The sequence below is a fragment of the Paenibacillus sp. ISL-20 genome (assembly GCF_018613005.1).
Taxonomy (GTDB): domain Bacteria; phylum Bacillota; class Bacilli; order Paenibacillales; family Paenibacillaceae; genus Paenibacillus_AQ.
Map to the genome: position 1 here is coordinate 1 of NZ_JAGGRD010000030.1, position 57,671 is coordinate 57,671.

The window sequence follows — 57,671 nt, forward strand, 5'->3', positions numbered from 1 at the left end:
GTTGGACGGGTGGTTATGATTATGAACACTGATATCGCTTTAGTTGAGCTGCTTACCCTATTGGACCGTTACCGCAAAATAAAAGCTGGCGCGTCCCTGCTCCAGAGGCCATGTACAATGAATTTCGTACAGGTACGAGCCGGGTTCTGTCGGTACGGTATATCCGTCGATATCGGGATCCGTCAGGTTTAGGATGGTGAAGCCATCTATTCCTTCGGGTGGCGTTGTTTTAATGTCCACGCCGCCTTGGACTACAACGGGTGTTATATCCTTCAGCTCCGGTCGGACTGCATCCCTCATCGAACACTTATCCCCGTTGCACCATGAATAAAGGTACCAGCCTCGCTGCACCGCGATTTCGGTGCCGTCGATTGTAACCTTGGGCAACGGAGGTTCGGCGGATCTTACCCACAGGGTTTGGATGGCTTTGCGGGCATTTTCCTTTGAGATCGGTTTTGAATTCTCTGACCTCGATCTGACATAATAGCCCGTACCGAACACAACGATTAGCAGGATTACATATAGAACCGATCGGGTTTTCTTCATGTAATAAAGCCCCCTTAATATATCACTCGTCTCATAATCAGGCGGAAAATATGTTATAATTTTGAAATCAAACACTTCCATTATAAACCAATCGTGGGTAGCAGGCGTTATATATATGAGAAGAAATCGAAGAGGGATGAATCTATGACACTAAAATGGTTGGATTGGGCAAAAGAGATACAGGCGATCAGCCAGGCCGGACTGGAATATACGAGGGATGTCTATGACAAGGAACGGTTTGAGCAGCTGAGAGAGCTCAGCATCAAGATCATGGAGGAGTATACCGAAGCAGGCGACGAGAAGATCCGTACGCTCTTTGCGAGTGAAACCGGATACCAAACGCCGAAGGTGGATGTCCGTGGCGTTATTTTTCAAGAGGGGAAGCTACTTCTGGTGAAGGAAAAGGCCGACGGAGCTTGGGCATTGCCGGGAGGATGGGCGGACATCGGTCTATCGCCTGCCGAGGTTGTTGTGAAGGAAGTGAAGGAAGAAGCGGGTTATGAGGTACGCGCAACGAGATTACTGGCTGTATTGGATAAGAAGTTTCATAACCATCCGCCTTCGGCCTTCCATGTGTACAAAATGTTCATTCAGTGCGACATTACAGGCGGAGCTGCAGGCGTGGGAACGGAGACGTCTGCGGTCGGTTTTTTCCGGCTGGACGAACTGCCTCCGCTGTCTGAAGAACGGAATACCCAGGAACAACTGCAGCGAATCTTTGAATTCGAGAAACAGCCTCATCTGCCAACCTGGCTGGATTAAACCATCTAACAAAGGAGCGTAGACAATGTGAAGGGCTTTAAAATTTATAAGGACGTACCGGATGAAGCGGAAATGAAACGCAGATATAACGGACGGATTAATATTTTCTTTTTTAGTGCATTTCTTATCTTTTGCGTCATTATCATTCGCATGGCCATATTGCAGTTCGTAGAGGGACCTGAGCTTGCGAGTCAGGAAATCGGCGGAGAGCAGAAGCACTTCCCGCTGCAGCCGATCCGGGGGTCCATCATCGATGCATCCGGCACGAAGCTTGCTTATTCTACGGCTTCGAACTCTTTATATATCACGCTCATGAAGGATTACAGCAAAAAGACGGACAAGGGAAAAGCGAACAGGCCGGAAGCCGAAGAGTTGGCGAAGCGGCTTGTCCAGGCATTTAACAAGTACGGGGATCCGAACATTGAACCGATGACGGTGAAGAAAGTGATCTCCGATCTGGATTTGGAATATAACAAGCAGCATGGTTATGAACCCAGACGCATCAAGTCCGATTTGACGAAGGAAGAGATCGCTTATTTTATGGAGAACCGCGCCAAGTTCCCCGGCATCCAGATCGTGGAGGAGAATGTTAGACACTATGACCCGGATACGGTTGCGGTTCAGACAATCGGATATTTAAAGAAGTTCAGTGGTTCTAAAGACCTTAAGGATTACCAGGCTATCGATCAGAGTAACAAGGATCAGAAGAATCCCGGCTTGATCTACACGGAAGAAGAGTGGATTGGCTATGACGGATTGGAGCGGATGTATCAGGAAGATCTGCGAGGCAAGAGTGGGTATCTTAGCATTCCGATTAATCCGCAGAATATGGTGGATGGCGTTCCGACGATGGTCGCTCCCGAAAAAGGCCACAATATCCACGCCACGATTCATAAAGAAATTCAGCTTGCCACTGAGCAGGCCATTGTGGATCAGCTTCAATATCTTCATACCCATCCGGTATCGGGTAAGCTGCATAAGGATGCATTAACTGGATATGCGGTCGCCATGGAGGTGGATACCGGCAATGTAGTCGCTATGGCGAGCATGCCGGATTACGACTCGAATGTGCGGGTAAACGGAGGCACGATTACGCAGGAAATCGTGGATGCGACAGGAAACGGCACGATCACGATATTTGGCTCAGGCAGATCGGGACATGGGTTCGAATCCATGATCTATCTCGGTTCCGTCATTAAACCGCTGTCTGTGTTGATCGGGCTGAATGAGGGGTTATTCGGTCTTAATGAGACGTATCCCGATCAGGGCTTTGCATCCATTGGTCGGGAAGGACATGAAAAAAAGATCTCTAACTCAGGTGGACATCGAAATGGCCCCATTAAAGCTCAACAAGCTATCCAGCAATCCTCGAATGCTTTTATGATCGATATGATTGGCAAAAGGTTAGTCAATAAGTATGGCGGGGAGAAGGGCGTTGAGGTCTGGGGTCAGTATATGGAGCAGTTTGGTCTTGGAGTTGTAACGGGGAGTGGCTTGCCCGGGGAATTAAAGGGCCGGGGAGAGTATACCGATACGAAGGCAGCGGGAAGTAATCTGGCTGCGTTAGCTTATGCGTCCTTCGGGCAGATGGGGAAATACACCCCTCTACAACTTGCCCAATACACCGTCATGCTGGCGAATGAAGGCAAGCGGATCAAGCCGCAGCTGGTCAGCAAAATCACGGATCAGGATGGCAACGTGGTCAAGGAATTCGGGCGCGAGGTCCTGGATGAGATTGAATTCCCCAAGGCATACTGGCAGACCGTCAAGCGGGGGATGAATACACAGGGTCTTGCAGCCTTCGAAGATTTTAAATACGACTTTGCCCGCAAAACAGGTACATCCGAGCAATCATATAAAGGTGTTAACCTTGATAACGGTGTTTTCATCGCCTTTGCTCCGCGGGATAATCCGAAGCTGGCGGTGGCCGTCGTTGTGCCGGAAGGCGGCTTCGGCTCGCAAAGCGCCGCGCCGATTGCGAGGAAGATATTCGATGCTTATGACGAAGTCTACGGACTTGACGGAACGCCGCATCCGAAGAAAACCGAAGATCAAGCTAAGGATAACGGAGAAGACGAGACAGGGGACAATGAATAAACAGCGTAGACGCGGAATCGTGAAGATTAGCGATGGGAGACGGGGAGACTAAACCAATGATATTGGATGAAAGTATATCGGGTGCAGTTGGTTCATGTTCATCATTATTAATCAATACCATTCGCTTGTGAGGTGCAAAATCATTATAGGCAGGCTGTAGAGGCGAACTTCTCCTCTCCATCCTGCCTTTTTTGTATCTTATTTAATCAATAAGGATTGTTCCTGATCTTCAGCACTTCCGCGAGAAAGGTCAAGGCCAGACCTTGGCCCCAGCCCTGGATTCGCTTATCGGGCACGCCTCTGTACCCTGCGGTATCCTTCATGACGGCCGTTCCCGCAGATACGCCGGTTACGGTGCCATCCTCGGTGATCTTGGACAAGACCCCGTCAATTGATTTCTGCGTGTATTTATTGTAGATGCGTCCTTTGGTGAGCAGGGCAGCAGCGATGCCGGACGAGCCGGACGTTTCCAGCGGAGACTGCGGATCGGTCGTGATCGTATGCCACAAGCCGGATTCATGCTGCAGCCGCACCAGGGCGCTGAGCTGGTCGCGCAGCGAGCCTTCGATGATCATGAAGGAGGGATGCGTGACCGGGACAAGGTCCAGAGCACGAGCCATCGTAATGGCGGCCCAAGCATTGCCCCGGCACCAGAAGACACCTGACATGTGGTTGCCAGCGACGTTGTCCCAGCCGTGGTAATACAGATTCGTAACAGGATCCTGCAGGCAATCCTCATGGCCATGATACTGCTTCAGGCCATCCTCGAAGTAATCCTCCCGGTCCAGCATCACGCCGATCCGAAGCAGGAAATAGCCTGCCATGAACATCGTATCGACCCACGCCTGCTCCGGAAAGTTATACGTCTTGGAGTTCACCGTATGCTGAAAGATGCCGTTACCGAAACGCAGCGCATCATGCGTGAGATACTCGGCCATTTCCTTGGCCGTTTCGATATACCGCTCATCCTCATAAACCTCGTACAAGGTTAACAGGGAGTGGCCGATGGAGACGCCGTTGACGGACAGCTTGGGCAGCCCCTCCTCCATGTTTTCGTCGACCCATGCTTTCAGCTGTTCGAGATACTCCTTCTTGCCGGTGGCCTTGTAGGCTTCGCATACCCCGTAAAAGGCCACTCCACCCGGCCAATCCCAGCTGAAATCCATGCGAAAGGTCCGGTCGACCACGCGGTCTATGACAAACTCAATCTGTTGATTATCAAATACAAGTGCAGGCATTGTTAGAAAACTCCCTTCATATTCCAATGTGTCTATGTGTATGGGTTACCCTTTTAATCCCGTCGTGCTGATCCCTTCCACGATATATTTCTGGAAGATAAAGAAAACGATAACGACCGGCAGCAGTGATAAGGTAGCCATCGCGAACATGCCGCCCCAGTTATTAAGCGACTCCCCGTCTAGAAACAGCTTCAAGGCAAGTGACACCGGGTATTTCTCCGGATTGTTCAAGTAAATGAGCGGATTGATGAAATCATCCCATCTCCAGTAGAAGGAGAAAATTGAACACGTAATGAGAGCGGGTACGATTAATGGCACAACGATCCGGAAAAATATCCCGTATTTGCTGCATCCGTCAATTTTGGCGGCTTCATCCAGTTCCTTCGGAATCGTGCGGATGAACTGCATGATCAGGAAGATGAAGAACGGTATGCCGAAGAATTGGGGAACAATTAACGGCTTGAAGGAAGACAGCCAGCCGAATTTGGCGAACATCACATATTGCGGTACGATCACGACATCATGGGGCAGCATCATCGTAATCATCATGCAGGCAAACCAGAATTGCTGGCCGAAGAACTTGGTCCGAGCCAGACCGAAGGCGACAAGCGCGGAGGAAGCGACGGCACCGATGGTGGAAATGATGACAATGATAAAAGAATTTTTGAAGAAGGTACCGAAGGTAGTCCCGGCAAAACCCTTCCAGCCTGTAGCATAATTCGAGAATTCCAGCCGACTCGGAATCAGGCTGTAAGCCGTTGTGAATATTTCATGGTTGGGTTTAAGCGAGCTTACCACCAGCCACAGAATCGGATAGGTCATGCCGAGGGCGAACAGCCCGACCAAGGTATGGTAGAGGAAACGTCTGGATTTGGTCATAACCGTTAATCTCCTTTCGACTCGTAATGAACCCAGCGGGTGGATGATCTGAAGATGAGCAAGGTCAGGACACCGACAATAATGAGCATGATCCAGGCAAGCGCTGACGCGTAACCCATTTCAAAATGCGAGAACGCCTTGCGGTACAAGTAAAGCGAATAGAGCAGCGTTTGATCGAGTGGTCCGCCTTCTCCGCGCGAAATGATGTAGGCGGGGGTGAAGGTCAGGAACGCCGAAATCGTCTGAAGCGTCAAATTAAACAGAATAATCGGACTGAGCATAGGCAGCGTAATTTTGAAAAAGCGATGGACCGCGTTGGCGCCGTCCACGCTGGCGGCTTCATAGTAATCCCTCGGGATATTTTTCAAGCCAGCCAGAAAAATGATCATCGAGGAACCGAACTGCCAGATCGATAACGCAATCAACGTCCAAAGCGCCGTGCTCGGATTCCCGATCCAAGAGGTGGTGGAATGAATTCCAAAAAGGGACAGGGCAGAGTTCACGAGACCCTTGTCGCCGAAAATCTGCTGCCACATGATAGCCACGGCCACGCTACCGCCGATGAGAGAAGGCAGGTAGAAAGCGGAGCGGTACAGCCCCACCGCCTTGGTTGCGGTATTCAGGATCATGGCAACAAAGAGAGCGAAGATGAGACGGAGGGGAACGCTGGCAAATACATAGGTGAATGTGACCTGAAATGACTTGCCGATTTTGTCGTCCTCCAGAAACAACCGTTCATAATTCCCCAAGCCCAGCCATCTTGGCGCTTCCATCAGATTGTAATTGGTGAACGAATAATACAGTGACGATAGGATTGGATACAGTGTAAAGATGAGAAAACCAAGAACGAACGGTGCAGAAAAAACGTAACCGGTGATATGCTCGTTCTCACGGAGCCTCTTCATAGACTTCAACCCCTACGATTTAGATTTGGTTGCGCCCCGTGCAGGGGTCACGGATGTCAAAAAGGGCATCTCTTGCGCACACGGGAAAGACGTGCGGGAGATGCCTTGTCTGACCATGTCCTGGTTATTGCTGAGATCTGGCCAAGATTGCGTTCGCTTCCTTGCGGAACTCAGCCGCGGCATCTTCGATCGAGATTTTCTTGAACAGAATACGTTCACTGAGATCTCGCAGCAGCTTCTCGATCTCCACCGCGCCGATCGGGTTAGGCGGATCGCCTGGCGTGCTGTTGGCCTCAGCCCAAGTAACATAGTCGAAAATTTTGGCTTCATTCTCCGAGAGGAGCGGCTTGAGCGCTTCCTTCACCTTAGCTGATACGGGAACGCCGCGCTCACCCTTAATCAACTTGTTGGCCTCGATGTCGTTAATGAAGAAGCTGATGAATTTAGCGGCTTCCTCTTTATGCTTGGACGTTTCGGTGACCGAGAAGTACATCGAAGGTTTCAGGAAAAGACCATCCTTCGTTCCAGGCCCTGGCATCGGATTCAGCTCCAACGGACGATCGGTGACCAGATTGGCCACGGCAAGGAATTGGTTGGACCAGCCGGTACCCGATATGGAGTTGCCAAGGACAATTTCATCCTCTTCTGCTACGCCTTTCTTCTGGGCTTCCTTGTCCAGAGACAGGATATATCCGTTGTCGTACCATTTCTGGTAGCGGGTGAAATAATCGATAAAAGGCTTATCGTCGCTGTATCCGATCGTTTTACCGTCAGCGCTGTACATTTTCTGGCCGATGGTTCTTAGGTAGTACGGGAAAAAGACGTCATGCCGGTAAGCAAAGCCTCCGATCTGCAGGCCTTTTTCCTTGGCTTGGGCACCCATTGTGTCCATGTCGTCCCAAGTCCATTCTTTGGATGGAATATCGATGCCGTTCTTCTTCATCGTTTCAACGTCGAAGGTGGTCTGAAGTGCGTTCACGCCGAGGTTCATGGCAACGAGCTTGCCGTTGACCTCACCGCCGCTCAGCGCATTCTCGCTGACATCGGCGACATCCAGCTCGCCGCTCTCGGTGAACGGCTTCAAATCCGCCAGCTGATTCCGGCCAGCATATTGATTCAGATAGGAGATGTCCATTTGAATAATGTCCGGGAGTCCGCCAGCCACCGCTTGGGGAGCAAGCTTTTTCCAGTAGTCATCGAATGGAGCATACTCCGGCTCAATCGTGACATGCGGATTCTGGGACTCATACATTTCAATGACCTTCAAGGTATAATCATGCCGAGACTGTCCGCCCCACCAAGCAATGCGGAGTTTGACCGGATCCTTGCTATCGCTTGCAGCCGCCGGCGGTGTCTCCGTTCCGGTTCCGCTGCTGGCTTGCGGTTCTGCAGCGCCGCCGCCCGAACAGCCAATCAAGCTTCCGATCAGGGAAAACATCAGAACCGCGTGTAACACTTTTTTCATTCCATTTCCTCCCCTTTGTTAATAAACCACTTCATATCGTTTCGATTGTTAGTGCTTACATTCCCAATTATCTTGTTTCCGCGGGGAAAGAGTAAGGAAAAAAACCGTGCAATTTGTTTAAAAAGCAGAGATGTACGTACAAGTTAATCACTCTTTTTCATATATTCGGAGGGGGTGCACCCGATCTGTTTTTTGAACACCTGGCTGAAATATTGAGGATTATCGCCGAAACCGAGCAGCTCGGCCATTTCAAAAATCTTGATATCGGGATCGCTTGCCATCATTTCGGTTGCGCGCTTCATCCGTAGTTTCATTACGTAATTGGAGAATTTCTCACCGGTCTCCTTTTTGAACAGCTTGCCAAGATAGTCGGCGTTCATATACAGCATGTCGTTTGCCACCAGATTGAGCGTAAGCTCCGAGTTGCCCAGCTGCTCCTCGATAATCTTAATCACCTTGCGGACGATGGCATTATATTTGACTTTGTTTTGCTCGAAGTTTCGCAGCGTGATTTCCCGTACCGTTTCTTCCAAGAAAGATTGAATGGCTTGAAGCGTACTCATCTCGGCGATTTCCGGAATCCGTGCATAGCGTTCTTGCATCTGATCCGGGTCGGTTAAACGGATAAGGGATACATACTGCTGAATGACATAGGATTTGGTCATATCGATACTAAGCTGCGCACGCTTCAGCTCCTGAATGAATTCGGCCAGGGCAAGCTCCGCTTCGTTGCGGTGGCCGGATCGGACCGGCATGCACAGGCGCTCCTCATCGAGGACAAACGTTCCTTCCAAGCCGCCGGCATGAAGTGTATCTTCCGTGGTGATCATTCCGCTCTCATCCAGATAGAAACGGTAGTTCAGGCATTGCAGTGTATCCCGGTACAGCTTCCGCGCCAGGGTTACAGGTCCGGGATCGCTGATCGCGATTGTGACGTCCATCTTGTAATACTGTTTAAAAGTACACCGGATATCATGCAGCTGTTGATGGAGCCGCTGTTGATCCTTTTGGTTCTCAATGAGCACCAGTACATGCTGCCCGATCGTCGTACTCAGCAGCGTGGTGTCCAACAGATCCTCAGCGATGTTCTTCACGGCGAATTGATGCTCGTATTCGACAATGCCCTCCAGCTGGAACAACAGCAGACGGACGGGTTGATCGAAATTAGTTTCGAACAGGCTGCGGTACTCCTCCAGGTCATGGCGTCCATAGGATTTATTGATGACAAACTCTTTGAGCACCTGTTCTTTGACATGAGGGAGCACCTTGCGGAGACGGCCTTTCATCTCCTGGATAAAAGACTCCTTGTTTTGGTTCAGGGTCAGCTCGTCAGTGACCTCTTTCAGTGCTCCCCCGATCTTAACCTCGTCGGTCGGCTTGAGCAGGTAATGCTTGACTCCGTACTGCATGGCACGGTTTGCATACTCAAATTCGCCAAAACCGGACAACAGCACGAATTTGATATGGGGATGGGAGGCATAGGTTTTGGCTACGAGCCCAAGCCCATCGAGCCCTGGCATTCGAATATCGCATAGAACGATATCCGGGCTCTCCTTGATGATTTTTTCATAAGCCTGAATTCCGTTCTGTGCGGTACCTGCCAGCTCGGTCCGATATGCCGACCAATCCACCATCTGAGATATGCCGTCCAGAATAATTCGTTCATCGTCCACAAGCAGAACTTTGTACATCCGAATCCCTCCGTTATTTGGGTAATGACAGAATCACCCGGGTACCAAGCCCCGTTCCGCTGTCGATGGTTAACCCGTAGTAATCGCCAAAAGCCAGCTTGATCCGTTCATCGATGTTTAACAGTCCAATCCCGTTACCGCTGGTAGCCAAGTCGCCGCTTCGCAGTCGTGTCAGGGTATCCGGAGACATGCCGGGGCCGTCATCCTCGACAATGACGCAGAACGCGGAAGGGGTCTCCTCGCAGGACAACGTTATTCGACAAGGGTTAACGGATGGCTCCAGCGCATAATGAATCGCATTCTCGAGCAGGGGCTGAAGGGACAGCTTTGGAATGTTGCGCTGTAAATCCCGCTCCTTCACCTCCATCGTGAAATCTAGGCGCTCTTCAAACCGGAACTTCTGAATCGTGACGTAGTTCCGGACAATCTCCAGCTCCTCTCCGAGTGTCAGAATAGGCTCCTTCAAGCTGACCGAGTTTCGGAGAAGGAAGGCTAAAGCTTGCACCATGTCGGAGATTTGGGTTTGCTTGTTCATCTTCGCCAGCCAGTTCACGGATTCCAGCGTGTTATACAGAAAGTGAGGATTGATTTGAGCTTGCAGCGCTTTGAACTCGGTCTCTTTAATTAACAGCCGGTTTGAATAGTTCTCGGTAATCAAGGCGTTGATTCTCTCGATCATGAGGCGGAATGTCCGGTGGAGCAGGCCCAGCTCGTTCATGGCCACAGGTGCCGCGTCTTGAGGCAGCATATTGGCTTCCGCAAAGTTTCCTTTTTCCGCGAGCTTCATCCGGGTGATCAGACTTTCGATGGGGCGCGTCAGTCCCCGGCTGAACCGGATGCCGAGCAGGATCGCAACTGCGAAGATAATGGTGAACACGATGATAACAAGCTCTTTAATGAATATGATTTGCTTGAAGGTTTGATTAAACGGCGTGACATTCATATACGTCCATCCTGTATTGCCTGATCGGTTATGAGCGATGAAGTAGGTATGCCCGTCCATTTCACGGGTAAGGTACCCGTTACCGGATGACAGCGAGGCTTGAATGACAGCCGGATCGAAGTGCGGCGTTGCGGGATAGATGACATCCGTACCCGAAGTCACGATCAGGTCGCCTTCTCCGCCAGCGGATTTCCGGACGATTTTGTCCATATTGATGCGAATAATGATGGTTCCTAAGTAGTTAAGATCGAATAAGGTTCCAGAGTAGGATCTTATTTCCCGGGAAAGTACAAGAGCCGAATCCGTTTCGTCCGGATACACCCAGCGTTCTTCTCCATCCGCATCTCCGGCAAGCTGAAGAATAAACTCCTTCTTGGCGGGATTAATCGGGATAACACTGCCGACATCCTGCTGTTTGTCATAGGAATCAATCAGGTGGATGGAATACAGCATCGGCTCGGAGCCTACATAATTCAGGAGGCGGTCCACCAGATGCTGCCGCAGGATGAGACGGTCATAGTCGGAATCGCTCCCGGCGATGGAACGTAACATATTTTGAATCTGGGTATCGGTAATGATGTTGAAGGATAACTGTTCGATCCGTTCGAGCTCTGACTCAATCGCAGAGGAGGACAGGTGTAAGACCTGGGATGATTTGAGGTACAGCTGCTCGTCGTAGATGGAGAATGCATATTGCTGGACGATGACCGCGAAGGTAAATGCCATCGCAACGATTAAACTGATAAGAAGGGAAAGCTTGTTTTTGATTTTCATATTTTTATAAATCGTTATCCATTTTTGCACAGCAACGTCTCCTTGCGCTGGTCCTAAAATGTTGTGTACACATTATGTACCGGGTTGTAAACGCTGTCAATACAAGCGCTGTTATTCCAGCACCTGGAATAATTAAAGAGACTTTGCTTATGTAGTCGGTTATTTGAACAAGGAGAACGGTTATTTGAATTTATGTTCGGAAGCTCCCAATCCATAATGGAGTTAGTCGAAATTTTAACCAACTGGGTCCTGAAGGAATCAAATCCGTGTTTATGTGGGGGAGGCCAGGGGAGTTTCTGCTGTTTCAGTTGGGCGTGATGGACAACACTCTTTTTCAAGAGTGCAGTGCGATCCGATTGGCTGACATGGAGGTTCGCGCTCTGAAGGCGCTTGGATTCCAGCCGTTGTCTCTGTTTCTGCGTTAGTACGATGGGTGGATCAAGGATTAAAGGAACTTTCGGAGTCCAGAGCGAAGTATTATTATTTAAGCACCCTAAACCATGAGTTGCGAGGAGCGAAACGCATGTCAAAAGGTGAAGAACATTGGATTATTCCGGACGGGTATATCCCTCCTGGAAGCAGCGGAGAATTAACCAGTCATGAATCCGTCTGTGTCTTGAACTTATCCGAGCAGGACGTTGTGGTTACGATTCATGCTTACTTCGAGGATCGTGATCCATTGCTAGGAATGGAAACCATCGTACCAGCTAGAAGAACCAAGCACATACGAACAAGCTCGCTTCAAATGGACGGCGGGCAAGGTATTCCTCCAGGTATTCCCTATGCCATGGAAGTTACGAGCACTGCACCCGTATTTGTTCAATACAGCCGTCTCGATTCGACTCAGGCCGAGAATGCCTTAATGAGTGTCATGGCGTATCCGGTAACCAGATCCTAAGGAAGGTGATTGTATGGTACAAACCGTAATATATACCTCAGAGGCGCCTGAGGATTTTCGTCAACTGGAAGCTTTGTACGCTTCGCTTGGTTGGAACTCTATTCATCTATCCGTTACCGAATTGAAAACCATGTGCTTGCAGAGCTGGTATGCCATCTATGCATATGAAGGGCATAAATTGGTAGGCATGGGACGTTTGGTTTCCGATGGGGTTATTACTGGCGTTATATGCGGATTAGGCGTACATCCGGATTATCAGTCCAGAGGGATAGGCCGCGAGATCCTCCATCGATTGGTTGAACATTGCGAGAAGTTCGGGGTCTTCCCGCAGCTGATGTGTGAGGAAGAGCTGGAGCCGTATTATGAGAAGCTGGGCTTTCAGCGATTCACCATTGGGATGAAGAAGGATATACAGCGAACTCATTCATCGGATGTCCCATAATCTTTGATCGTTATTTTTACCTCATACTGGATCGGAACCTCACTAAATGTTTGATCCCAATCTTTTTTGGCTGTCTTCCATATATGAGGATACTTAATTCTCAATTTGTTTCCGAAACCGGAAACGTCTGTCTTGTATTCATGTTGAATTTTATCGAGTACATTCTTTACCAAACGCTCAACCTCTTCTTCAATAGCTTTTTCCACTCTTTTCAAAAATTCAGTTTCAATGGGTTTCTCCGAAACCACCCAATGCTCGGCAATTCTTCCTTCGGACTCGACTTCTATATTAAACGAGATATTGTTTCCATCAACATGAGGTTTAATTTTACTTTTCATAGACAGCATTTCGTATACAATAGGCTGACCTGTCTTTTTATCAACGCTTTTAACCAAACCGCCTTTCCCCTTTCCGGTTATCCACGTTAAGCCCTCTATTTCCTGTTCATTCAAAAAACCACGCAGTTTTTTAGTTTTCCCTTCAATGACGGCAGCTCCTGCAAATTTTATATCTCCATTCGACGACGAGACGACATTTTGCAAAAGAAAGCTGGCTCCGGAATGCAGCTTCCCCTCTATTTTGGTAAGTGTAGTTGGAGGCAAAATTTTGGTGGTTCTTCCGTGACCGTGTGTCATTTCAACGAGCCGGAATGCTGGGATATCCATCGGTTTTTTCGATTCTAGTGTTTTACTCGCACGGTTTTGAGCAATTAGAAGGAGGCCGCTTGGTCTCATCTCTTGTTCTCTAATAAAAAAATCCAACATCTTTTGCAAATCCAAAGTACGCGCAAGATCCTCTCCAATGATAATCACTTTTGAATGTTCGGCAAAGGCACGTTTGTCGATTCTTAATACCATATTGCGTAAAGTCGGCAGGATAGCATCTCCTGTTTCAGAAACGTTGTTGTAAGCTTTTTGTGGTGATGAACCTGTTTTTGTTCCTTTACCTGTTGTCTCTGCGGTGAGAAATTGATTGGTTATCGTAATTTGATCCCGGTTAGGATACCTGCCTGTTTGTCCCGCTGACTCTTCCCGTGCCTCCTCCTGTTTTTCCAAATCCAATGAAGTGCCTACAATAAGGCCTAGATCTTCAATTTCTTTATTGCTCCAGCATCCAGTAAGAGGTAGGAGTATAAGAACCAACAGCGCACTCAAAAGGAACCGTGTCATGATGTGCCTCAAGCTTTTCCACCTCTCAGTCTCGATACTAGAAGTAAGATTAATGGTAGTACAGCAAATAATAATAACGCGACATTACCGATGATATCCCCAAGTTTAAAGAGGTCATTGATATTTTTGGGAATCATGGCAATGATGTAAATAATCGGAATCAAGCCATATATAAATGGAAGGATCTTCTTTTTGAACAACTGAGCCAGCCCTAAAGCAGCCGCATAATAGGTAATGGTAAAGGTAGTGAATATTTGCATAATCCATATCACAAGCAGCAAAGATTCAAACCGTTCAAAGATCAAACCGGGGATTTCAAAACTTCGCATAAGCTCAAGTGTGGGCCATGTGCTCGTGACCACTCCATCGATCGATAGGGCTCCTATGACCATGACAACGGTTATGCCGTAAAAGAGCAAGGGGATGAATACTCCAACTAGAACAACTTTTACGGCTTTGTCCGGCTGTTTCATAAAGGCTACAAGGAGCAGCATAATTTCAGAACCTAAAAATGCAAGAGCCGTTGTCTTTATTCCTTTTAGCATGGGGGCAATTCCCAATCCTAATACGGGACGGAGATTATCAATCTCAAATATGCCTAAGCTCAAAAAGGCAACCAATAAAAAAATGACGATCGTAATTGGGAATATGATTTCAAACAAACGGGCGATCGTGTTTATTCCGCCTATGATCAGATAGAGACCTATCCACATAAAAGGCAGGATGATGGCCCAGGTGGGAGTACCTTCCAGCAAAAAAAGGCCGGTTACTTCTGCCATGGTTCTGACTTCATATGCAGAAATGGTAAAAAAGTAGCCGATCACAAGTAAACTGAGGAACCCGCCCACCCATTTTCCTACAATTTCTTGGTTATATTGATAAAAGGTTTTTTCGGGGAATCGCTTGTTTAATTTCACGATGATCACCCCTACGATCATTGCGATCAACCCGCCCAAAATAACGGTGATCCACACATCGGGTGTTTTCACCTTCTCCACAGATGTGCGGGGGAGGGTGAGGATCCCGGCTGCAAGAATATAATTGACGAGGATAACAACTGCTTGCGAAGTCGTAATTTGGTCTTTTGAACTACCTATCATGTTGGTGTATTTCCTTTCATAGAGAGCTATCATTAGCGGATGGAATCTTTCTTATGTATCGCCTTCCGAAGGCGTTTCATCTTCAAAAGTGGCATACGAATCATAAAGTCTTTCCAATCACTTGCTCGATAAGGAACGATCGGAGTGATATAGGGAACACCAAAACTCTTCAACCTCACTAAATGGCTGCAAAGGAAAAGGAAAAAGAGAACGACCCCATACAATCCAAACACAGCAGCGAAAAACATGGCTACAAAACGAAGCATGCGAAACGTAATTCCGGCGCTGTATTGAGGGACGGTAAAGGAAGAAATGGCAGTTAACGCCACCACTATCACCAAAATTGGACTGACAATCCCCGCTTGTACGGCGGCTTCCCCAATGACCAATCCGCCGACGATACCCATGGCCGGACCAATGGGTTTAGGCAATCGAAGTCCGCCCTCCCGCAGAATCTCGATGGCTATTTCCATGATCAGTGCTTCAATTATTGCGGGAAACGGGACGCCTTCTCTCGTGCCCATAATAGACAAGGCCAGTTTGGTTGGGATCATTCCCTGGTGAAACGAGACAAACGAAATATACAAGGAGGGTCCAAAAAGCGATATAAGGGCCGCGAAATAACGCAATAGGCGGATGAGAAAACTCGGTAACCAACGATCATAATAGTCCTCTGGTGAGTGCAGCATCATACTAAATGAAACCGGAACGATTAATGCGAAAGGTGTCCCATCTAACAAGATCGCAACTCGTCCTTCCATCAAGGCACTGTAAACTCGGTCGGGACGCTCTGTATTCTGTACTTGTGTAAAAGGACTTAGGTAATTATCCTCGATCAGCTGCTCTACATATCCTGATTCCGGTACATCATCTATCTTTATTTTTTTGATTCTTTCCTGGACCTCTTCCACCAAAGCAGGGTCCGCCATATCTTTGATATAGGCGATGACAAGTTCTTTTTTTGAACGTAGTCCTACTTGAAACTTGATGATGGACAAGTTGTAGTTGTCACCATGCTGTCGTAAAAGGGCAGTATTATCACTTAACGATTCTGTGAAGCCTACACGTGGGCCTCTAACCAGTGGTTCCGAGGAAGGTTCTTCAATACTGCGCGATTTCCCTTTGGTTGTACCGAGAATGAGCACATTCTGCACGCCATCCACTAACAGTGCGGTCGAACCTGTCAATATCTTGGACACTAAATCTTTTACATGATGTGCTTCGGTTACTTCACTAATGGTAAGAACTTGATTTTTAATAAACTCTTTAGAAACGGTCCCTTGCCCAAAAGATGGATCCTCATTATTTTTTTCGGAGAAGCTCACCATAAGAGATTTCATGATGTGTTTGTCGATGAGTTCTTTATCCGACAGTCCATCTACGAAAATGAGGGCCGCACAAATGCCAGTGCCTCCAATATGAAACTCCCTAAAGTGTACATCCGAGTTATGGCCGATTGCTTCTCTTACCAGTTCAAGATCCAAGGCGAAATTCCCCGTAAAATGCTCTAATGAGGCTTGAGCAGAACTCAATGTTTTGCTTTTTTCATTCTCATGTTGTTTCATTGTTGATACCCGCCATTTCCTCAGTCTTCCTTTGAGTTATGAATCCATTTAAAAAACCTTGAGATCATATACGGAATTACCAATGCGATGAAACCCTGCATAAAAACCTTCCAATCCGGAAGGTAGGAAAGCACCATTTTCCACATGTTGATCCCCCTGCTAAGTCAACATTAGCGTCGTTTAAACATAAACCTCTATAATTCCATTATGATCTAAGCAACAACCGTTTAAACTTAAAACATCGACGATGCAGGGGTACATTAGACCATTGAAAAGTTAGGCTTGGCCAAAGTCACAGGGTACGGGAGAGGGAAATAATGTTAAAATAACAACAGGCGGGTAGCTTGATGTTAGGAGGTTTCATAAGATGAAGACATTGTCAGTAGGAATTATAGGGACCGGATTTGGCGGTACCGTTCATGCTCCCATTCTTCAGCTGCACCCGGGGATAGAAGTGAAATCCATTGCTAGTGTCCATCGACAACGCACGGAGGACCGCTTGTGGAATGGAATTCCATATTACAGGAATTGGCGTGACATGCTGGAGAGTGAGCCGTTGGATTTGGTATCGATCGTATCGGCACCCGTCCATCATTATGAAATGACGATGCTCGCCTTGCAGTCCGGCCACCATGTCCTGACAGAGAAACCTCTGGGCATGAATACGGAGCAAACGTTACAAATGCTGAGAGAGTCGGAACGGCTGGACCGACATGCTTTCGTTAATTTTCAATGGAGATGGACGCCGATTCGGCAACGAATAAAACAGATGCTGCAAGATAAAAAGCTGGGAGATATTCAGCATATCAAATATACAGGGAGCTTCTCCGGATACTCTGTACTGGCTAATTCTTACCGGGGATGGGAAGCACGCCGCGAGGATGGCGGTGGATTCCTGTTTGCGATCGGTTCGCATATGGTAGATTCACTCCTATGGTGGATGGACGAGGAGATTATAGAAGTGTACGGCGACCTGAGAACCCAGATCCCTGCCTATAAGGGAGATACAGGGCTTGAGTTCAGGGACGCTGAGGATGCCTTTACCTTTTCGGGTCGTTTTAAGGGTGGAGCCTCTGTCCTTGCGGATGTGTTTTTCCCGGGAATTCGCGGAGTCGGTTGGACGCTAGAGATCTACGGAACGAAGGGGACGCTGAGGATGCGAGATGACCATACCCTCGAATGCAGCTTTGGCGGGGCATTTGAATCTATCCCGATTGATCCGTTTGACCCTCCGGCTAACCTGGAGGCTCCGGCAGTGCACTATTATAACGGCTTCTATCAGATGATAGATGGCATGTACCACAGCATAACTGCAAATAAACCGACGTTGAACATGCCGTATTTCGTGGATGGCCACAGGGTTCAAGCTGTTCTGGATGCAATTCGTCTGTCGTCCGAGACGCACAGTCGAGTCAGCGTTGATTATGGATCCATGATTCGGCATGGATAAGAGGAAAGTCAAAGGAGGGGCAAAGGCATGATTCCGAGGCGTTTACAGGTAGGGATGTGGAATCACTTTACGGAAGAACGATGGGATGAGCTTGCTGACCAGCATATCAGCGGGATGGAAATATGCAGCTTTCCGAATCGGGAGGCATTATTGCAGGTCAGCGATTATTGCTGCAGCCAGCGGATCGCTTTCGGTGTGCATGCCCCGATTCTCGGCGACGCTGGATTTCGATTGCCTCAAGTTAATGCTCCCGAGTCCGGGGACTTTCAGGAAGCACTAGAACAAATCTCGGCCGAGGTTCAGTTAGCATCCAGTGTGGGCGCAGATTATATGCTGTTCCATTATCCATTTTATCCGGTCTTCCAGGAGCCCTTTACCCCATATCCGAGACTTCCCGATCCTGCACATCGTTATAGTTACAACCAATTGAGCAAAACAAAATTCCGGGAAATTTCCAAGCGGTTATTTGAGTTCCTCTGTGAGCTGCAGCTCCGTTATGGGCAGCGCATTGTGCTGGAGCATGACTTTTTTGGTGATTACGAGGATGTGTTTGTGGATAGCTTTCACGCTTATCCTGAAATCGGGTTTGTGCTGGACACGGTCAGGCTTGATATTACCCGCAGGGCCTTTCACGGGTTTGATCCGTATCATTTTCTTGATCGGATGGCATCTCAGGTTTATTTGATCCATTACAGTAACGTATTTTATGATGGGGACAAGTTCACGCATCATCTGCCTGTCCTGCCGGAGCAGGATCATGATGTGAATTATGGAGATGCCTACGCCTATTTGCGGTATCTTGCAGAACGCAATTCACGGTTTCATGTAACATTTGAACACAAAGCCAGTCTCATCACTCAACAGCAGCTGCATCAGATATATAGTCGGACGGCGTTGACGCTGGAAGAGCAGGGAGGGCATGTACTAATTCGATCGTAAATCGGATAGATATAAAGAGTGGGCTAGAGCTCACAGACTCAATTGGTGACAATACAGGGTACGGCGTTTGAACTGAACATCAGGTGGGGAGGAGCCCTCTATGATACAGAGCTTGATCGTTGTGTTTGTCCTGACGATGATTATTCATACGGCGGAAACCTTGTCATACTCCGCAAGATATGCCGGGGTGAAGCTAAACAAGATTGCTGTTGCCTTATCGTTGACGGGAATCATTGTGCTGGTTTCCCGAACATCCAACTTAGTTCAAGCCCCGCTGACGGCCAAGTTTGTTGATTATGCGAAGGTGGATCCTTCGTTTGACGTGCTTTCCTATTTCAGGGCGATTTTGTTAGCCGCCTCGATCGGAACGATTGTCGCAATCGCGTTGTTTCCCACCTTCGTCAATCTGTTCAGCAGAGTCATCAGCAAGCTGGAGGTCGCCGGATCGATTCCGAAGCTGGTATCCAGTGTGACCATTGGACAGCTCAAGAACACAAGGCATTACATAAGAAAGCCCAATTTGAAATGGAGTCAGTTTCGTTACTTAGGAATACCTAAACGGTTTATTATGCTGAATATTGTGGTCACCGCTTTTTACACAGTAGGTGTCCTGTCATCTCTGTACGCAGCACATCTCGTTCCTCAGTACAGCACCACGGCATCCCAAGCATCCGGACTGATCAACGGAATTGCAACGATTATTTTAACGATATTTATCGATCCCCAGCTTGGTTTGATTACCGACAAGGCGACTCGGAACGAGGAAGCGAGGGACCAGCTTGGCAAAGTGTATACGATGCTGATGGTTTCAAGGTTTTTTGGGACCATGCTGGCACAGCTCGTGATCATTCCGGCCGCTTATGTGATCAGTGAGATTGTGAAGTGGATATAAGGACCATGGTTGTGGTTAGAAAGTCAGAAGGAGAGAGGAAGAATCGTAATGACTCGTAAACGTGTAGTTATGGAATCCGTGCTGTTTGCTGCAGCGATATACATAGGCTATTTTGTATTTATGATCCTGCAAGGCCTGGTGCTAACACAGAGACATGTGCGGGAACTGGATTTAACCAGGCAATATGAACGGGCGGAATCCCTCCAGGCTCAAGTAACTTTTGGCATGATCGAGCGGAATAGCGAATGGCTTACCGTGGCTGCAATTGGAGGCTTTATTGTATTGGGCGGCTTATATGGATGTGTTCGATGGATGTTGGCAAAACGAAGACTGCAACCCTAGTATTGGATTTTCTAGAGAGCGTAAACCCTGTCATGGATTTCCGTCCAAAGCCAGGGTTATTTATTTTGAAAAAGAAAAATCTGAAGATGATTGGGTCACCCAATTATCCGGCATATGTCTTCAATCAGGCAATAAACACCTTCAAAAAGATAATGTAAGCGCTATTTTTATGCTTGACAGCCTTTTACGATGCGTTTATGCTAAACATGCGGTTAATTGGATCACCCAATTATCGTTTGCGCAAGTAGGGATAGAGAGGGTAGTCATATGACCATTAAGAAGATTAAATATCATCGGGTGTACGAGGATGTTATCGAACAGATCAAGAATCTGATTCTGGAAGGAAATCTGGCTCCCGGTGATGTTCTTCCGACTGAACGGGAGCTGGCCCAATCGTTTGGCATTAGCCGCGGGACATTGCGGGAAGCATTCCGCATTCTGGAGCGCGAAGGACTGATTGAAGCCAGACCCGGCGGCGGGCGCTTCCTGAGTAAGGCACTGGATGTTGCCGAGGATCGAAGCCGCATCCTGGATAATATCGAACGTGCGACTATCATTGAGTTGTTAGAGGCACGTGAATTGTTCGAGACGGGAATCGTGGAACTGGCGGCCAAGCGTGCAACCGATGAGGATATCGCCGAGATTGAGGCAGCCTTCGCGACGTGGGGGGAGATTGATCAGAATGCGGAGGATCGCTCGAAGCCGGATCAGGCGTTTCACCTGTCAATTGCTAAAGCCACGCATAACGTGGTCCTCGTCAATATGATTGAATTGCATATGGATTTGCTTCAGCGGACGCTGAGCAAAACAGCCCAGATTCCGGGTCGCAAGAGCGAGGTCTACGAAGAACATTTACTTATTTTGCAAGCTATTAAGGAACGCGATCCGGTAAAAGCAAAGCTGGCTTTGCTGAACCATCTCAGCCGGGTTAAAGAAAACATACAGAAAAACTACATTCATGTTTAAGAGGGGAGAATCGTACCCCTTTTAGCACAAATTGGATAATCCAATTATCCAATGGTCATGGGTGAATATTTTGGTAAAGAGGGACTGCAGATGAATACAGACATTCGAATTCTATCCCCCTGCGGCATGCTGGGATATGGATTTCCTGAACAATCCTTCATGAACGGACTGGAGTTCGAGCTGCACGGCATCGTTGTTGATGCAGGCTCAACGGATGGGGGACCGCATAAGTTGGGTGCCGGCGTATCGATCGTCAGCAAGCGGGCGGTTAAGAAAGACCTGGATATTATGCTCACGAACGGTTTGCCCCGTAAAATTCCGATCATCATCGGCTCGGCCGGCGGCTCGGGCGCACGGACCCATGTGAATTGGACACTCGACATCATTGATGAAATTTTGGATGAGCGGGGACTTCAGGCCAAGGTGTCCGTCATATGGGCCGACTTCACCCGGGAGGAAATCCATCAGGCGAAGGAAGAAGGGCGGATTAAGGCATTAAGTCCGAATATTCCGCCACTCACCAGTGAGTTGATTGACTCCACCAACAGCATCGTTGCCCAGATGGGACATGAACCTATTGTGGAAGCGCTTCAACAGGGCGTGGACATCATCGTCTGCGGCAGGGCGTATGATCCTTCGCCTTTCGCGGCGATCGGGATCTACCACGGCAAGGACCCGGGGCTATCCTATCATCTGGGCAAAATATTGGAATGCGGCGCATTGTGCGCGGAACCGGGAACAACCAAAGACAGCATTCTTGGCACGATCAGCGACGATTCGTTTACCGTTCAGTCGCTTAACCCGGACCGGACGTGCAGCCCGACCAGCGTTGCGGCACATACCTTTTATGAGAAGGAACACCCTTATATTCTGCATGGTCCCGGATTTACGCTGGATTTAGAGAATTGCCGCTTCGAGGAAGAGGAGAAAGGCATCGTTCGAGTTACCGGCAGCCGGTTCCTTCCGGCAGAGAAATATTTCATTAAGCTGGAAGGCGCTAGACGCGTCGCTTATCGGACCTTCGTGGTGGCGGGGATCCGGGATCCGATCCTGATCGGGAAGCTGGAAGAGGTTGAGGAATATGTTCGCAATCAGGCACGGGAATATTACCGGGAAATTCCGGAATCGGATTATCAGATTCAATTTTACAACTACGGCAAGAACGGTGTTCTTGGAAGCAAGGAGCCTGAGTCGTTCGTCGGACACGAGGTCGGCGTTATGTTCGAAGTGGTGGCCAAGACGCAGGAGTTAGCGAACAGCATCTGCGCCACGGTGCGTTCCACCTTCCTGCATTATGGATACGAAGGCCGTAAATCAACGGCAGGCAATCTGGCTTTTCCCTTCGCGCCAAGCGATATCGAGTTCGGTCCTGTCTATGAATTCTCCGTCTACCATCTGATGGAAATGAACAATAATGCTTTTCGGATAGAGCATCGATAAGGAGGATCAAACCATGACTCAACTCGGCGATTTGGCGAAGGTGCTGCGAAGCAAAAACTCAGGCCCCTTCGAAATTACTTTAGACGTGTTGTTTGATTCCAAAGAGCAATATGACAAAGTGAAACAGTCCGGCATCATTACAAAACGGACGATATGCGAGCTGTATCAGATACGGGAGGAGCAGATTCATCACCTGGTATTTTTCGACCAGGCGCTGGGTTTCAAAATCACGATGTCGCGGGATATATCGTCCGGCAGTGCCGGCGACCGCGACGTGTACGGAGCCCAGCAGCATGCTCCCCTCATGAAATTATCCATTGAACATCTGGAGGAGGGGTAAGCCATGAAGGTGTTAAGACGCTTAAGGCAGGATTGGGTTCTATACGCGATGCTGTCGCTGCCTCTGCTCTACTTTTTTATCTTTCACATCATTCCGCTATACGGCATGAAGCTTGCCTTTCAGGATTACCGGATTCTGGGGGATCATGTGTGGGTCGGGTGGAAGCACTTTAAGACGCTATTCAGCTCGCCCGCCTTCACAAGCGTACTGCAGAATACCATCATCATCAGTTTGATGAAAATCGTATTCGTATTCCCGATCCCAATCATGTTATCGCTGCTTATTAATGAAGTTCGAAGCTCGAAATACCGCAAATACGTGCAATCCGTGGTTTATTTGCCGCATTTTCTATCCTGGGTCGTTATTGCCGGGATCTGGATCAGCCTCTTGAATCCTGCCGAAGGCGGAGTCAATCTGATTGCGAATTTCTTTCAACTGCCGTCCGTTGATTACATGACCAGTAAAGAGCATATTCGTTGGGTGCTTGTATTTTCCGAAATCTGGCGAAGCGCCGGCTGGGACTCCATCATCTATCTGGCAGCCATCATGAAGATCAGCCCAGGATTGTATGAAGCAGCCAAGATTGACGGGGCGACCCGCTTACAGCAGATGAGGTTCATTACGCTTCCTCATTTATACAGTACAGTTGTAACCGTCTTCATTCTGAATCTGGGCTTCTTCATGAATGCTGGTTTCGATCAGGTGTTTAACTTTATGAACGATTCCATCATCAGTGTGGTGGATATTCTGGACACGTATGTGTACCGAATCGGTATCGGGAACGGACAATTTGCTTATGCAACCGCAGCGAGTCTGTTCAAGGGCGTTATCGGTATCATCCTCATCCTGGGCACGCATTTCATCTCGAAGCGCTTCTCGGGCAAGGGCGTCTGGTAAAGGAGGGATTTACGATGAGACGACTGGAAGTTTCGAAAATCGTTATTTATCTTATGTTGTTTGTGTTTACGCTCATGGTATTGGTTCCTCTCCTGAATCTGCTGGCGCTATCCTTAACCGATCCCGGCAAAGCCCATTTGATGGGCGGACTGGACATTTTTCCGAAGGGATTCTCAACGATCAATTACCAACTTTTATTGTCCAATCCCTTGATTACGGGCAGTATTCTGAATTCGGTATGGATTACCGTAGCGGGTACATTCCTGAATCTGCTGCTGACCTCCATGGCAGCGTACGTGCTGGCCAGAACCGAGTTTATCGGTAAAAAAGTCGTGTTGTTCTTTCTGATCGTCATTATGGTGTTCGAGCCGGGCATGATTCCCGAATACCTGCTGGTAAAGGATCTCGGACTGATGAATACGCTCACGTCACTGATCCTGTACAAAGCGGTCAACGTGTACTATCTCTTTATTCTTATGCGGTTCATTCAGGACATTCCGGAGGAGATTCTGGAGGCTTCCCGAATCGACGGCGCAGGTCATTTTCGCTTATATAGTCAGATCATACTGCCGCTGTCCAAACCGGGGCTGGCGACATTGGGTTTGTTCTACGGGGTATATCACTGGAACGAATATTTCAGAGCCACGCTCTACATTTCGGATCCAACCAAATGGCCGCTGCAGGTTGTACTCAGACAATTTGTTGTCCGCAAGGATAATACGTCCTTGATCGGCAACCAAAACATGTTCGACAGCTCGATCAACTTTGATTTTGCTTCCCTGCAGGCAGGTACGATCATGATTGCGATTGTACCGCTGTTATTCCTATATCCGTTCATTCTGAAATATTACGCGAAAGGCGAACTGGAGGGCGGAGTGAAGGATTAAGCGGGAAGGCGAAGGCAGCTAACTTATAAGGCATGAATGTTCAAATTCAAAAAAGGGGAGAAAGATGAACATGAAAAAATTAAGCCTGTTATTCATCGTTGCCATGCTGGTTATGGTCATGTCGGCATGTACATCGAAATCAAACACGCCGGGAGCAGGTCAAACTGAACCCGGAACCGCCCAGTCTGACGGGACCGGGGATCCGGTTACGCTGAAGATCGTGTACAAGGATGAAGGAACGGCAAACCCCGTTTCGGTTAAATTCTTCGAGACCTTGGAGAAATCCCTGGCTGAAGACGAAGGCTTGAACGTGAAATTCGAGCTTGTGGATCTGGCACAAGGCAGTTATGCCGAGAACCTGAATCTGCTGCTGCTGGGCGGAACCATTCCGGATATCATCTATTTCCAGGGCGGTGACCAGCAAATTGCCGATCAAGGTCTGTTGGAAGATCTGACACCTTACATTGAAAATTCAACCCACATCAAAAATATCATGGAGCCGCACAACAAGACCCGGATGGCAAGTTATCCGTATCTGCTGTGGATCAAACCGCTCGCACCTAAAACACCGGTCATCCGGGCGGATTGGTTTAATGCCATGGAGAGCTCCAAGGCCTTGATGGAGAACCCGAGTGTCGACAATTATTATGCCTTCTTCAAGGAACTGGTGGAGAAGAAGCCGGGTGAAGGAAAGCCGAGCTACGCGCTGACGGCAGCAGGCGATATTGCCGAGATCAACTTTATTTTCAATACGGCTTTCGGTTTGGATACGACTTGGCTCAAGAAGGAAGACGGAACTTATGAGTATTCCAAGGTTTCTCAGAAAGAAAAAGAAAAGCTGACGTTCTACAATAAGCTCTACAAGGAAGGGCTGCTGGACCCGCAATTCATTACAAAGCAATGGGATACCAAGGAGGACGCCTTCTATAAAGGGGAAGCTGCCGTTATCACGGGCACAGCCGGTAAAATCATCGATTTGTATGATGGAAGAATGCAGGAACTGGGCGGAGAGGACGCCAATCTGATCGTGCTGCCGCCGGCCAAGGGCGAAGCGCAGGGCTTCGGGGCAACCGACGTGACGAAGGAATCCAGAGGGCTTGCGATCTCTTCGCAGTCACCGCATAAAGACGTTGCGTTCAAGGTGTTCGATTACCTTGCAAGTCCGAAGGGCCAAATGCTGGACCGCCTCGGTTTCGTAGATGAGCATTACAAGGTGGTTGACGGCGAGATCGAGCTGAACGAGAAATATTACAGCGAATGGTATGCGCGTTTCTGGGAGCCAACCGAGATCCAATCGGAACCCCCATTAAAAACGCCGCTCCTGGGTGAGCCGGGTACCGAATCGCTGAAAATGGCTACCGAATTCTACACGGAAGACAACAACTTTATCATTCCCGAGCAGTTCATTGCCAACTGGGACGCAATGAACAACCTGTACAAGGAATACTCGACGGACTTTATTACGGGCAAGAAGGACTTGTCCCAATTCGACCAATTCGTTGAAGCCTGGAATGCTGCGGGCGGTGCAGAAATTACGAAATACGCCAACGAAAACATCAAGTAAGGAGCCTATGACTATGACTTTGTTTCGTGACCGGGTGAGGGGCGTGGTGGTATCCACCGCGCTCGGAGACGCAATGGGAGCTCCAATCGAGAAATTGACGTACGAGGAGATCAAGTCCAAATACGGACGCGTGGAATCTCTTATGACAAGATGGCATAAGATGGATCTGCCTGCCGACGTCCGGCTTGGACGGGTAAGGGGCGACGGGATTGTCACGGACGATACGCTGATGACCATTGCGCTCATGAATGTTTATCTTACTGAAGGCCGGCATCTGGATGCCTATGATATGGGCAATGAATTCGTGAAGGAGATTGCGTTCCGCAAGACGTTTGTCCCGGAGCTGAATGAGGAGACGTTGATCATTGACCGGTTGTTCTATCCGGAAAAATACATCTTCATGCGTCATGTGCTGGCCAATTGCGATCCGAGAGAAGGGGGCATCGGGAATATGGTGAACTGCGGGGCGGCGATGTACATCGCCCCGATCGGGATCGTCAATGCCGGTAATCCCAAGGCGGCTTATGATGAAGCCATCCTGTTTGCGATGGGTCATCAGAGCAGCTACGGTCTGGAAGCCGCAGGCGTTCTGGCTGCTTGTGTGGCGAAGGCCTTTGAGCCGGGGGTGAGTGTGGACGATATTGTCCGCACCGCGATCAGCCTGGCAAAAGACGGCACGAAAGCAGCCATTGTGGAAATGACGCAAGCCGCCCGCGAATTGCGGCAGGAGCGGGATGACATGGACAAAGTGATCGAGATGTTTCAGGCGATCATGCTCAAGTATTCGCCGATGGGCGATGACGTGAGCCGTCATATCGACAAGGTTGGCATCCCAAGCAATCATTATACACCGAGCCGTCTATGGTCGATTGAAGAACTGCCGATGGCACTAGCGTTTATCGTGCTCAATGACGGCGATTACTATCGTTCGATTCTGGACGGGGTTAACTCCGGGCGTGACACAGACTCGATCGGCGTTATGGCCGGGGTCATCCTGGGCGCCATGTACGGCTGTGAGGTTATCCGCAAGGAAGATATCGAGCAGCTGAATAAGGTGAACCGCTTGGACCTGTGTGCCATCGCCGACAGGTTCAGCGGCATTGCCGAGCAGATCATCGAGGATGATCTGCGGATCAACGAGAACCGAAAGCAAATTATTAATCGTTAGCTTTTCATGTGGAAATATATGGTTTCAAGGCTAGGAGGGAGAGCAAATGATACCTGAACATTATTTGGAGACGGTATATGCAGGATTCATCGGTATGAACATTGGCATCAGGCTCGGTGCCCCCATCGAACCGGTTGCTTGGACTTACGAACGCATTCGGGATGTGTACGGCGATATCCGGGATTACGTGAAGCCGTACAAAACCTTTGCCGCCGACGATGACGCGAACGGACCGGTATTCTTTATTCGCGCGCTGTATGACGATGCGACGGACCGAGAGCTTGAGCCAGAAGATGTTGGCAAGGCATGGCTCAACTACGCAAGGGAAGGGATCGGCATGTTTTGGTGGGGCGGCGAGGATATCAGTACGGAGCACCGTGCTTATGTTAATCTGCGCAAAGGCATTTCAGCCCCCCGCTCCGGTTCGATTGAGGTCAACGGCACGGAGATGGCGGAGCAGATTGGCGGCCAGATCTTCATCGATTCCTGGGGCCTGCTGTTCCCGGGTCAGGCGGAGAAAGCGGCGGATTATGCGGAAAAAGCCGCCAGTGTCTCGCACGACGGCAACGGGCTGTACGGCGCCCGCTTCATGGCTGCTTGCATAGCCAAAGCCTTTGATGCTTCATCCATGGATGAGATTATCGCGGAAGGACTTCGCATGATTCCGGATGACTCCACCTATGCGGGCGTGGTCCATGCGGTGATGGACTTCCACCGGGAGCATCCATCGGATTTCAGCGCTTGCCGTCAATATTTGGAGGATCACTGGGGATATGATAAGTATACTGGCGTATGCCACATTATCCCGAATGCGGGCGTGTGCGTGCTTGCCCTTCTATATGGCGAGGGGGATTTTGCCCGCACGGTCGAGATCGCATCGATGTGTGGCTGGGACACCGATTGCAACGCAGGAAACGTGGGCACGATCATAGGCGTTTACGGCGGCCTGGCGGGGATTCCGGATCATTATCGCAAGCCGATCAATGACTTCATCGTGGCTTCCAGTGTATCCGGTTATTTGAATCTGGTGGATTTTCCGACATTCGCCAAAGAGCTTGCCCTGCTTGGCTATCGACTCAATGGAGAGAAGGCACCCGAAGCGTTGGTGTCGCGGGTGAAGCAAGGCGAGGTGTATTTCGATTTCGACCTGCCGGGGTCCACGCACGGCTTTCGGACAAGCAATTCGTTCAAGACGCCTGTCTTGCGCCATACAACCAGGAATTCCTATGCTGGTCGAGGATCCTTGGAAGTCGTCTTTGACCGACTGGTAGAAGGCGACAGCAGCAAAATCTACTATAAACCGTTCTATCGGCGTGCGGAGTTTAACGATGAGAAATATAAGCCGACCTTTGCCCCCTTGGCCTATAGCGGGCAGACCGTATCCGCCCAAATTTATGTCGACCAGTGGGAGGGTGAACCGGTAAGACTGACCCCGTATGTACGGAATACGTTTACACAGGAAGATGTGTGTCTTGAGGCCGTTACTCCGGTTTGCGGAGAGTGGAATACGATTCAATTCGTCATTCCGGATACCGAAGGCGCCATGATCGATGAAATCGGCTGGATACTCGAGAGCCCGTCGCCGCTATTGAACCGCGCTATCGGTAGTTTGTTAGTCGGGCAATTCCGCATCACGGGAGCGGCGGATTATACGATCGATTTTGCCAAGCAGGCCAAAGAGTTCGCTTCTGTCACTCCATTCTCTCATCATCGAGGAAAATGGGAGCTGCGTGACGGAGCACTGCATTGTATATCTGAAGGAGATACCTCGTCCTATTCCGGCAATTACTATGCCGGAGATATGGAGATTGAAGCGACCATTAGACCAATATCAGGCACCAGCCATTGTCTGATTACAAGGGCGCAAGGGGTCATGCGGCATTATCTGGCCGGGTTCGACGGTCCGAATTCCGTATCGTTTATCAAACAGGACTTCGGGATCAAGCGTCTGATTACGGCAAGATACGATTGGGAATGGGGGAAAGAATACCGCCTGAAGCTGGTATCCGAAAAGGATCGGTTCATCTTGTATATTAATGGAGACAATGTGCTAGAATGCAAGGAAACCGTCTATGGTCATGGCATGTTCGGCTTTGGCTGCTTGGAGGATGGCGAGAACGAGATTAGGGATGTTCACGTCCGTACATCAGAGCCGAAGTCGGTTTAAGAGAAGGGAGCAGGTTATCTTTGCGCAAGCTAGTTGTCATTGGAAGCATTAATATGGATGTTGTGAGTAATGTAGAGCAGTTTCCCCGGCCCGGGGAAACGATTCACAGCAGGGGTACATCTTTTTTTCCTGGGGGGAAAGGAGCGAATCAGGCTGTGGCTGCCGCCTCAGCAGGTGCGGATTGTGCTATGGTCGGCGCGGTTGGTCTTGATCCTTTTGGGAATACACTGGTTGCTTCCTTGGAGGAGCGCGGGGTTGGCGTTACATCCATCCTCTCCAAGACAGGCACCTCGGGGATTGCGATCATCACGGTCAATGAGGAAGGCGAGAATTATATCGTGCTGTCGGAAGGAGCCAATGGGCGGTTGACCGAAGAAGACGTAGCGACTGAGGTGAACTGGGATGGAATATACGCTGTGCTGCTGCAGAATGAAGTTCCGTGGCAGACGACGGAGTATGTTATTCAATCGGCCAGCAAGGCAGGCGTTCGCGTCTGGCTGAACCCGGCGCCTGCGCGAAAGATCCCTCATGACGTGTTGCCGTTGCTCGATACTTTGATCGTGAACGAAACGGAAGCTGAAGTGGTAAGCGGCATGAAGGTGGAGGACGCTGCTTCAGCAGATGCGGCTGCAGCGTCGATTATCGGCAGAGGCACCTCCAACGTGATCATCACCCTTGGCGAGCAAGGCTGCTTCTATGGGAATGCACAAGGCGAGCGTTTCACCGTTCCGGCTTTCCGCGTCAGACCCGTGGATACCACGGCGGCAGGAGATACCTTCATCGGTGCTTATGCGGCAGCTTGCACGGAGGGACTGGAAACGGAAGAAGCGCTTCAGTTTGCAACTGCAGCGGCTGCACTGACGGTGACCCGGCCAGGCGCGCAAGCCTCCATACCGTCCAAGGAAGAGATTGTGGCTTTTATAAATAAGTAATTCGTTGCACAAGCGGGAGGGCGTCTTCATTTGCCTTCTCGCTTTTGTTATCTTACCCCACTCGTTTTTCGAATGTGCGACGGAGGTGTCCATGACGGCGATTCATCATCTATTCCGGATCTGATGAGGTTGCAATGGTGGTGAGCCATATTATGTGAGATCTAAATGGAACTGCCCGACATGTTCTGCCGAACCCTTTCATATATGTAAGAGTGATAATAATGAATCTATGAAATGGGGTATCTGACAAATGGCAAAACAAAAAAGAGGCAAATCCTTGTGGAACCTACCAACTCGCGCGCGCGGTACATGTCCGGTGTGCAAGAGTACCCGAACTAAATTGTTGTATCCCCGAACCAAATCGGACGGGACTGCCCTGAAAGTGTGCAAGCGCTGCGACGGCGCTTCACAGGAGCGGGTGGATGCGGCTGTGTAGCTAACACCACTGGCCTTGATTGTTCGGTAGTGGGATTATTTCGTGCATGGCTGTCCGAAATCCGGCTTATAAGCTCTCTTACATGAGCATACCGAAGTCAATCTGGCTCAAGTTGAAGCTGTTATGGCGCATGCATGCTCAGATTTCTGTCCAACATGCAGCTCGGGTATCACCCGTTGCGTCCCATAATCCCTGCTTTCTCTTGCCGTTCAGGGATTATCTGGAATATAATAGTTATATCTATGAGTGTGCATAGACCGTTTCCTTCTCTTCGTGAAGCGGTCTATGCTTTTTTACACGAATACAGGATTTTAGGGTACGCTCTTATTCAAGTTGCAGCTAACTAATATAAGAACATGTGGCAGTTGAATGGTAAGAGGGCAGAAAAGAATATCAAGTCATTGGCGGTGGATGGTATGTTAGAGAAACGGTTAAATGATTACATAAGCCAGCATCAGCAATTGATGACGGATTTGGTCATCGTTCGCGACTTAGGGCTGCCGCAATGCTATATTGCTGCAGGCTACATACGAAATTATGTGTGGGACTTGCTTCATGGGTTAGAAGGGACGGATCGGCATACGGATATCGATGTGGTGTATTTCGATCCGGAAGATGTGTCTGAAGCGCGGGATATTCGATTGGAAGAGCTTCTAAGAACAACAACGGGGAATCCGAAATGGTCGGTCAAGAATCAGGCCAGAATGCATGTGAAGAATGGAGATGAGCCCTATCACTCGACCCATGATGCGTTAGCTCATTGGACGGAGACGGCTACCGCGGTCGGGGCAAGGATGAACGCCGAAGGAGAGCTTGAGCTCTGCTGTCCTTACGGACTGGAGGATTTATTTGCGCTTCGGGTTCGCAGATGCCCTAACTTTCATAAGCGACGCTATTATTTGGAACGGGTAGGGAAGAAGCAATGGAAGGATCAGTGGCCGCAGCTAACGATAAGCAAAGATTAGAAAAGGGTATCCTAGCAGGAGTTGCAGCGAGCAAGGAAATGGGCTTGGTCCATATGGAATTTATAGATTGACGTTATAACGGCCAGGACAAGGGGATATAGCATGGACATATTCAACCGCGCACGTGAAAAGGAAATATCGTATCACGAGACATTGTACGAAGAAGCCGTACTGTTTCAACCTGGGAGCTGGTTAGCCAAGCCCGTTCAGACGGTCCTGGATCATTTGGAATTATTGCCGTTTCGTGAGATGCGGGTACTGGATCTAGGCTGTGGCGTCGGGCGTAACAGCATTCCGGTGGCGCAGCGGATTCAAGCAGTGAACGGGAAGGTCATCTGCGTGGATCTGCTGCCATCGGCAGTTGACAAGCTGCGGCAGTATGCCGTATTGCATGGCGTAAGCTCAAATCTTGAGGCACTTGTGGCAGACGTAGAGCACTATGAAATTGCCGAGGATACTTATCATTACGTCATCGCATGCTCATGTCTGGAGCATATGAGCTCCGAGGAAGTCTTTGTATCCAAGATCAAACAGATCCAGGCTGGAACCGTGGAGCAGGGCGTACATTGCATAATGATGAGCACAGAGGTTAAGGAAATCGATCAGGAGACAGGTTTGGAGGAAGAGGGCTTAATTGAGTTGAATCTGTCGGCCGACAGGGTCTTTTCCATCCTTGATGAGCTGTATTCGGAATGGGAGATCTTAACGAGGCGGCAGGTGCAGCAGGATATTCAGGAAGTGAAGGATGGGAGAGACGTACTTTTCCGAAGTCAATGGATTACCTTCACTGCAAGAAAAGGAGTGTGTTAACCGTGGTGAAACATACGCATCTCGGTGTTTATGGAGTACTGATTCAGCATGATCACATCCTGTTGATCCAGAAAGCGAGAGGGCCACACAAGGGGAAGTGGGATTTACCGGGCGGCTCCATTGAGTTCGGAGAAGAGCCGGAGCATACGCTGCAGCGCGAATTTTTAGAGGAAACTGGGCTTTCTCCAATTAAGGGGAGCATTCGGACGGCTGTATCTTACACGATCGTATATCAGTATGAGGCGAATCAGATGGAAGAGCTGCATCACATCGGCATCATGTATGATGTCGAGCTGTTGGATCTTCAAGCTGTTATCAAAACGGACACTGATGGCCAAGACTCATTAGGAGCCAAATGGATTCCCTTGGAGTCATTGGAGTTGTTGCCGTTAACACCGTTTGTAGAGATGATGCTGGAGCCCGTATTAAAGGGTGAGGCTCATAAAGAAGCAGAGGTTGAAGGATGACGACTATTTATTTTGTGAGACATGCGGAATCTCCCTTTATCGATGGGAAGGAAAGGTCGCGGGGATTGTCCGCGGAGGGTTCCCTGGCTGCGGTTCGAGTCAAGGAATTGCTTCTGGGTGAAGGGATTGACGCTATTACTTCAAGCCCTTATCAGCGAGCCAAGGACACGGTCCAACCATTGGCGGATGCTTTAGGACTCCCGATTGCGGAGCAAGAGGACTTAAGGGAACGGAAGGTCGGAGATTTTCAGAGGCATTCCTTCCTCGATGCCAAAAAGATACTGTTTCAGGATCCAACCACGTCCTTTCCCGGAGGGGAATCCAGCAAAGCCGCACAAAGCCGAGCAGTCCAGGTGCTAGAGGGAATCTTGAATACGCATTTAGGAAAGCGTGTCGTGATTGGCACGCACGGCGACATTATGACACTTATGCTGCAGCATTATGATCAACGATTCGATTATCATTTCTGGCAAGGAATGACGCTGCCCGATATATATCGAGTCGAGTTTGAAGAAGGGCGGCTTGTGAATATCGCGCGGTTATGGAGCGAGCAATAATGCAGGTGTATTTACATGATACATAAGGGGGCTGTCCCATATGAAGGGTCTGCTCACACGGACGGTTCGTCAGATTAAAAAAAAGGGTCCAATGAAGAAATGGCTGTGCTCAGGATGGTATCCTTGCACAGCCATTTTTCGCATTTTCGGTTCGTTTGCTGCTTCGAAAGTAATAGACATGATGTAGGCTGTACCCTACTTAAAATTTGAAAATGTTGATCGTTTTTTGCAGCCGGAAGACGGCATTATTCATCGCTTCTGCTTCCTCGGCCATCTTCTGGATCGATGAGATGCCCTCATTCATGGATGCCGACACCTGCTCCGTTCCTGCGGCGGATTGCTGCGTAATCGCCGATATGTTCTGAATTGCGGAAGAAATGCTCTTCGCACTTTCCAGCATGGATTCGCTCTCCTTGGAGAAAGCGGCGATCTGTTCCGAGATATACTGCACACTGTTTACAATCTCCATGAACACCAGCTCAGCTTCACGGATCATTTCGGTTTGCTGCCTGACGACCTCTTCATTAATTTTTATATTCTGAGTTGCATGTTTCACGTCCGATTCGATGCTCCGTACGAGATTGAATACTTCCCGCGTTGATGATGTGGATTCCTCAGCCAATTTACGCACCTCTTGGGCGACAACGGCAAAGCCAGCGCCATGCTCGCCTGCCCTTGCCGCTTCAATGGATGCGTTCAAGGATAACAAGTTGGTCTGATCGGCAAGTTCCGAGATCGTCTCCGTGATCTGCGTAATTCCCCTGGCGCTCTTAGCCAGCGCATCAATGGATTCCGAGACCTTGGCCGTTGCTTCAATATTACGCTCCATCCCTGCAGACTGCTTGGCAACGGAGTCCCTTCCTTGCTCAACCAGTCCCAGCGTTTCGATCGAACGGGTATTCATTTCCTGGGTTGAATGCGTATAATTGCTGACCTTCTCTTCGATCTCACCGATGGAATGCGTCATTTCGGCTACGTCTTCCGATATTTCGTTAGCGCCGACGGCCAGCTCATTGGAGGATAAGGAGACTTGATTCATCACTTGAATCAGCTCCTGATTTTTAATCGAGATGTTGGAGCTTGACGTCATGACATGGCGGGTGATATCCGAGGTTTCCTGCAATATTTTTCGAAGCTTGTCCACCATACTGTTGAACGTTCGGCTGAGATCGTTCATGCCCCCAACCTCTTCTACCTGGAAGGTGAAGTCGCCTTTGGCGATTTTGGCGGAAACGCTGGAGATTTCCGCAAAGGAATTAGTAAGCGTTTTCTCAATAAGACGAGAAAGAGGAAAAGTAAGACCGGTTAGTGCCACGACGATGACCACGCCAATGATTGCTTTACCCATCAGAATAAATGCAAGCAGCATTGGAACCGCAAACAAAGCGGCAATGAGAAAACAGGCTGCGGTAATTTTTCGCGAGATAGGGAGTCTGTTGAACCATGCCATAAGAATGAGTCCTCCTCAACAACATAGGATATATTTACCATGATTATAGCATCGACAGGCAAAACTAGATATAACGAATTGACAAAAAGTGTTGGATTAGGTCGAAAGTACTGAAATTAAGGAGGGAGAGGGGATACGCAGCAAATATGCGAATCCCCACTTGATGCACAGATATGAAGTGATTTTATTTTACAGCCCGGAATAAGGCGGAAGCGAGATAATCGGTATTATCCAGGATCATGCGGTCATGCTTGAACAACGTTTCCCAGAGCGCCACATCGAACAGGAGTCCTTTATCGCGCTGTTCAAATGTATCCAGATGACGTGTTTGCTCTTCCTTTAACTGCTCATTGAAGTGGTTGTACTCCAGAATTTCTTCCTGTTTAAACCCGCAAGCCAAGAGGGAGTCCGCCCATTCTTCCCTCATCATGAGATTAGGAATACCGAAGAATTCGAGCAGTTCCTGAAGTTTTGCCTCCGGCATGGGTTTATCAAGCAGCAATTCTCTGTCCTGCAGGACGCCTCCACGATCCAGAACGCGGTAATATTCGGGCAGTGATTTCGTAGTATCCGTAAATACGGTAACGGACTCGGCCATGATTAGGTCGAATTGGTTGTCCTCGAAAGGCAATGCGCATACATCCGCTTGTTGGAACTGCACGTCGATTTCCATCGCTTCGGCTCTTGCACGGGCTTTTTTGATCATATTTTCGTTCAGGTCAATGGCTGTTACTTGATACCCCATCTCCGAAAGATGGCATGCGGTTCTGCCCGTTCCACACCCGACCTCCAGAATGCGGCTGCCCGGTTGAATGGGATAATTCTTCAGCATTCGGAGGGTTGCCTCGAATCCTCCCGGGTGGGCACTGCCCATACCTAATTTGGAGAGCATATGAATATAGTTCATCTCATCTATCCCTTCTTCCTTGTCATCAACATGAGGGTAATCGTTTATTTACCATATGATTCAGGTACGTTTAGGGTTTTAGCTGAATTAGATATTTTGAGCCCTTTTTTCGGGAGGATCAGAATCATAATGGAGGAAACGTCATGAGGATGGAACCGGTAGAGGCAGCGGAACGCATCATTCAACACGATTATCCCGACTGTTTGCTTGCTGTGCTTGGCGGCAGCGCGAGCAGAGGCGAATATAATGAACAATCCGATTTGGACATCATGGTTATTGAACGAGATAGTTATGATTTCAGCAGGAAGACGATAGAGGCACATGGGTGGATCGCGGAAATATTTATATTGTCTTTATCCTCCTATCGCGAATATTTCGACGAGGGAGTGAGTGCGGCGAATCCTTCTTTGCAGCGGATGGTCGTAGAAGGGACGGTGCTGCTCGCGCTGCCTGAGGGGGAAGAGGTGCGGGCGGAAGCCCGAAGCGATTTGAATTACGGACCCATACCCTTGATGCTAACCGACATTGACGAATACCGTTATATGCTAACCGAGTACATGCTGGATTTGCAGAGTCCCCGAAGGGACGCCGAAAAGTGGTTTACGGTGCACAAAATAGCGGCGATTCTCTGTGATTTTGTACTTAGGGTGAACCGGGAGTGGACGGGTGAAGGGAAAACGCTGTTCCGTCTGTTCAACAGCTATGACTCGATCTTGGGAGAACGATTGGAAGCAGCGCTCGCGGCGATGTATCGCCAGGATGATCCTTCAGTTCTTATGGCATTCACCGAGGAAATGCTCCGTCCGTACGGAGGCAAGCTTCTCATCGGTTATGAGGAATAGAATTTCCTTGCCAGTATAAAAAGAGGGGTACATTAGCCGTGACACTATCACGAGACGGGCAATACTATAATAGTGTGATTACATCACGTCATTCTTTAAATCCAGGAGGGGATCTTCATGAGCGGAGTATATGGCGGCGGTGGATGGAACAATTCAGTAGGAATGATTTTGGTTCTCTTTATCCTGCTCGTAATTATCTTGAGTGCTTGGGTTTAAACCGTCAAGGTTCTTGGCAGTAGTGACAGGAAGCCCGGCGCTTGCCGGGCTTTTGTCTGCCTCAATAGAACTCAATTCGATGCGGCTTTGACCGAAGGGCTGTGTGCGGACACAACCGCAGTCATGACCAAATGGCTGCTGTCGGATTGAATCGCATGTAAAAACGCCTCTTCAAGCGATCCAAACACCTGGGCCAGTGACCCACTCAATCGGCTGGCGTAATGAACGCTTCCGGCGAATGTCCCGGCTGCCTTCGCACGATTAACTTCACCGTAGATGACATCCATGTAGTTATCGGTACCCATGGGGTAAAGAGCGAATTGGCAGGCAGTCTCAATATCGGCATGTTCCCCGATGTCGTTGTTTAAGAGGGTCGAATCCTCAGTCATATATACATCGGCGTCCGTATCTCCGGGGCAACCGATGGAATAAGTACCATTAAAAACGGTATGCACGCCACTCGCCGCAGCATGGGCGAATATCGCCCTTGTCACATCAAAGACATGCTCTGCACGTCCACGAATACAGGTGCTCACATCATCTGTCCGAATCAACACCTTCCCCGTATCCACGGAATCTAGTGCGCCCATGATGACTTCCACAAACCGGTCCGTCATGGGAAATACCGAGAACCGGCACCCGACGATCCGACTGGTTCCGCATACAAGCTCATTCATTGTTATTTCCTCCCCATGATATAAGTCCACGCAAAAAAAACCGCACCCCATGAAGAAAGTGCAGTTATGCCTACGAAAAGAAATAAACATAAATGCTACACTTCCCCACGCTAGTATGACCTAGATCGGGTGTTAAGGGTTAACGGCAAACCGCCGTCTCTCAGCACATGGCACCCCTAGTACAGCCAACATCCTATGTAGTTGGTTATCGCAAGTTTGCCCGGAGCTTCTGTTATCTTAAAAGTTCGAGGGTTCTTACCTGACTAATTGTATCGCTTAGTGATCGGTTTTTCAATCTTTGCCCATTATAAAAAGACCGCCTATCCAAGTTACTGGAACTTAGGTAGACGGCCTTATTCATCTATTTAATTAGTTGTAAACTTTCACGCGATCTTCCAGCGGTGCAAATTCTTTTTCGCCTGGTTCAACAACCGGCTTACCGAAAGGCATTTGAGCAAGCAGCTTCCAGTTTTCCGGGATGTTCCATTCGGATTTTACTTTTTCGTCGATTAGCGGGTTGTAGTGCTGCAGGGATGCACCCAGACCTTCTGCTTCAAGGGAGGTCCATACTACAAATTGCAGCATGCCGTTGGATTGGTTGGACCAAATCGGGAAGTTGTCGGCATAAGCGGCAAAGTTTTGTTGCAGCCCGGCAATGACGTTGTTGTCCTCGAAGAACAATACCGTACCGTAACCAGCGCGGAATGCGCCCATTTTGTCGGCAGTGGATTTGAATGCTTCTTCATCGCCAACGACTTCCTTCAGGATGCCTTCCGTGATGTTCCACAGTTTATCATGCTGTTCGCCAAGCAATACAACGACGCGTGCACTTTGAGAGTTGAAAGAAGACGGGGTATACTTAACCGCTTCGTTTACGATTTCCTGAATACGCTCGTCCGAGATAACGGATTCTTTGCTAATCCCGTAATAAGAACGGCGACTTTTGAGTGCAGTTGAAAAATCTTTAGACATTGAAAAAAAACCTCCTGGTGTAATCGAATTTACATACGCCTGATAAGAAGATGTCCTTTACTTCAAGCAAATATGCATGTTGCTTATTTAGCAATATTTTAATTATCATTCCATATTAACTTACGTTTAGTTAGGAATAATATTTATGTTAGTATGTTAATATAACTTAGAGTAATTGTCAACGACTTTGATCAAATATAATTTCCCTCATCTATTAAATATGAATTGAATCCGTCTGGCTTTTAGAGAAGCTTCATTATATGGAGGTTTAAACGAAAGGAGTGCTTCCTACCTGAGGCTATTAGCTATGTCTTCTCGAAACTTCATATTATGAACAATTCATGAACAAAATATACAAGTATGAACAAATTAATTGATTTTGATTCTCAATTACACTTGTCGAGCCAGAATGAGGATGATATAATGCATATCAGAGCGCGATTGATAATCAATCTCAATGAGAATGGTGTTGGAAATTGCGAGATCCCGGATATTTAGAGACATACGCATAGAAGGAAGAGCCATGAAGATTAGATACTTATTTGCAGCCGTTGTGGTACTCTCGATAATCTCATTATTTATTGGAGTTAAAGATATCTCGCCACTGCAACTGTTCTCGATGACAGAACAACAACAGCATATTATGCTTGTAAGCCGGATTCCTAGGCTTGTCAGTCTTATATTGGCGGGTGTCAGCATGAGTATCTGCGGATTGATCATGCAGCAGCTCAGCCGCAATAAGTTCGTATCGCCGACCACGGCAGGTACGATGGACTCTGCCAGACTAGGGATTTTGGTAGCCATGCTCGTCTTCACGACAAGCGGTCCGCTTATCAAAATGCTCGTGGCATTTGTATTCGCTCTGGCAGGAACCTTTATCTTCATGAAGATACTGGATCGGATTAAGTTTAAGGATGCGATCTTCATCCCGCTCGTAGGGCTGATGTTTGGTAATATCGTGAGTTCGATAGCCACCTTCTTTGCATACAAATATGATCTTATTCAGAATATGTCCGCATGGCTTCAGGGTGATTTTTCCATGATCATGAAGGGCCAGTATGAAATGCTCTATATTAGTATCCCGCTTTTGATTCTGGCGTATCTGTTCGCCAACAAGTTTACGGTGGCCGGAATGGGAGAGGAGTTTGCAACCAACCTGGGTCTTCACTACCGGAGAGTTGTGAATCTGGGATTGGTCATCGTGGCGCTGGTTACGGCATCTGTCGTGCTGACGGTCGGCGTGATTCCGTTTCTTGGTCTGATCATACCTAATATTGTCAGTTTGTACTTAGGAGACCACTTGAAAAAAAGCCTTTCGCATACCGCGCTGCTGGGGGCCGGGTTCGTACTGTTCTGTGACATCCTGGGCCGGATCATTATTTATCCCTATGAAATTCCGATTAGTCTAACCGTGGGCGTACTCGGAAGCGGTATATTCATTTTCTTACTGATGAGGAGAAAGGCTTATGACTTATAAAGCCAAACTCGGCCTGTTGGCCGCAGCGGCAATCATCCTGGTGGCAGTCTTTCTGTTCATTGATCTTGGCGGCAATTGGGATTACGCGCTTCCAAGAAGAATCAAGAAGGTGCTTGCCATCATTCTGACCGGCGGAGCGATCGCTCTGTCTACCACGGTGTTTCAAACGGTCACGAATAACCGGATACTGACGCCAAGCGTTATGGGATTAGATTCCTTATATGTACTGATCCAGACCACCGTCATCTTTGTCTTCGGATCCTTCACACTGTATAAACTGGGCAGCAACGTTAACTTTCTGATCAACGTCGGCGGGATGATCCTGTTTGCCGGAGTCTTATACAAGATTCTGTTCAAAAGGGAAGGAAACAACATTTACTTCCTGCTGCTGATCGGCATGATTTTTGGAACCCTGTTCTCCAGCATGTCTTCTTTTATGGAAGTGTTGATTGACCCGAACGAGTTCCAGTTTGTGGCCGACAAAATGTTTGCCAGCTTTAACAATGTGAAGACCGAGCTTCTGGTCCTGTCGGTCATTGTCGTTGTGCTGACCTTGCTGTACTTTGCCCGATTTGCCAAGTACCTGAACGTGCTGGCGCTTGGCCGTGAGCAGGCGATCAACCTCGGCGTGAATTATGATTATGTTGTGAAGCGTCTTCTGATTGTGGTTGCCGTTCTGATCTCGGTGGCTACCGCTTTGGTAGGGCCGATCACATTCCTCGGGCTCCTGGTTGTCAATGTTGCGTACGAGGTTATGAAGACATACAGGCATTCATATTTAATTGCAGCATCCATACTGATTAGCATTATTGCACTGGTCGGCGGTCAATTGGTTGTAGAGCGGGTGTTTACGTTCTCTACAACGCTCAGCGTCATTATCAACTTCATCGGCGGTGTCTACTTCATATACCTGCTACTAAAGGAGAGTAAAGCATGATCCAGGTTACGAACGTATCGAAAGTCTATGGCGGCAAAAAAGTCGTTGATAACGTGTCGGTTACGATCCCGAAAGGTCAAATCACTTCCTTTATCGGCCCGAACGGTGCTGGCAAGAGTACCTTGCTGTCCATGATTAGTAGATTAACAGGCAAAGACAGCGGACAAATTACGGTGGACGGTAAAGAGGTCAGCCAATGGAAGAGCGGTGATCTGGCGAAGAAGGTTTCGATCCTGAAACAATCCAACCATATCAGCCTCCGTCTGACGGTGCGTGAGCTTGTATCCTTCGGTCGTTTTCCTTACTCTCAGGGCAGATTGAACGCAGAAGATGAGAAATACGTAGATGAGGCGATCTCTTATATGGAGCTTGGGGATATGCAGCATAAATATCTTCATCAGCTCAGCGGCGGTCAGACCCAGCGTGCCTACATTGCGATGGTTATCGCCCAGAATACAGAGTATATCCTGCTGGATGAACCTCTGAACAATCTGGACATGAAACACTCCGTACAGATTATGAAGATTCTCAGAAAGCTTGTCGCTGATCTGAACAAGACGATTGTAATCGTGATTCATGACATCAACTTCGCTTCCTTTTATTCGGATTACATTGTGGCATTGAAGGATGGAGCCATTGAAAGCGAAGGGAAGACCGAGAACATTATTCAGAGCAATGTGCTTCGCGGAATCTATGACATGGACATTGAGATCGAAGAGATTAATGACAATCGGGTATGTGTCTACTACGGCTAGGCGACATGGTAGTAGAGAGTAGAGGATAAGGATTCTGGGGGAACAGAAGCACGGAATCCTTAATCATATACAAGGACAGGGCTGCCTTGGATACAGGACGGCATAGTTTAATCTGCGCGAAACAAATTACATATTCAACCATAAGTTCAAATATATGTTTGATTATTAAAGCTTTTAAATATAAAAATGGGGTGTAAAACAATGAAAAAATGGTTGGCTTTATTTATGGTAGCAATGTTCACGCTTGTACTCGCGGCTTGTGGTCAAGACGATAAAACAAGCGGCACGGGTGGAGGAGATGCAGCTGGAGATACACCGGCTGCAACCGAAGAAATCACGATTACCCATCAACTGGGCGATACACTTGTTAAGAAGAATCCTTCCCGTGTCGTTGTTTTCGATTTTGGTATTCTGGACTCTGTCGATAAACTGGGCGTTGAGGTTTTGGGCGTACCCCAAGCGAATGTCCCGGCCTACCTGTCCAAATTCGAAGACAAGAAATATGAGAATGTGGGCAGCTTGAAAGAGCCTGACTTCGAGAAAATCAACAGCATTAAACCGGATCTGATCATCATTTCCGGCAGACAGCAAGATGCGTATGATGAACTCAGCAAAATTGCTCCAACCATCTTCCTGGGTGTGGATACAAGCAAATACATGGAATCCTTTAAAGCAAACATGAACACGCTGGGTCAAATCTTTGGTAAAGAAGCAGAAGTTGAAAAAGAACTTGCTACAATTGACGAGAACATCAAAGCTTTGAATGAGAAAGCTACAGCAACTGGCAAGAAGGCATTGATCATCCTGGCTAACGAAGGCAAAATCAGTGCATACGGACCAGGTTCCCGCTTTGGTATTCTGCACGACGTGTTCGGTTTCGGAGCTGTAGATCCTAACATTGAAGTCAGCACACATGGTAAAGACATTTCGAATGAGTACATCGTTGAGATGAACCCGGATTATCTCTTTGTAGTCGATCGTGGTGCAGCGGTTGCCACAGGCGAAGGGGATTCAGGTGCTAAAGCGGTCGTTGAGAACGAGCTTGTGAATACAACGAACGCAGCGAAAGAGGGTAACATCGTTTACTTGAATCCGGATTTCTGGTATCTTTCCGGTGGCGGCCTGACGTCCGTATCCGAAATGATCACGGAAGTAGACGCAGCGATTAAATAAGTAGTCGTTATGAATATAAGAAACACTGGAGCTTTCACATGAGCTCCGGTGTTTTATTTTTTTGCATTAGGGTAAGTGGGTAACGGATAATAAGAAGGACGAATCGTGACCTTAGAAGATGATGATCAACAGTCACTTGCAGCCATGAAGAGATGATGAGGAGGTCTTTACTATGTTTCGAAATCAAATCTATATCGCTGGACAATGGATTCAGACCGAAGAACAGATGGATGTATATAATCCGGCGGATGGCAAGGTGATAAGTACTGTGTCCAAGGCTGGCAAGAAGGAAGCCGCCCTGGCCGTCGATGCGGCAGCCGATGCTTTTCCGGCGTGGTCCCGCAGAACGGCGAATGAGCGAGGGGAACTGCTGCGCCGCTGGCATCAGCTCATAGCGGAGCATACGGATGAATTGGCGCGGATTATGACCACAGAGCAGGGGAAACCGCTGAAGGAAGCAGCAGGTGAGATACAATATGCCAACAGCTTTGTGGCCTGGTATGCGGAGGAAGGCAAACGAATCTACGGCGAGACCATACCCGGATCATCCAGCCGCCAACGCATCATTGTAACGAAGCAGCCTGTTGGCGTCGTAGCAGCGATTACGCCGTGGAACTTCCCGGCATCCATGATTACCCGTAAGGTGGCGCCCGCTCTAGCCGCCGGATGCACGGTGGTGATCAAGCCATCCGGTGAGACGCCGTTTACGGCTATCAAGCTGGTAGAGCTTGCAGATCAGGCCGGTATTCCAGCCGGGGTTATTAACATCGTAACTGGATCTTCAAGCGACATTTCCGGCGTGTGGCAGGCGGACAGCCGCGTAAGAAAGCTGTCCTTTACAGGATCAACCGAGGTGGGGAAACAGCTGATGGCTGGAGCTGCCGCAAACGTCAAGAAAATATCGCTGGAGCTTGGCGGTCATGCGCCCTTTATTGTGACCGATCAGGCTGACCTGAACCAAGCGGCTTCCGGATTAATCTCCTCTAAATTCCGCAATGGGGGACAGACCTGCGTGTGTGCCAACCGGGTATATGTTCAGGAAGGCATTGCGCAGGAGTTTGCCGCGAAGTTTGCTGAGCTTGTCAAGCAATTGAAGGTAGGAAATGGACTGGAGAACGGCGTCGATATTGGTCCTTTGATTAACCGGGACGCTGTGGATAAAGTCGTAAGACAGATCAAGGACGCGGAAGAGAAGGGCGGAGTCATACTGGCAGGAGGTCAAGCATTACCGGAGCTGGGCCGCAATTATATTGAGCCGACAGTCATTATGAACGTAACGGACGACATGGAGTGCATGAACGAGGAAACCTTCGGTCCCCTTGCGCCGATCACCACTTTCCGGACGATAGACGAAGTGGTGCAGCGTGCCAATAACAGTCCCTTTGGATTAGCAGCCTATGTATTTACGCAGAATCTAGGCGAAGCGGTCAACATTGCGGAATCGCTGGATTACGGGATTGTGGGCGTGAATGATCCAGTACCTTCGACGGCGCAAGCGCCATTCGGCGGATTCAAAGAGAGTGGGCTCGGCCGGGAAGGCGGGCACTACGGAATGGATGAGTTCCTGGAGGTGAAGTATATTTCGCTTGGTTTATAAGAGCGGGGCGAGTATATCTTTGCACAAGAACGCGAAACGGGGGGATTGACGAGCAGATATCTTACTGCGCTACTCCATGCCATTTCAAAATTAAGGGGCATGCTCAAGGTTTTCAGACCATGAGCATGCCCCCTTTTATTATGGTTGTAGGATGACGGGTTTGCCAGTTTCCGCAGATTCATTGGCCGCGAGCGTCACTTCCAGCGTCTTGAAGCCGTCTTCATAAGATGCCAGCACAAGGCTTGGGTCGTTGTTACGAATGGCGTCGATCAAGGCATTGGTAAGGTTTTTGTAAAAGTCCGTTTTGCTCCGATACACGATTTCTTTTTCCTTGTCTACAATGGAGAGCGTGGTTCCGTCCAGAACGACGCGGAAGTCGCGGCCCATGATCTCGATTCCGCTGCGGTGATCGAACTGGATAAATCCAGTTTGCATATGGCCGACGGCTCCGGAATCCAACACGAATTGGATGGCGCCCACATCCGGAATGTCGAGGTCCGGGATGTCGTCTACCAGCAGCAGCTTCATATCGGCATACAGGCGAGTGATATCGCCGCACAGGTAGCGAACCAAGTCCATGGTATGCGTGGATTGCTCAACCAGCTGTCCGCCGGATAATGCCTTCTTGCGCCACCAAGGAGTTGGTACAGGTGTTGTAATGTAGTGGGCGCGTACCATGCCGATTTTTTTGTCCTTGAGAAAGTCTTTGGCAATCGCAACCGTGTCCAGGTACCGCAGACAGTAGCCGGAAGCTGCAATGATTCCGCTTTCAGCAATGACCTTGGCTTTGTGGCGGACGGACTGGGCGTCCAGTCCCAGCGGCTTTTCGACCATGAGGTGAATGCCCTTCGCGGCTGCCTGTTCTTCGATATCACCATGGCAAAATGGTGGAATGCACACATAGAGCACATCCAGCTGCTCTTGCTCCAGCATCGTGCTGCCGTCCGTATAGTAAGCTGTGCCGTACAGTTCGGCCTGCTGCTGCGCTAACGTTTCATTGGTATCGCATATTGCAGCCAGCTGAACGTGTTCGTTCCCGTGAAGGTTTTTGATATGGACGGCGCCCATGCCTCCCGCTCCTAGCACGCCTGCTTTAATCATAGGTTGCCTCACTCCTGATCGTATAAGATGTTGGTTACATATTCCGGTAACTCGATTACTCACACGTGATTATAGCCCCGCTATCCATATTATTCAAGCATTCATTTGAACCTGGATTGACGGATGCGCAATGATAAAAAGCACAGAAGACCTCCTCAAATACCACGACGCCTTTTGTGCCGCTGCTTCGAATGAAGCATAGGCCTGTACGCCATGTCTGTCCGCTAACTCTGCTGCGCTTCCTCCACCCGGATATCGGCAATACCGGCAAGTTTAACGCCCGGCATAAAAGCATAGGCGGCGGCATGGGTTCTTCCCATGGCGCCCGCACCAATAACTAACACCTGTAACATTTCCGTACACTCCTTTTTTGCATGGTTCGTGCTTACCGAGTTCTAACCTTTAATCCCGTTCATGGCAATGCCTTCAATGAAGTAACGCTGAAGGAAAATAAACAGGATGATGATGGGCAGGGTAGCCATTAGGGCGCCTGCCATCAGCAGCGGGTAATCGGTGGAATGCTGTCCCTGGAAGCTGGAAATCCCGATGGAAAGTACGCGCATCTCCTCGGAGCTCGTCATGATGAGCGGCCATAACAGATCGTTCCATGAGGCTAATATGGTGAAGATCGCCAGGGAAACGAGAGCCGCCTTGGATAACGGCAAGTATATATTCCAGTAAATCCGGAAATAACTGCAGCCGTCGATTTTAGCAGCTTCCTCCAGGTCTTTCGGCAGCGTCATAAAGAACTGTCTCAATAAGAATGTGCCGAAGGCACTGAATATGCCGGGTACGATGAGCACATAGAACGTGTCCAGCCAATTGAACTCGCGCATGATGACAAAGCTCGGAATCATAACGACCTGGGAAGGGACCATCAATACGGCCAAGAGCGCGAGAAAGATGGCGTTCTTGAAAGGGAATCTCAAGCTGGCAAAGGCATAGGCTGCAAGGGAGCACAGAATGAGTTGGCCAGCCGTCCGCCCCACCGTCACGATAACGGTGTTCAAGTAATAGGTACCGAAATCAATGGTTTGGATGACCCGCAGGTAGTTGTCCGGGTGCCATTCCACAGGCAGCCATTTGGGCGGAACGGACATGGAGTCCGCAAAGGACTTGAAGGATGTGGATATCATCCACAGAAACGGCATAATCATGAGCAGCGCCCCGACAGCTAACAGGATGTGGACCGCCAGACGGCTTGCTTTCCCCGTATTGGTTGAAGTATTCACATCTACACACCTCCTGTTATTGGTAGTGGACCCAGCGCTTCTGAATATACATCTGGACCATGGTGATGATCAGAATAACGATAAACAGAATGAAGGCCTGCGCTGAAGCGTAACCCATGTTGAAGTATTTGAAGCCATCTTCCCAGATGCTGTATACAACCGTTCGGGTGGATTCCAGCATCGTGGTCTGTTGATCCATCATGATGAAGATCAGGTCAAACACCTGGAACGAATTGATGAAGGACATGACCAAGACAAAGAACAAGCTGGGCGTGAGCAGAGGAAGTGTAATTCGGAAAAACTTATACAACGTCCCCGCTCCGTCAAGCGAAGCCGCTTCATAATAGCTGCCGGAGATGCCCTGCAGACCAGACAGCAGAATGACAGCATTGTATCCGATGGTGCTCCAGACACTGACAAGCACGATGGAGAACAAGGCGAATCGTTCATCGAACAGCCAGTTGGGCTGCGGCAGGTTCATGACGCCCAGCACATGGTTGATCAATCCGAATTCGGAGTTGTATAACCATTTCCATACCATGCCGACCGCGATCGGCATGGTGATCACGGGAATGAAATAGAGGGTGCGGTAGAAGACCATGCCTTTGATCTTCTGGTTCAAGAGCACGGCCAGCACCGTTGCGAGTGCAACGGATAATGGCACCGTACCGACGGTATACAGCATCGTGTTAAGCAAGGAACCGGTGAATTTGTCGTCCTTCATCAAATTTGCGAAGTTATCGAATCCGATGAATTGTGGTGAAGTTAGTCCATCCCACGACGTAAACGACAGGAACAGAGATGCTGCGGAAGGTGCCATATAGAACAGACCGAGGCCCAGCACAACAGGAAGAATGAAGATATACCCCCAGACAGCTTCGTGTACGGCAAGTTTCCCAACCTTTCGCTTGGTTGTTGTTTTAGGAGGTTCTGTGGTCACGGTGATGGGAGAGCTCACAGGCTGCACCGTCCTTTCTTAATTTCCGTATTGGGCGTGGCCACTCGTCATTTCGTTTCTGTCGCAAGGATCGCATTCATCTGTTCGCCGGCATTTTTCAGTGCTTCTTCAAACGATTTCTTTCCGAGGAAAGCCGCCTGAATTTCCTTCACTTCAGCGTCCTGCCACTCTGCGGTTTTCTGGGATACGGGATAAGGTACGGCGAACTCCAGGCTGTCTACGAACACTTGCAGATCAAGAGATGGGATGGACTTCAGCCAGCCGCCCTCCGTGCCTTTGTACGCAGGCATCGAGAATCCAGATTCGGCAAGTAATTCCTGGCCTTCCTTGCCGGAAAGAATCTGTATCAGCTCCCAGGATTCCTGCTCGACCTTGGTCTTGCCGTTGATGGCCCAGCCGAGTCCATGAACGATCGATGCCTTTTCCTTGCCGGCAGGAAGTTCGGCGACACCGAGTTTGTCGCCGAGAAGCTTGTACAACTCGGGGGAGTTAACCGAAATCCCCGGGAACATAGCGGCCTTGCCGGAGCCGAACAATTGGCGGGACTTCGTTTCAAGCTGCTGCTGGGCGCTTGGGGAATAACCCTTTTCAATCAAGCCCTGCTCCCACTGGAAGGCCGATAGCGCTTCGGGTGTATCAAACCCGGATGATTTCTTATCGTCCGAGATGACGTATCCGCCCGCTTGAGCGATGAAGTTGTAATATCCGATTTGGCTGTCGATCGGCGCGATGAAGCCGTAAATGCCGTTAGATTTATCCGTCAGCTTGGCTGCGTTCTCCTCGACGGTTTGCCAGGTCCAACTCTTATCGGGATATGGGAGACCTGCTTGGTCAAACAATTCTTTATTGTAAAAAAGTCCGACGGAATCCTGGAAGTAAGGGAGTCCGTGAAGTTTACCCTGATAGGTGTACATATCGACGAGCGCTTCGGTATAAACCGAGGTGTCCAGACCGCTTTGTTCAATTAGGGGAGACAGGTCTTTGATCAGACCGGAGGAGGCATAGGAATGAAAGTTAGGACCGTTCATCCAGTAGACGTCAGGACCGCTGTTACCGGCGAGGCTGGTTTTCAGCTTGGTCCAATAATCGGCCCATGGGGTGTACGTTACTTTCACTTCAACATTCGGGTGCTTCTCATTGAAAATTTTAATGGACTTGTCCAGCGTGTCCCGCACATTTTCGTCCCACAGAGCGACACTGATGACCTTCTTGCCGTTTTCTCCTCCAGAGGCATTGCCGCCTCCGCAAGCAGACAGTAACGCGGTGAACACGAATAATACCGAAATCAGGACAGACATTCTTTTTTTCATCAAATAACCCTCCTTGAATTCACATGATTTTTGATCAAGCGTGGTTGGTCATACAGCTTGTTCGAAGTGAATCGGTCCCCTTAAGCCCCCCTTTATGTGGAATAAAAAGCGATAGTTATTCCATAAGTCAAAAAAAGTTAACATCGATATGCTATCTTTCTTGACAGAACAACCAGCTTCTATTGCGAAAGATTATATAATTACCTCGATTATTTTTCAAGACAGCGATTTCAAATCCATTTAAATTCTTTTTTTCACAATATGAGAGAATCAGCATGAGATCTAACATTACATCTTATTTCGAGTAATGGAATAAGTTTTTATTCAGTTGTGGAACATGTTATAGTGATTCTACCCTCATTTTTCCGATACAGAAAGTCGCACTATGCGAAGAAACGATAGAGAGGTTGAGCTTGCTTGAACAATATGAAAAAAGGTGACCATAAGCTGATTCAGGCATTAAACCGGTCCATGGTGCTGAACAAGATTCGCACAGAGGGACCCATATCCAGAATCGATCTGGCCAAAAAAAACAAGCTGAGTCCCTCCACGGTCGCCTCAGCCGTACAGGAGCTCATCAAGGAAGGCTACGTTTCCGAGATTGGAACGGGCTCCTCCAGCGGAGGGAGAAAACCCATTCTGCTTAAATTCAATCCGGATAATCATTATTTGTTCGCTGTAGCGATAACGAATTCGGTTATGATGCTGGCCCGCATGAATCTGGAGGCGAAGGTGCTCCAGAAGGAAACGCATCCTCTAGCCGGGCTCCAAGGAGAAGCCGTTATCGAGCGGCTGCTGAGCCTGATGGACGACTTCATGACAGGACAAGTAGACTTAGAGCGGTGTGTTGGGATTTCTATTACCGTGCCGGGCATTGTGAGTGATAGTCAGGGCATGGTGCACTATAACACAAAACTTCGCATGACCGATGTTCCGTTGAAACGGATGGTTGAAGACCGCTACGGGCTGCGAACCTGGGTGGAGAACGATATGAATTCCGTTGTGCTGGCTGAACGCCGATTTGGTGATTACGCATTCGCGAACCTGATTTATATTTCCATTGGCGACGGGCTGGGTTCCGGTATTTTGATTAACGATCATCTCCTAAGGGGCAAGCATGGCGGTGCCGGCGAATTCGGGCATACGAGCATAAACCGCAGCGGAATCCGCTGCGAATGCGGCAATGTAGGCTGCTTGGACAGTTACATCAGCTGGATGGCCGTGTATTCGCGAATTATTACGGCGATCGCAACGGGGAGACCGACGCTGATCCAGGAGATGAGCGGGGGAGATTACAGTCAAATTGTTCCGTCCGTATTCAAGGAAGCTCTTCGTAGAGGGGACAAGCTGGCAAGGGATCTGAATGAGGAAGTGGCGGAGCTACTGGGAGCAGCCATCGTCAATTTGGTCAATATGTTTAATCCCGAAGCGCTAATCCTGGGTGGGGACATGGCGCATGGAAATCCGGAATTGCTGGAAATGGTTCGCAGCTATATAGACCGGCACGCGCTTCCGATTCTGAAGGAGGACATGGTATTTGGTCTGGCCTCTCTTGGCGAGGATGAGAAGCTAATGGGTGCGGCTTCGGTCCTGCTGCAGGACTTGCTAGGCTTCTCCCTGACGGAATAATGGATTTGACAACGTTTCCACCTGCACGTTATCTTTGGTTAAATGCATATGCGGAAGGGGAGAAGTTGATTGGAGCAGTACATTCTGGCGCTTGACCAAGGAACAACAAGCTCGCGCGCGATCCTGTTCAACAAGGAAGGAGAGATCGTACACTCGGCTCATAAGGAGTTTCCGCAGTATTTTCCCAAGCCGGGCTGGGTGGAGCAGAATGCCAATGAAATATGGGGCTCCATTCTTGCGGTCATTGCGACATGCTTATCCGAAGCGGGCGTGAAGGCGGATCAGATTGCCGGAATCGGAATTACGAATCAGCGGGAGACGGCCGTGGTTTGGGATCGGAATAGTGGCGAACCGATATACCACGCCATTGTCTGGCAATCCCGCCAGACGGCGGGCATCTGCGAGGAACTGATTGCCGCCGGACATGACGGGATGGTTCGGGAGAAGACCGGACTTTTGATTGATCCTTATTTCTCGGGAACGAAGATCAAATGGATCCTCGATCATGTAGACGGTGCCCGTGAGCGGGCCGAGCGCGGAGACATTATATTCGGGACCATCGATACCTGGCTGATCTGGAAGCTGTCCGGAGGCCAGGCGCATGTGACCGATTATTCCAATGCATCGCGTACGATGCTCTATAACATTCATGAATTGAAATGGGATGAGGAGCTCCTGCAGCTCCTGGATATCCCCGTGGCCATGCTGCCCGAAGTCAGGCCTTCTTCCGAGGTATATTCCAATACCGTTTCCTATCATTTCTTCGGACGCGAGGTACCGATTGCCGGAGCGGCCGGCGATCAGCAGGCGGCGCTATTTGGGCAGACCTGCTTCTCGGAAGGCATGGTGAAGACGACCTACGGAACCGGCAGCTTTATGCTGATGAATACTGGCGACCAGCCCGTAAAATCCGAGCATGGGCTGATCACCACGATCGCCTGGGGACTGGATGGCGGCGTACAGTATGCGCTTGAGGGCAGTGTGTTCGTGGCCGGCTCGGCGGTCCAGTGGCTGCGCGACGGTCTTCGTATGTTCCGCGAGGCGAAGGACAGTGAGCCCTATGCGCGTCGGGTCAACTCAACAGATGGCGTGTACGTGGTGCCAGCTTTTGTCGGACTCGGCAGTCCATACTGGAACAGCGATGTCCGAGGGGCCGTATTCGGCCTGACGCGAGGCACGTCGAAGGAGCATTTCATCCGTGCAACCCTGGAGTCGCTTGCGTATCAAACTCGGGATGTCCTATCCGTGATGGAAGAAGATTCCGGCTATGGCATCTCATCGCTGCGGGTGGATGGAGGGGCAGTATCCAACACATTTCTTATGGAATTCCAAAGCGACATCTTGAATGTTCCGGTGGAACAGCCCAACATTACGGAGACAACGGCACTCGGTGCCGCTTACCTGGCAGGGCTCGCTGTCGGCTTCTGGAAGGATCAGGAGGAAATCTGCAGCAAATGGACCATGGGGCAAAGCTTCAAGCCAACCATGGAGGAAGACGTAAGGGAGCAATTATACAGCGGCTGGAAAAAAGCCGTTTATGCGGCAATGGCTTTTCATTAGCATTTTCTATGGTATAATAATCAATAAGTGAATACATGTCTGGAGACTTGGAGAGACCACTAGGCGCGGAATACCTCATGATATGGGGTTTGTTACTGCGCGTTTCGTGGTCTCTTTTTTGCTGTCTTTTTTCATTAGAAGGTAACGATAGATAAAAACAGGGTAAATCATACTGGGAGGGATTCATTGTGAAGCAGGAACAGTCATTTTCAAGTTTGGAACGCAGGCATCGATTTCAAGAAATTGCAGAGGCAACCTTTGATCTGATTGTAATCGGCGGCGGTATAACCGGTGCGGGGATTGCGCTGGATGCGGTCACCCGCGGGATGTCGGTTTTGTTGGTAGAAATGCAGGATTTTGCCGCAGGAACGAGCAGCCGTTCGACCAAGCTGGTGCATGGCGGACTGCGGTACCTGAAGCAGTTTGAAGTTGGCATGGTGGCCGAAGTTGGCAAAGAACGGGCTGTTGTGTATGAGAATGGGCCGCATGTTACCACGCCGGAGTGGATGCTCCTGCCGATACACCGGGGTGGCACCTTTGGGCGGTTCAGCACCTCCATCGGGCTGATGGTGTATGATTTCCTGGCAGGCGTAAAGCGGGGAGAACGGCGTTCCATGCTGTCCGCATCCGAGACGCTGAAGCGGGAGCCGCTTCTGAAGCAGGAGGGCCTTAAGGGCGGCGGTTATTATGTGGAATACCGGACGGACGATGCCAGGCTAACGCTGGAGGTCATGAAGGAGGCAGCCGCCAGAGGGGCGGTTCTATTCAATTATGCGAAGGCCGAATCATTGAATTATGATGCGAATGGACGAATCACCGGTATCACCGTGCGGGATATGCTGGGTGGCGGGACCAAGTCCGTGTCCGGAACCAAAATCGTAAATGCGGCAGGGCCCTGGGTGGATCAGGTGCGCGAAATGGATAAGTCCAAGAAGGGGAAAATGCTTCAGCTGACCAAAGGGGTTCATCTGGTCATCGATCAATCCCAGTTCCCGCTGCGTCAGGCGGTGTACTTCGATACACCTGACGGCCGAATGGTGTTTGCTATTCCTCGCGACGGGAAGACCTATGTGGGAACAACTGATACGGTCTACAAGGCCGATCCCGTACGTCCCTTGATCACGGTGGAAGACCGGGATTATATATTGAAAGCCATTCATTACATGTTCCCTGGCGTGAAGCTAAGTCCGGCAGATGTTGAATCGGGATGGGCGGGAGTTCGCCCCCTTATACTAGAGGAAGGCAAAAACCCGTCCGAAATTTCACGCAAGGATGAAGTTTGGGAGTCCCCGTCTGGCCTGATTACCATTGCCGGAGGGAAGTTGACCGGCTATCGTAAAATGGCCGACACCGTTGTCGACCTGGTTGCGAAACGAATCCAAGAGAATGGCGGGAAAGCGTTTGGTGACTGCGTAACGAAAAATCTGCCGATTTCCGGCGGTCAGGTTGGCGGCTCCGGCCAATTCCCTGATTTTGTCCGCAAGCAGGCGGAGATCGGCGCCGCGCAAGGAATTGACCGTAAGCTCGCCGAGCAGTGGGCGCGAACGTACGGCTCCAACGTGCCGGAATTGTTCCGCTTGGCCAAGGAGGGCTCCGAACAGGCGGAAGCAGCGGCGCTTCCGGTATCGGTGCTGGGTCCGCTGATGTATGCGATTCAACATGAGATGGCGGCGAAGCCGGCCGACTTTTTTATCCGTCGCACAGGTTCCCTGTTATTTCATATCGATTGGACGAGAAAATGGAAGTTGCCTGTGATCGATTATATGGCTACGGTACTGGGGTGGAGTGAGCAGCAGACGTCCGAATACATGAAGGAACTGGATGAGGAGCTGGTCTCGGCCACACAGCATGCAGCAAGCGATCAATCGGCCTCGGCTCCAATTTTGCAAAACTCTTCTAAAACGAAACTTACGTCTTAACCGGCATGTAATTTTAAACAAACGGGGTGAGGGGGGAGCGGATGACTCTGATGACTATCCCTCCTCAAATATAGAAGTTAAGGGCATTGGTATGATAATCTATATACGTTCACACTTGAGAGGAGAGATGACCCGATGAACCACCAAGCGTATGAAGGATCATATCACGGAGCGCGCGCGGTTTGGCTCCAGCACGGCCCTTACGAAGCGGCGATATTGCCCGAAATCGGAGGCAATCTCATCGCTTTTAGGGATAACGAAAGCGGTTACCGGTTCCTTCGCGAACCGGAAGCAGACGAAATGGAAGCATTCAAATCCAATCCAGGCGTTCACGGCATTCCTGTTCTCTTTCCGCCTAACCGTTATGAGGACGGCCGGTTTCCATGGAAGGGACAAACCTATCAGTTCCCGATCAATGAAGAAGCGACGGGCAATCACCTCCATGGCTTTTTACATACGATCCCTTGGAGCGTCGAGGATTTTGGCAGCAGCGAGGCTGAAAGTTACGTGGTGGTGTCGGTCACCATTGATGAGAATCATCCCGTATATGCCATGCTTCCGCACCAGTTCACGTTCCGGCTTCGCTATACACTGAATCAGGATGGTTTGGCTCAGCATGTATTTATTCGTAATTTAGGAACCGGCAGCATGCCGTGCCTGCTAGCCTTCCATACGGCGATCAACGCTCCGTTTGCACCCGAGAGCACGGCGGATGACTGCGTCGTGAGAATTACCATGGGCGAACGGTGGGAAATGAGTGAGCGGATGCTGCCGACTGGCAAGTTCCAGACTCTGACGTCAGAAGAAGAACTGCTTCGGACAAGCGGCGTAAATCCTTATTTCGATTCGATGGACAACCATTACACGGCCGTTCCGCAAAATGGCAGAAACCGCATGGAATTGACGGATACCAAGCTTGGTCAAACGTTCGTTTATGATGTCGGCAATTCGTATAAGCAGTGGATGGTATGGAACAACAAGGCATCCCGGAAGTTCTTCTGTCCCGAACCACAGATCAACCTGGTGAATGCACCGAACGTGGACTTGCCGGCTGACGATATCGGCCTGTTCGGTTTGGCTCCGGGCGAAATTTGGGAAGCAACTTCCAGGCTGTATCTTAAGGATTAAGGATCTAGTTTAGGCTTTTCTTTTCCCCGAAAAAAAGCGTATGGATTGCGGCACCCGAATACACAGGGCGTTTACAATCCATACGCTTTATATTTATAGGACGCTTTCTTCAACTGTCAGCCGAAGAAAAAGTCGTTGGTTCCTGTTTAGGGCGGCGACTGCGTTTCAAGCGATCCGGAATGACAAAAAAGGCGATATACATAAGGATAAACAGCGCGAGTGCGATGAGTTCCTCAACGAGGATGTATACGGGATGCGGTCCCAGCAGGTCCAGCAGCGAAGCGGTGTCTGGCTTGTGCATCAGGAACATATAATTCGAGCCGACAGCGAGGTTGACCAGACCGACAACAAATGCGGACACGTTTAGGAAGACCATCGTCCAGGCGATGGATTTCCAGGTTGGACGGTATCCTCGAACCCATGTCATGTACAACGCGGTCAATATGATCGCGATATGGACAACGAAGAAATGAAAGAACCGGAAGTGTGGGAAAGGGTAACCCAGATTGGGGGTTAATATAGCCTGCAAGGCCCCTCCGATACCGGCAAAGTAAACCAGCGGATATAGGCGGCGTTCATCCGTAAGCAGGATGGCGATGGAGAGAAACAGGGTCAAGCTGCACAATTCCAATGGAAGCGAAGTGGCAGGGTCCCATATTCCCGTTGACGCATACCAGATATGAAGGGAGGCTTCGGGTAACGAAAGTGCAGCAAGAAGCCCCCATCTCACGGTCTTTTGCAAAGAAGGCTTGGAGGCGATTGTAGTCCTGAACAGGTACAACAGCGAGCCAAGGGCGATAAATACCATAATGGCTATCCAATGTTCAATGGAGAAAGCAGTAAAAACTTCCGGATATCTCGGATCAAAATAGGGACCGATGCGCAATCATCCTCTCTATGTTCATAAGCCTTAGGTCAGAATACATTACATTTAAGTAGGTAAGCAAGGTGGAAATCATACCGTTATAGATTATGACGATGGAAGAGAGGTGTACCTATACATGGAGTACACCTGACCGTATACAAGGGGCGCTCGTGACGAAATCACGCGTTGTGTACAGCCAATCCTGCGGCCGCAACAATGCAAGCAAATTGCTCATATATCCTCGTGGAGCAAAGGGAAAGGCTGCGGCTACGCCGCTGACGATGCCTCCGATGTCCGAGAATATTGCGATGAGGGGTAATGATCTGTACGTTCTGTTTGAATCCGGTGCCCGGAAGTACAGAAACGGTGCAATGCCGCTGAAGCATCTGTACATAGTCAATGCTCTAAAAAACTGAAGCTTTAACCCTGTAAACCAAAAGATCCCGCCTCCGGTTAACGGATACGGGATCTTCTGTGTTTTGCGCCTGATTCTGAAGAGAGCACTGCTCTCAAACAGGCTGTTTTACTTCAGCGACAAGGCGCTTGAGTGACTCTTGCTTCCATCTCGGAATCCGAAGATGTTTAGCAGAAGGTGCCTTCTCCCCAAAGTAAACGATGCCTTGTTCTACCGTCGTGATTTTGTCTACGTTAACGTAGCAGTTACCGCCGACATGATAGAACTGTTTACCGGAGAGCAGGGATGCGATTTTTTCGGCAGTCATTCTCTTTTTAATGTTATAGTTTCTGCCGTGAAAGCTGACCAAACCGTGCGATCCGGTTTTAAAGAACAGAATGTCTGTCTCCACCACGAAGTCCTCATACATGTTGCGGGATTCCGATACGTGCTTCATCATTCTGCTTCCCCCTTTTCCAAGATCAACATTTGATAACGCTTACATTCTAACATGTTTTCCCTGGGGTTTAAAGAACTTTTTATATCGCATTAAAAAAAAGCCCAAACCGCTAGGGTAGGGGCTTGGACTCACATTTAAGGTGCAGCAGGTGCTTCTGGTGTTTCAGCTGCAGGATCTGCTGGCGTTTCAGCCGGAGTTTCTTCCAGCGTATTGGTGATGGTTGCTTTATCCTTCAGCTCTTGGATATAGGCTGTGGATTCGGAATAAACCTTCTGGCTCTCGAGCTGACTGCGGATTTCTTCCTTCTTATCTTCCAGGGTAGGGTTCGTGGCTGCTTTACGATCGGTAACCTTGATGATGTGATAACCGAAGGAGCTCTTCACTGGGGCGCTGATTTCACCCTTCTTCAATTTGAACGC

Annotated in this window: 57 protein-coding genes and 1 riboswitch (1 of these 58 running past the window's edge); of the genes, 35 read left to right on the forward strand and 22 right to left on the reverse strand. The window is 49.2% G+C overall.

Going from position 1 to position 57,671, the window contains the following annotated elements; translation table 11 throughout:
- Positions 1–57 precede the first annotated feature (57 nt).
- Positions 58–546 carry a hypothetical protein gene (locus J7E85_RS18365; protein ID WP_215160209.1) on the reverse strand — a complete coding sequence of 163 codons (489 nt, stop codon included), beginning with the start codon at positions 544–546 and terminating at the stop codon, positions 58–60.
- 144 nt (positions 547–690) lie between these two features.
- Here J7E85_RS18365 and J7E85_RS18370 point away from each other — a divergent pair, with 144 nt between their 5' ends.
- Positions 691–1,308, forward strand: coding sequence for an NUDIX hydrolase (locus J7E85_RS18370; protein WP_215160211.1), 618 nt, complete (start codon positions 691–693; stop codon positions 1,306–1,308).
- A 27-nt stretch (positions 1,309–1,335) separates the two neighbouring features.
- On the forward strand, positions 1,336–3,405 hold the full coding sequence (locus J7E85_RS18375; protein WP_215160213.1) for a peptidoglycan D,D-transpeptidase FtsI family protein: 2,070 nt from the start codon (positions 1,336–1,338) through the stop codon (positions 3,403–3,405).
- A 206-nt stretch (positions 3,406–3,611) separates the two neighbouring features.
- Here the strand turns inward: J7E85_RS18375 and J7E85_RS18380 are convergent, their stop codons facing one another.
- From J7E85_RS18380 to J7E85_RS18405, 6 genes are all read right to left on the reverse strand, one after another.
- Positions 3,612–4,643 (reverse strand): glycoside hydrolase family 88/105 protein, encoded by a 1,032-nt coding sequence (locus J7E85_RS18380; protein WP_215160215.1) that lies wholly within the window; start codon positions 4,641–4,643, stop codon positions 3,612–3,614.
- Between the two features lie 45 nt (positions 4,644–4,688).
- Complete coding sequence (locus J7E85_RS18385) at positions 4,689–5,465, reverse strand: carbohydrate ABC transporter permease (RefSeq protein WP_483311328.1); 777 nt, start codon at positions 5,463–5,465, stop codon at positions 4,689–4,691.
- A gap of 62 nt (positions 5,466–5,527) precedes the next feature.
- The gene (locus J7E85_RS18390; RefSeq protein ID WP_127594241.1) at positions 5,528–6,427 is read right to left on the reverse strand and encodes a carbohydrate ABC transporter permease; all 900 of its coding nucleotides are present in this window, start codon (positions 6,425–6,427) and stop codon (positions 5,528–5,530) included.
- A gap of 124 nt (positions 6,428–6,551) precedes the next feature.
- On the reverse strand, positions 6,552–7,892 hold the full coding sequence (locus J7E85_RS18395; protein WP_215160219.1) for an ABC transporter substrate-binding protein: 1,341 nt from the start codon (positions 7,890–7,892) through the stop codon (positions 6,552–6,554).
- A 143-nt stretch (positions 7,893–8,035) separates the two neighbouring features.
- Positions 8,036–9,583: a response regulator gene (locus J7E85_RS18400; protein WP_215160221.1), complete on the reverse strand. Its 1,548-nt coding sequence runs from the start codon at positions 9,581–9,583 to the stop codon at positions 8,036–8,038.
- A 13-nt stretch (positions 9,584–9,596) separates the two neighbouring features.
- Positions 9,597–11,330, reverse strand: coding sequence for a cache domain-containing sensor histidine kinase (locus J7E85_RS18405; RefSeq protein ID WP_215160231.1), 1,734 nt, complete (start codon positions 11,328–11,330; stop codon positions 9,597–9,599).
- 236 nt (positions 11,331–11,566) lie between these two features.
- Here J7E85_RS18405 and J7E85_RS18410 point away from each other — a divergent pair, with 236 nt between their 5' ends.
- The 3 genes from J7E85_RS18410 (at position 11,567) to J7E85_RS18420 (ending at position 12,640) form a co-directional block, all read left to right on the forward strand.
- Positions 11,567–11,725 (forward strand): hypothetical protein, encoded by a 159-nt coding sequence (locus J7E85_RS18410; RefSeq protein WP_251035827.1) that lies wholly within the window; start codon positions 11,567–11,569, stop codon positions 11,723–11,725.
- 98 nt (positions 11,726–11,823) lie between these two features.
- Entirely contained in the window at positions 11,824–12,198 is a 375-nt protein-coding gene (locus J7E85_RS18415; RefSeq protein ID WP_215160232.1) for a sensory rhodopsin transducer, read from the forward strand.
- Between the two features lie 13 nt (positions 12,199–12,211).
- Complete coding sequence (locus tag J7E85_RS18420) at positions 12,212–12,640, forward strand: GNAT family N-acetyltransferase (RefSeq protein WP_076325098.1); 429 nt, start codon at positions 12,212–12,214, stop codon at positions 12,638–12,640.
- Here J7E85_RS18420 and J7E85_RS18425 read toward each other — a convergent pair.
- Genes J7E85_RS18425 through J7E85_RS18435 form a run of 3 tightly spaced genes read right to left on the reverse strand, consistent with a single transcriptional unit; the run spans position 12,619 to position 16,474 of the window.
- Positions 12,619–13,809: a Ger(x)C family spore germination protein gene (locus J7E85_RS18425; RefSeq protein ID WP_215160318.1), complete on the reverse strand. Its 1,191-nt coding sequence runs from the start codon at positions 13,807–13,809 to the stop codon at positions 12,619–12,621. The genes J7E85_RS18420 and J7E85_RS18425 overlap by 22 nt on opposite strands.
- Before the next feature lie 8 nt (positions 13,810–13,817).
- Complete coding sequence (locus tag J7E85_RS18430; protein ID WP_215160234.1) at positions 13,818–14,909, reverse strand: spore germination protein; 1,092 nt, start codon at positions 14,907–14,909, stop codon at positions 13,818–13,820.
- Positions 14,910–14,941: 32 nt separating this feature from the next.
- Positions 14,942–16,474, reverse strand: coding sequence for a spore germination protein (locus J7E85_RS18435; protein ID WP_215160236.1), 1,533 nt, complete (start codon positions 16,472–16,474; stop codon positions 14,942–14,944).
- Positions 16,475–16,841: 367 nt separating this feature from the next.
- Here J7E85_RS18435 and J7E85_RS18440 point away from each other — a divergent pair, with 367 nt between their 5' ends.
- From J7E85_RS18440 to J7E85_RS18525, 18 genes are all read left to right on the forward strand, one after another.
- Complete coding sequence (locus J7E85_RS18440) at positions 16,842–17,924, forward strand: Gfo/Idh/MocA family protein (protein ID WP_215160238.1); 1,083 nt, start codon at positions 16,842–16,844, stop codon at positions 17,922–17,924.
- A gap of 27 nt (positions 17,925–17,951) precedes the next feature.
- Positions 17,952–18,863, forward strand: a complete 912-nt coding sequence (locus J7E85_RS18445; protein ID WP_215160240.1) for a sugar phosphate isomerase/epimerase — start codon at positions 17,952–17,954, stop codon at positions 18,861–18,863.
- 100 nt (positions 18,864–18,963) lie between these two features.
- Positions 18,964–19,755 (forward strand): lipid II flippase Amj family protein, encoded by a 792-nt coding sequence (locus tag J7E85_RS18450; protein WP_076325093.1) that lies wholly within the window; start codon positions 18,964–18,966, stop codon positions 19,753–19,755.
- Between the two features lie 48 nt (positions 19,756–19,803).
- Complete coding sequence (locus J7E85_RS18455) at positions 19,804–20,097, forward strand: hypothetical protein (protein WP_215160242.1); 294 nt, start codon at positions 19,804–19,806, stop codon at positions 20,095–20,097.
- Positions 20,098–20,364: 267 nt separating this feature from the next.
- Positions 20,365–21,063 (forward strand): FadR/GntR family transcriptional regulator, encoded by a 699-nt coding sequence (locus J7E85_RS18460; protein WP_076325091.1) that lies wholly within the window; start codon positions 20,365–20,367, stop codon positions 21,061–21,063.
- A 90-nt stretch (positions 21,064–21,153) separates the two neighbouring features.
- Positions 21,154–22,503 carry an acyclic terpene utilization AtuA family protein gene (locus J7E85_RS18465; protein ID WP_251035828.1) on the forward strand — a complete coding sequence of 450 codons (1,350 nt, stop codon included), beginning with the start codon at positions 21,154–21,156 and terminating at the stop codon, positions 22,501–22,503.
- A 13-nt stretch (positions 22,504–22,516) separates the two neighbouring features.
- Entirely contained in the window at positions 22,517–22,843 is a 327-nt protein-coding gene (locus J7E85_RS18470) for a DUF4387 domain-containing protein (protein ID WP_215160245.1), read from the forward strand.
- Positions 22,844–22,846: 3 nt separating this feature from the next.
- Positions 22,847–23,740, forward strand: a complete 894-nt coding sequence (locus J7E85_RS18475) for an ABC transporter permease (RefSeq protein WP_083659788.1) — start codon at positions 22,847–22,849, stop codon at positions 23,738–23,740.
- 14 nt (positions 23,741–23,754) lie between these two features.
- The gene (locus J7E85_RS18480) at positions 23,755–24,627 is read left to right on the forward strand and encodes a carbohydrate ABC transporter permease (protein ID WP_215160247.1); all 873 of its coding nucleotides are present in this window, start codon (positions 23,755–23,757) and stop codon (positions 24,625–24,627) included.
- A gap of 70 nt (positions 24,628–24,697) precedes the next feature.
- Positions 24,698–26,191 (forward strand): extracellular solute-binding protein, encoded by a 1,494-nt coding sequence (locus tag J7E85_RS18485; RefSeq protein ID WP_215160249.1) that lies wholly within the window; start codon positions 24,698–24,700, stop codon positions 26,189–26,191.
- A 13-nt stretch (positions 26,192–26,204) separates the two neighbouring features.
- On the forward strand, positions 26,205–27,359 hold the full coding sequence (locus J7E85_RS18490; protein ID WP_215160251.1) for an ADP-ribosylglycohydrolase family protein: 1,155 nt from the start codon (positions 26,205–26,207) through the stop codon (positions 27,357–27,359).
- A gap of 46 nt (positions 27,360–27,405) precedes the next feature.
- Entirely contained in the window at positions 27,406–29,526 is a 2,121-nt protein-coding gene (locus J7E85_RS18495) for an ADP-ribosylglycohydrolase family protein (RefSeq protein WP_215160253.1), read from the forward strand.
- A gap of 20 nt (positions 29,527–29,546) precedes the next feature.
- Positions 29,547–30,458 (forward strand): ribokinase, encoded by a 912-nt coding sequence (gene rbsK / locus J7E85_RS18500; RefSeq protein ID WP_215160255.1) that lies wholly within the window; start codon positions 29,547–29,549, stop codon positions 30,456–30,458.
- 250 nt (positions 30,459–30,708) lie between these two features.
- Positions 30,709–30,894, forward strand: a complete 186-nt coding sequence (locus J7E85_RS18505; protein WP_074961828.1) for a hypothetical protein — start codon at positions 30,709–30,711, stop codon at positions 30,892–30,894.
- A 416-nt stretch (positions 30,895–31,310) separates the two neighbouring features.
- On the forward strand, positions 31,311–31,859 hold the full coding sequence (locus J7E85_RS18510; protein WP_215160257.1) for a nucleotidyltransferase family protein: 549 nt from the start codon (positions 31,311–31,313) through the stop codon (positions 31,857–31,859).
- Between the two features lie 102 nt (positions 31,860–31,961).
- Positions 31,962–32,669 (forward strand): class I SAM-dependent methyltransferase, encoded by a 708-nt coding sequence (locus J7E85_RS18515; RefSeq protein ID WP_215160259.1) that lies wholly within the window; start codon positions 31,962–31,964, stop codon positions 32,667–32,669.
- Between the two features lie 2 nt (positions 32,670–32,671).
- Entirely contained in the window at positions 32,672–33,136 is a 465-nt protein-coding gene (locus J7E85_RS18520; RefSeq protein WP_215160261.1) for an NUDIX hydrolase, read from the forward strand.
- Positions 33,133–33,693, forward strand: a complete 561-nt coding sequence (locus J7E85_RS18525; protein WP_215160262.1) for a histidine phosphatase family protein — start codon at positions 33,133–33,135, stop codon at positions 33,691–33,693. Before J7E85_RS18520 ends, J7E85_RS18525 begins: the two co-directional genes overlap by 4 nt.
- 199 nt (positions 33,694–33,892) lie before the next feature.
- On the opposite strand, the gene J7E85_RS18530 is transcribed toward J7E85_RS18525, so the two are convergent.
- A complete protein-coding gene (locus J7E85_RS18530) occupies positions 33,893–35,143 on the reverse strand; it encodes a methyl-accepting chemotaxis protein (protein WP_215160264.1) in 1,251 nt (416 codons plus the stop codon).
- A gap of 184 nt (positions 35,144–35,327) precedes the next feature.
- Complete coding sequence (locus tag J7E85_RS18535; RefSeq protein WP_215160266.1) at positions 35,328–36,050, reverse strand: class I SAM-dependent methyltransferase; 723 nt, start codon at positions 36,048–36,050, stop codon at positions 35,328–35,330.
- A gap of 143 nt (positions 36,051–36,193) precedes the next feature.
- On the opposite strand from J7E85_RS18535, the gene J7E85_RS18540 reads away from it, so the two are divergent.
- Together J7E85_RS18540 and J7E85_RS18545 are read left to right on the forward strand one after the other, a co-directional pair.
- The gene (locus tag J7E85_RS18540) at positions 36,194–36,892 is read left to right on the forward strand and encodes a nucleotidyltransferase domain-containing protein (protein WP_215160268.1); all 699 of its coding nucleotides are present in this window, start codon (positions 36,194–36,196) and stop codon (positions 36,890–36,892) included.
- Between the two features lie 117 nt (positions 36,893–37,009).
- Positions 37,010–37,108 (forward strand): sporulation protein YjcZ, encoded by a 99-nt coding sequence (locus tag J7E85_RS18545; RefSeq protein WP_215160270.1) that lies wholly within the window; start codon positions 37,010–37,012, stop codon positions 37,106–37,108.
- A gap of 71 nt (positions 37,109–37,179) precedes the next feature.
- Here J7E85_RS18545 and J7E85_RS18550 read toward each other — a convergent pair whose 3' ends face one another.
- Positions 37,180–37,785 carry a Ykof family thiamine-binding protein gene (locus tag J7E85_RS18550; protein ID WP_215160272.1) on the reverse strand — a complete coding sequence of 202 codons (606 nt, stop codon included), beginning with the start codon at positions 37,783–37,785 and terminating at the stop codon, positions 37,180–37,182.
- An 85-nt stretch (positions 37,786–37,870) separates the two neighbouring features.
- Positions 37,871–37,973, reverse strand: a riboswitch (TPP riboswitch).
- 181 nt (positions 37,974–38,154) lie between these two features.
- Positions 38,155–38,757 (reverse strand): nitroreductase family protein, encoded by a 603-nt coding sequence (locus J7E85_RS18555; RefSeq protein WP_215160274.1) that lies wholly within the window; start codon positions 38,755–38,757, stop codon positions 38,155–38,157.
- A 523-nt stretch (positions 38,758–39,280) separates the two neighbouring features.
- Here J7E85_RS18555 and J7E85_RS18560 point away from each other — a divergent pair.
- From J7E85_RS18560 to J7E85_RS18580, 5 genes are all read left to right on the forward strand, one after another.
- The gene (locus J7E85_RS18560) at positions 39,281–40,234 is read left to right on the forward strand and encodes an ABC transporter permease (protein ID WP_076325075.1); all 954 of its coding nucleotides are present in this window, start codon (positions 39,281–39,283) and stop codon (positions 40,232–40,234) included.
- Complete coding sequence (locus tag J7E85_RS18565) at positions 40,224–41,171, forward strand: iron chelate uptake ABC transporter family permease subunit (RefSeq protein ID WP_098747217.1); 948 nt, start codon at positions 40,224–40,226, stop codon at positions 41,169–41,171. The genes J7E85_RS18560 and J7E85_RS18565 overlap by 11 nt, the downstream gene beginning before the upstream one ends.
- Entirely contained in the window at positions 41,168–41,926 is a 759-nt protein-coding gene (locus J7E85_RS18570; RefSeq protein WP_076325073.1) for an iron ABC transporter ATP-binding protein, read from the forward strand. Before J7E85_RS18565 ends, J7E85_RS18570 begins: the two co-directional genes overlap by 4 nt.
- 201 nt (positions 41,927–42,127) lie before the next feature.
- On the forward strand, positions 42,128–43,099 hold the full coding sequence (locus J7E85_RS18575) for a siderophore ABC transporter substrate-binding protein (RefSeq protein ID WP_215160276.1): 972 nt from the start codon (positions 42,128–42,130) through the stop codon (positions 43,097–43,099).
- 172 nt (positions 43,100–43,271) lie between these two features.
- Positions 43,272–44,696: an NAD-dependent succinate-semialdehyde dehydrogenase gene (locus J7E85_RS18580; RefSeq protein WP_215160278.1), complete on the forward strand. Its 1,425-nt coding sequence runs from the start codon at positions 43,272–43,274 to the stop codon at positions 44,694–44,696.
- Between the two features lie 138 nt (positions 44,697–44,834).
- On the opposite strand, the gene J7E85_RS18585 is transcribed toward J7E85_RS18580, so the two are convergent.
- The 5 genes from J7E85_RS18585 to J7E85_RS18605 form a co-directional block, all read right to left on the reverse strand.
- Complete coding sequence (locus J7E85_RS18585) at positions 44,835–45,797, reverse strand: Gfo/Idh/MocA family protein (RefSeq protein ID WP_215160280.1); 963 nt, start codon at positions 45,795–45,797, stop codon at positions 44,835–44,837.
- Between the two features lie 224 nt (positions 45,798–46,021).
- Positions 46,022–46,150: a Gfo/Idh/MocA family oxidoreductase gene (locus J7E85_RS34605; RefSeq protein WP_285228829.1), complete on the reverse strand. Its 129-nt coding sequence runs from the start codon at positions 46,148–46,150 to the stop codon at positions 46,022–46,024.
- A 42-nt stretch (positions 46,151–46,192) separates the two neighbouring features.
- Positions 46,193–47,029, reverse strand: coding sequence for a carbohydrate ABC transporter permease (locus J7E85_RS18595; protein ID WP_215160282.1), 837 nt, complete (start codon positions 47,027–47,029; stop codon positions 46,193–46,195).
- A gap of 16 nt (positions 47,030–47,045) precedes the next feature.
- Complete coding sequence (locus tag J7E85_RS34100) at positions 47,046–47,987, reverse strand: carbohydrate ABC transporter permease (protein ID WP_215160284.1); 942 nt, start codon at positions 47,985–47,987, stop codon at positions 47,046–47,048.
- A gap of 47 nt (positions 47,988–48,034) precedes the next feature.
- Complete coding sequence (locus J7E85_RS18605; protein ID WP_215160286.1) at positions 48,035–49,297, reverse strand: ABC transporter substrate-binding protein; 1,263 nt, start codon at positions 49,295–49,297, stop codon at positions 48,035–48,037.
- A gap of 426 nt (positions 49,298–49,723) precedes the next feature.
- Between J7E85_RS18605 and J7E85_RS18610 the strand changes: the two genes are divergently transcribed.
- The 4 genes from J7E85_RS18610 (at position 49,724) to J7E85_RS18625 (ending at position 55,533) form a co-directional block, all read left to right on the forward strand.
- Positions 49,724–50,926 (forward strand): ROK family transcriptional regulator, encoded by a 1,203-nt coding sequence (locus J7E85_RS18610; RefSeq protein WP_251035835.1) that lies wholly within the window; start codon positions 49,724–49,726, stop codon positions 50,924–50,926.
- Between the two features lie 69 nt (positions 50,927–50,995).
- A complete protein-coding gene (gene glpK, locus J7E85_RS18615; protein WP_215160290.1) occupies positions 50,996–52,486 on the forward strand; it encodes a glycerol kinase GlpK in 1,491 nt (496 codons plus the stop codon).
- A gap of 188 nt (positions 52,487–52,674) precedes the next feature.
- Positions 52,675–54,405: a glycerol-3-phosphate dehydrogenase/oxidase gene (locus J7E85_RS18620; RefSeq protein ID WP_353049528.1), complete on the forward strand. Its 1,731-nt coding sequence runs from the start codon at positions 52,675–52,677 to the stop codon at positions 54,403–54,405.
- Positions 54,406–54,540: 135 nt separating this feature from the next.
- A complete protein-coding gene (locus tag J7E85_RS18625; RefSeq protein WP_215160292.1) occupies positions 54,541–55,533 on the forward strand; it encodes an aldose 1-epimerase in 993 nt (330 codons plus the stop codon).
- 109 nt (positions 55,534–55,642) lie between these two features.
- Here the strand turns inward: J7E85_RS18625 and J7E85_RS18630 are convergent, their stop codons facing one another.
- The gene (locus J7E85_RS18630; RefSeq protein ID WP_215160294.1) at positions 55,643–56,419 is read right to left on the reverse strand and encodes a YwaF family protein; all 777 of its coding nucleotides are present in this window, start codon (positions 56,417–56,419) and stop codon (positions 55,643–55,645) included.
- A gap of 86 nt (positions 56,420–56,505) precedes the next feature.
- On the opposite strand from J7E85_RS18630, the gene J7E85_RS18635 reads away from it, so the two are divergent.
- Positions 56,506–56,814 carry a hypothetical protein gene (locus tag J7E85_RS18635; RefSeq protein ID WP_251035829.1) on the forward strand — a complete coding sequence of 103 codons (309 nt, stop codon included), beginning with the start codon at positions 56,506–56,508 and terminating at the stop codon, positions 56,812–56,814.
- Between the two features lie 93 nt (positions 56,815–56,907).
- Here J7E85_RS18635 and J7E85_RS18640 read toward each other — a convergent pair whose 3' ends face one another.
- Both J7E85_RS18640 and J7E85_RS18645 read right to left on the reverse strand, forming a co-directional pair.
- Entirely contained in the window at positions 56,908–57,252 is a 345-nt protein-coding gene (locus J7E85_RS18640; protein WP_009590070.1) for a LytTR family transcriptional regulator DNA-binding domain-containing protein, read from the reverse strand.
- Between the two features lie 134 nt (positions 57,253–57,386).
- Positions 57,387–57,671 carry the end of a peptidyl-prolyl cis-trans isomerase gene (locus J7E85_RS18645; protein ID WP_215160296.1) on the reverse strand. It continues 900 nt past the right edge of the window, so only the last 285 of its 1,185 coding nucleotides appear in the window; its start codon lies off the right edge, out of view; the stop codon is at positions 57,387–57,389.

Coding starts and splice junctions, on each gene's coding strand:
- J7E85_RS18365 (WP_215160209.1), bottom strand. CDS start 546: ATGAAGAAAACCCGATCGGTTCTATATGTAATCCTGCTAATCGTTGTG.
- J7E85_RS18370 (WP_215160211.1), top strand. CDS start 691: ATGACACTAAAATGGTTGGATTGGGCAAAAGAGATACAGGCGATCAGC.
- J7E85_RS18380 (WP_215160215.1), bottom strand. CDS start 4,643: ATGCCTGCACTTGTATTTGATAATCAACAGATTGAGTTTGTCATAGAC.
- J7E85_RS18385 (WP_483311328.1), bottom strand. CDS start 5,465: ATGACCTATCCGATTCTGTGGCTGGTGGTAAGCTCGCTTAAACCCAAC.
- J7E85_RS18390 (WP_127594241.1), bottom strand. CDS start 6,427: ATGAAGAGGCTCCGTGAGAACGAGCATATCACCGGTTACGTTTTTTCT.
- J7E85_RS18395 (WP_215160219.1), bottom strand. CDS start 7,892: ATGAAAAAAGTGTTACACGCGGTTCTGATGTTTTCCCTGATCGGAAGC.
- J7E85_RS18400 (WP_215160221.1), bottom strand. CDS start 9,583: ATGTACAAAGTTCTGCTTGTGGACGATGAACGAATTATTCTGGACGGC.
- J7E85_RS18415 (WP_215160232.1), top strand. CDS start 11,824: ATGTCAAAAGGTGAAGAACATTGGATTATTCCGGACGGGTATATCCCT.
- J7E85_RS18420 (WP_076325098.1), top strand. CDS start 12,212: ATGGTACAAACCGTAATATATACCTCAGAGGCGCCTGAGGATTTTCGT.
- J7E85_RS18425 (WP_215160318.1), bottom strand. CDS start 13,809: ATGACACGGTTCCTTTTGAGTGCGCTGTTGGTTCTTATACTCCTACCT.
- J7E85_RS18430 (WP_215160234.1), bottom strand. CDS start 14,909: ATGATAGGTAGTTCAAAAGACCAAATTACGACTTCGCAAGCAGTTGTT.
- J7E85_RS18435 (WP_215160236.1), bottom strand. CDS start 16,474: ATGAAACAACATGAGAATGAAAAAAGCAAAACATTGAGTTCTGCTCAA.
- J7E85_RS18440 (WP_215160238.1), top strand. CDS start 16,842: ATGAAGACATTGTCAGTAGGAATTATAGGGACCGGATTTGGCGGTACC.
- J7E85_RS18445 (WP_215160240.1), top strand. CDS start 17,952: ATGATTCCGAGGCGTTTACAGGTAGGGATGTGGAATCACTTTACGGAA.
- J7E85_RS18450 (WP_076325093.1), top strand. CDS start 18,964: ATGATACAGAGCTTGATCGTTGTGTTTGTCCTGACGATGATTATTCAT.
- J7E85_RS18455 (WP_215160242.1), top strand. CDS start 19,804: ATGACTCGTAAACGTGTAGTTATGGAATCCGTGCTGTTTGCTGCAGCG.
- J7E85_RS18460 (WP_076325091.1), top strand. CDS start 20,365: ATGACCATTAAGAAGATTAAATATCATCGGGTGTACGAGGATGTTATC.
- J7E85_RS18465 (WP_251035828.1), top strand. CDS start 21,154: ATGAATACAGACATTCGAATTCTATCCCCCTGCGGCATGCTGGGATAT.
- J7E85_RS18470 (WP_215160245.1), top strand. CDS start 22,517: ATGACTCAACTCGGCGATTTGGCGAAGGTGCTGCGAAGCAAAAACTCA.
- J7E85_RS18475 (WP_083659788.1), top strand. CDS start 22,847: ATGAAGGTGTTAAGACGCTTAAGGCAGGATTGGGTTCTATACGCGATG.
- J7E85_RS18480 (WP_215160247.1), top strand. CDS start 23,755: ATGAGACGACTGGAAGTTTCGAAAATCGTTATTTATCTTATGTTGTTT.
- J7E85_RS18485 (WP_215160249.1), top strand. CDS start 24,698: ATGAAAAAATTAAGCCTGTTATTCATCGTTGCCATGCTGGTTATGGTC.
- J7E85_RS18490 (WP_215160251.1), top strand. CDS start 26,205: ATGACTTTGTTTCGTGACCGGGTGAGGGGCGTGGTGGTATCCACCGCG.
- J7E85_RS18495 (WP_215160253.1), top strand. CDS start 27,406: ATGATACCTGAACATTATTTGGAGACGGTATATGCAGGATTCATCGGT.
- J7E85_RS18505 (WP_074961828.1), top strand. CDS start 30,709: ATGGCAAAACAAAAAAGAGGCAAATCCTTGTGGAACCTACCAACTCGC.
- J7E85_RS18510 (WP_215160257.1), top strand. CDS start 31,311: ATGTTAGAGAAACGGTTAAATGATTACATAAGCCAGCATCAGCAATTG.
- J7E85_RS18515 (WP_215160259.1), top strand. CDS start 31,962: ATGGACATATTCAACCGCGCACGTGAAAAGGAAATATCGTATCACGAG.
- J7E85_RS18525 (WP_215160262.1), top strand. CDS start 33,133: ATGACGACTATTTATTTTGTGAGACATGCGGAATCTCCCTTTATCGAT.
- J7E85_RS18530 (WP_215160264.1), bottom strand. CDS start 35,143: ATGGCATGGTTCAACAGACTCCCTATCTCGCGAAAAATTACCGCAGCC.
- J7E85_RS18535 (WP_215160266.1), bottom strand. CDS start 36,050: ATGAACTATATTCATATGCTCTCCAAATTAGGTATGGGCAGTGCCCAC.
- J7E85_RS18540 (WP_215160268.1), top strand. CDS start 36,194: ATGAGGATGGAACCGGTAGAGGCAGCGGAACGCATCATTCAACACGAT.
- J7E85_RS18545 (WP_215160270.1), top strand. CDS start 37,010: ATGAGCGGAGTATATGGCGGCGGTGGATGGAACAATTCAGTAGGAATG.
- J7E85_RS18550 (WP_215160272.1), bottom strand. CDS start 37,785: ATGAATGAGCTTGTATGCGGAACCAGTCGGATCGTCGGGTGCCGGTTC.
- J7E85_RS18555 (WP_215160274.1), bottom strand. CDS start 38,757: ATGTCTAAAGATTTTTCAACTGCACTCAAAAGTCGCCGTTCTTATTAC.
- J7E85_RS18560 (WP_076325075.1), top strand. CDS start 39,281: ATGAAGATTAGATACTTATTTGCAGCCGTTGTGGTACTCTCGATAATC.
- J7E85_RS18565 (WP_098747217.1), top strand. CDS start 40,224: ATGACTTATAAAGCCAAACTCGGCCTGTTGGCCGCAGCGGCAATCATC.
- J7E85_RS18570 (WP_076325073.1), top strand. CDS start 41,168: ATGATCCAGGTTACGAACGTATCGAAAGTCTATGGCGGCAAAAAAGTC.
- J7E85_RS18575 (WP_215160276.1), top strand. CDS start 42,128: ATGAAAAAATGGTTGGCTTTATTTATGGTAGCAATGTTCACGCTTGTA.
- J7E85_RS18580 (WP_215160278.1), top strand. CDS start 43,272: ATGTTTCGAAATCAAATCTATATCGCTGGACAATGGATTCAGACCGAA.
- J7E85_RS18585 (WP_215160280.1), bottom strand. CDS start 45,797: ATGATTAAAGCAGGCGTGCTAGGAGCGGGAGGCATGGGCGCCGTCCAT.
- J7E85_RS34605 (WP_285228829.1), bottom strand. CDS start 46,150: ATGTTACAGGTGTTAGTTATTGGTGCGGGCGCCATGGGAAGAACCCAT.
- J7E85_RS18605 (WP_215160286.1), bottom strand. CDS start 49,297: ATGAAAAAAAGAATGTCTGTCCTGATTTCGGTATTATTCGTGTTCACC.
- J7E85_RS18610 (WP_251035835.1), top strand. CDS start 49,724: ATGAAAAAAGGTGACCATAAGCTGATTCAGGCATTAAACCGGTCCATG.
- J7E85_RS18625 (WP_215160292.1), top strand. CDS start 54,541: ATGAACCACCAAGCGTATGAAGGATCATATCACGGAGCGCGCGCGGTT.
- J7E85_RS18635 (WP_251035829.1), top strand. CDS start 56,506: ATGACGATGGAAGAGAGGTGTACCTATACATGGAGTACACCTGACCGT.
- J7E85_RS18640 (WP_009590070.1), bottom strand. CDS start 57,252: ATGATGAAGCACGTATCGGAATCCCGCAACATGTATGAGGACTTCGTG.